The organism is Bacillus sp. NP247, assembly GCF_018966865.1.
GTDB lineage: Bacteria > Bacillota > Bacilli > Bacillales > Bacillaceae_G > Bacillus_A.
Genome location: NZ_CP076653.1, coordinates 2,755,001 through 2,812,471, shown reverse-complemented (window position 1 = coordinate 2,812,471; position 57,471 = coordinate 2,755,001). Strand labels below are relative to the sequence as shown.

At 41.1% G+C, this 57,471-nt stretch carries 62 protein-coding genes, 9 tRNA genes, 5 rRNA genes and 2 other annotated features (2 of these 78 only partly in view); all 76 genes read right to left on the bottom strand.

Annotated features, from left to right (window positions below; translation table 11 throughout):
- A protein-coding gene (locus tag KPL75_RS14850) for an energy-coupling factor ABC transporter ATP-binding protein (protein WP_144505030.1) crosses the window boundary here: on the bottom strand, positions 1-187 show its 5' portion. It extends 656 nt beyond the left edge of the window; only the first 187 of its 843 coding nucleotides appear in the window; its start codon is at positions 185-187; its stop codon lies beyond the left edge, outside the window.
- A 106-nt stretch (positions 188-293) separates the two neighbouring features.
- Complete coding sequence (gene rplQ / locus KPL75_RS14845) at positions 294-656, bottom strand: 50S ribosomal protein L17 (RefSeq protein ID WP_000331490.1); 363 nt, start codon at positions 654-656, stop codon at positions 294-296.
- Between the two features lie 35 nt (positions 657-691).
- Positions 692-1,636, bottom strand: coding sequence for a DNA-directed RNA polymerase subunit alpha (locus tag KPL75_RS14840; protein WP_002009743.1), 945 nt, complete (start codon positions 1,634-1,636; stop codon positions 692-694).
- Positions 1,637-1,816: 180 nt separating this feature from the next.
- A complete protein-coding gene (gene rpsK / locus KPL75_RS14835; RefSeq protein ID WP_002009745.1) occupies positions 1,817-2,206 on the bottom strand; it encodes a 30S ribosomal protein S11 in 390 nt (129 codons plus the stop codon).
- Between the two features lie 24 nt (positions 2,207-2,230).
- On the bottom strand, positions 2,231-2,596 hold the full coding sequence (rpsM, locus tag KPL75_RS14830) for a 30S ribosomal protein S13 (protein WP_002009746.1): 366 nt from the start codon (positions 2,594-2,596) through the stop codon (positions 2,231-2,233).
- Between the two features lie 21 nt (positions 2,597-2,617).
- Positions 2,618-2,731: a 50S ribosomal protein L36 gene (gene rpmJ, locus KPL75_RS14825; protein ID WP_000868344.1), complete on the bottom strand. Its 114-nt coding sequence runs from the start codon at positions 2,729-2,731 to the stop codon at positions 2,618-2,620.
- A 35-nt stretch (positions 2,732-2,766) separates the two neighbouring features.
- Positions 2,767-2,985: a translation initiation factor IF-1 gene (gene infA, locus KPL75_RS14820; protein WP_001029884.1), complete on the bottom strand. Its 219-nt coding sequence runs from the start codon at positions 2,983-2,985 to the stop codon at positions 2,767-2,769.
- Positions 2,986-3,053: 68 nt separating this feature from the next.
- Positions 3,054-3,800, bottom strand: coding sequence for a type I methionyl aminopeptidase (gene map / locus KPL75_RS14815; RefSeq protein WP_000582542.1), 747 nt, complete (start codon positions 3,798-3,800; stop codon positions 3,054-3,056).
- Positions 3,800-4,450 (bottom strand): adenylate kinase, encoded by a 651-nt coding sequence (locus tag KPL75_RS14810; protein WP_002063428.1) that lies wholly within the window; start codon positions 4,448-4,450, stop codon positions 3,800-3,802. Before KPL75_RS14810 ends, map begins: the two co-directional genes overlap by 1 nt.
- A 54-nt stretch (positions 4,451-4,504) precedes the next feature.
- Positions 4,505-5,806 (bottom strand): preprotein translocase subunit SecY, encoded by a 1,302-nt coding sequence (gene secY / locus KPL75_RS14805; protein WP_070140535.1) that lies wholly within the window; start codon positions 5,804-5,806, stop codon positions 4,505-4,507.
- Positions 5,806-6,246, bottom strand: coding sequence for a 50S ribosomal protein L15 (gene rplO / locus KPL75_RS14800; RefSeq protein ID WP_002009754.1), 441 nt, complete (start codon positions 6,244-6,246; stop codon positions 5,806-5,808). The genes secY and rplO overlap by 1 nt, the downstream gene beginning before the upstream one ends.
- A gap of 33 nt (positions 6,247-6,279) precedes the next feature.
- Complete coding sequence (gene rpmD / locus KPL75_RS14795; RefSeq protein WP_001085231.1) at positions 6,280-6,462, bottom strand: 50S ribosomal protein L30; 183 nt, start codon at positions 6,460-6,462, stop codon at positions 6,280-6,282.
- Between the two features lie 13 nt (positions 6,463-6,475).
- Positions 6,476-6,976 (bottom strand): 30S ribosomal protein S5, encoded by a 501-nt coding sequence (rpsE, locus tag KPL75_RS14790; RefSeq protein WP_002009759.1) that lies wholly within the window; start codon positions 6,974-6,976, stop codon positions 6,476-6,478.
- A 21-nt stretch (positions 6,977-6,997) separates the two neighbouring features.
- On the bottom strand, positions 6,998-7,360 hold the full coding sequence (gene rplR, locus KPL75_RS14785) for a 50S ribosomal protein L18 (protein WP_002009761.1): 363 nt from the start codon (positions 7,358-7,360) through the stop codon (positions 6,998-7,000).
- Between the two features lie 31 nt (positions 7,361-7,391).
- Positions 7,392-7,931, bottom strand: coding sequence for a 50S ribosomal protein L6 (gene rplF, locus KPL75_RS14780; RefSeq protein WP_219916820.1), 540 nt, complete (start codon positions 7,929-7,931; stop codon positions 7,392-7,394).
- A 32-nt stretch (positions 7,932-7,963) separates the two neighbouring features.
- Positions 7,964-8,362 carry a 30S ribosomal protein S8 gene (gene rpsH, locus KPL75_RS14775; protein WP_002091529.1) on the bottom strand — a complete coding sequence of 133 codons (399 nt, stop codon included), beginning with the start codon at positions 8,360-8,362 and terminating at the stop codon, positions 7,964-7,966.
- A 29-nt stretch (positions 8,363-8,391) separates the two neighbouring features.
- The gene (gene rpsN / locus KPL75_RS14770; protein ID WP_001085700.1) at positions 8,392-8,577 is read right to left on the bottom strand and encodes a 30S ribosomal protein S14; all 186 of its coding nucleotides are present in this window, start codon (positions 8,575-8,577) and stop codon (positions 8,392-8,394) included.
- A gap of 33 nt (positions 8,578-8,610) precedes the next feature.
- On the bottom strand, positions 8,611-9,150 hold the full coding sequence (gene rplE / locus KPL75_RS14765; RefSeq protein ID WP_002091528.1) for a 50S ribosomal protein L5: 540 nt from the start codon (positions 9,148-9,150) through the stop codon (positions 8,611-8,613).
- 26 nt (positions 9,151-9,176) lie between these two features.
- Positions 9,177-9,488, bottom strand: a complete 312-nt coding sequence (gene rplX / locus KPL75_RS14760; RefSeq protein ID WP_000558201.1) for a 50S ribosomal protein L24 — start codon at positions 9,486-9,488, stop codon at positions 9,177-9,179.
- A 38-nt stretch (positions 9,489-9,526) separates the two neighbouring features.
- On the bottom strand, positions 9,527-9,895 hold the full coding sequence (rplN, locus tag KPL75_RS14755) for a 50S ribosomal protein L14 (RefSeq protein WP_000615912.1): 369 nt from the start codon (positions 9,893-9,895) through the stop codon (positions 9,527-9,529).
- A gap of 43 nt (positions 9,896-9,938) precedes the next feature.
- On the bottom strand, positions 9,939-10,202 hold the full coding sequence (gene rpsQ / locus KPL75_RS14750) for a 30S ribosomal protein S17 (protein ID WP_002091526.1): 264 nt from the start codon (positions 10,200-10,202) through the stop codon (positions 9,939-9,941).
- Between the two features lie 20 nt (positions 10,203-10,222).
- Entirely contained in the window at positions 10,223-10,423 is a 201-nt protein-coding gene (rpmC, locus tag KPL75_RS14745; protein WP_000855718.1) for a 50S ribosomal protein L29, read from the bottom strand.
- Positions 10,413-10,847, bottom strand: coding sequence for a 50S ribosomal protein L16 (gene rplP, locus KPL75_RS14740; RefSeq protein ID WP_000928969.1), 435 nt, complete (start codon positions 10,845-10,847; stop codon positions 10,413-10,415). Before rplP ends, rpmC begins: the two co-directional genes overlap by 11 nt.
- Before the next feature lies 1 nt (position 10,848).
- Positions 10,849-11,508: a 30S ribosomal protein S3 gene (rpsC, locus tag KPL75_RS14735; protein ID WP_000529958.1), complete on the bottom strand. Its 660-nt coding sequence runs from the start codon at positions 11,506-11,508 to the stop codon at positions 10,849-10,851.
- 3 nt (positions 11,509-11,511) lie between these two features.
- A complete protein-coding gene (rplV, locus tag KPL75_RS14730; protein WP_001148024.1) occupies positions 11,512-11,853 on the bottom strand; it encodes a 50S ribosomal protein L22 in 342 nt (113 codons plus the stop codon).
- Positions 11,854-11,870: 17 nt separating this feature from the next.
- Entirely contained in the window at positions 11,871-12,149 is a 279-nt protein-coding gene (rpsS, locus tag KPL75_RS14725; protein ID WP_000124454.1) for a 30S ribosomal protein S19, read from the bottom strand.
- 60 nt (positions 12,150-12,209) lie between these two features.
- A complete protein-coding gene (gene rplB / locus KPL75_RS14720; protein ID WP_000511584.1) occupies positions 12,210-13,040 on the bottom strand; it encodes a 50S ribosomal protein L2 in 831 nt (276 codons plus the stop codon).
- Between the two features lie 28 nt (positions 13,041-13,068).
- Positions 13,069-13,359, bottom strand: a complete 291-nt coding sequence (gene rplW / locus KPL75_RS14715; protein ID WP_001205557.1) for a 50S ribosomal protein L23 — start codon at positions 13,357-13,359, stop codon at positions 13,069-13,071.
- Complete coding sequence (gene rplD, locus KPL75_RS14710) at positions 13,359-13,982, bottom strand: 50S ribosomal protein L4 (protein ID WP_001127261.1); 624 nt, start codon at positions 13,980-13,982, stop codon at positions 13,359-13,361. Before rplD ends, rplW begins: the two co-directional genes overlap by 1 nt.
- A gap of 25 nt (positions 13,983-14,007) precedes the next feature.
- Positions 14,008-14,640: a 50S ribosomal protein L3 gene (rplC, locus tag KPL75_RS14705; protein WP_000160209.1), complete on the bottom strand. Its 633-nt coding sequence runs from the start codon at positions 14,638-14,640 to the stop codon at positions 14,008-14,010.
- Between the two features lie 34 nt (positions 14,641-14,674).
- Positions 14,675-14,983, bottom strand: coding sequence for a 30S ribosomal protein S10 (gene rpsJ / locus KPL75_RS14700; RefSeq protein WP_001040595.1), 309 nt, complete (start codon positions 14,981-14,983; stop codon positions 14,675-14,677).
- A gap of 401 nt (positions 14,984-15,384) precedes the next feature.
- Entirely contained in the window at positions 15,385-16,575 is a 1,191-nt protein-coding gene (tuf, locus tag KPL75_RS14695; RefSeq protein WP_002113319.1) for an elongation factor Tu, read from the bottom strand.
- 117 nt (positions 16,576-16,692) lie between these two features.
- Positions 16,693-18,771: an elongation factor G gene (gene fusA / locus KPL75_RS14690; protein WP_002113318.1), complete on the bottom strand. Its 2,079-nt coding sequence runs from the start codon at positions 18,769-18,771 to the stop codon at positions 16,693-16,695.
- 206 nt (positions 18,772-18,977) lie between these two features.
- Positions 18,978-19,448: a 30S ribosomal protein S7 gene (rpsG, locus tag KPL75_RS14685; RefSeq protein ID WP_001137492.1), complete on the bottom strand. Its 471-nt coding sequence runs from the start codon at positions 19,446-19,448 to the stop codon at positions 18,978-18,980.
- A 29-nt stretch (positions 19,449-19,477) separates the two neighbouring features.
- On the bottom strand, positions 19,478-19,900 hold the full coding sequence (gene rpsL, locus KPL75_RS14680) for a 30S ribosomal protein S12 (protein WP_001142341.1): 423 nt from the start codon (positions 19,898-19,900) through the stop codon (positions 19,478-19,480).
- 114 nt (positions 19,901-20,014) lie between these two features.
- Positions 20,015-20,263, bottom strand: a complete 249-nt coding sequence (locus tag KPL75_RS14675; protein ID WP_070140532.1) for a ribosomal L7Ae/L30e/S12e/Gadd45 family protein — start codon at positions 20,261-20,263, stop codon at positions 20,015-20,017.
- Positions 20,264-20,376: 113 nt separating this feature from the next.
- Positions 20,377-23,988, bottom strand: coding sequence for a DNA-directed RNA polymerase subunit beta' (gene rpoC, locus KPL75_RS14670; RefSeq protein ID WP_219916819.1), 3,612 nt, complete (start codon positions 23,986-23,988; stop codon positions 20,377-20,379).
- Between the two features lie 37 nt (positions 23,989-24,025).
- Positions 24,026-27,559: a DNA-directed RNA polymerase subunit beta gene (gene rpoB, locus KPL75_RS14665; RefSeq protein WP_219916818.1), complete on the bottom strand. Its 3,534-nt coding sequence runs from the start codon at positions 27,557-27,559 to the stop codon at positions 24,026-24,028.
- Between the two features lie 291 nt (positions 27,560-27,850).
- Positions 27,851-28,450, bottom strand: a complete 600-nt coding sequence (locus KPL75_RS14660) for a class I SAM-dependent methyltransferase (RefSeq protein WP_219916817.1) — start codon at positions 28,448-28,450, stop codon at positions 27,851-27,853.
- A gap of 76 nt (positions 28,451-28,526) precedes the next feature.
- Positions 28,527-28,886 (bottom strand): 50S ribosomal protein L7/L12, encoded by a 360-nt coding sequence (gene rplL / locus KPL75_RS14655; RefSeq protein ID WP_002009788.1) that lies wholly within the window; start codon positions 28,884-28,886, stop codon positions 28,527-28,529.
- A gap of 67 nt (positions 28,887-28,953) precedes the next feature.
- On the bottom strand, positions 28,954-29,454 hold the full coding sequence (rplJ, locus tag KPL75_RS14650; protein WP_002009790.1) for a 50S ribosomal protein L10: 501 nt from the start codon (positions 29,452-29,454) through the stop codon (positions 28,954-28,956).
- Between the two features lie 39 nt (positions 29,455-29,493).
- Positions 29,494-29,639: a sequence feature (ribosomal protein L10 leader region), on the bottom strand.
- Positions 29,640-29,688: 49 nt separating this feature from the next.
- Entirely contained in the window at positions 29,689-30,381 is a 693-nt protein-coding gene (rplA, locus tag KPL75_RS14645; protein ID WP_002009792.1) for a 50S ribosomal protein L1, read from the bottom strand.
- Between the two features lie 180 nt (positions 30,382-30,561).
- A complete protein-coding gene (gene rplK, locus KPL75_RS14640; RefSeq protein WP_001085872.1) occupies positions 30,562-30,987 on the bottom strand; it encodes a 50S ribosomal protein L11 in 426 nt (141 codons plus the stop codon).
- A gap of 168 nt (positions 30,988-31,155) precedes the next feature.
- Positions 31,156-31,689, bottom strand: a complete 534-nt coding sequence (gene nusG, locus KPL75_RS14635) for a transcription termination/antitermination protein NusG (RefSeq protein WP_002009795.1) — start codon at positions 31,687-31,689, stop codon at positions 31,156-31,158.
- A 131-nt stretch (positions 31,690-31,820) separates the two neighbouring features.
- Positions 31,821-32,000, bottom strand: a complete 180-nt coding sequence (gene secE, locus KPL75_RS14630; protein ID WP_002009797.1) for a preprotein translocase subunit SecE — start codon at positions 31,998-32,000, stop codon at positions 31,821-31,823.
- Between the two features lie 32 nt (positions 32,001-32,032).
- Complete coding sequence (rpmG, locus tag KPL75_RS14625; RefSeq protein WP_012260172.1) at positions 32,033-32,179, bottom strand: 50S ribosomal protein L33; 147 nt, start codon at positions 32,177-32,179, stop codon at positions 32,033-32,035.
- 130 nt (positions 32,180-32,309) lie between these two features.
- Entirely contained in the window at positions 32,310-32,969 is a 660-nt protein-coding gene (locus KPL75_RS14620) for an RNA polymerase factor sigma-70 (protein ID WP_002009799.1), read from the bottom strand.
- Between the two features lie 67 nt (positions 32,970-33,036).
- On the bottom strand, positions 33,037-33,549 hold the full coding sequence (locus tag KPL75_RS14615; protein ID WP_219916816.1) for an NYN domain-containing protein: 513 nt from the start codon (positions 33,547-33,549) through the stop codon (positions 33,037-33,039).
- 3 nt (positions 33,550-33,552) lie between these two features.
- Positions 33,553-34,296 (bottom strand): 23S rRNA (guanosine(2251)-2'-O)-methyltransferase RlmB, encoded by a 744-nt coding sequence (rlmB, locus tag KPL75_RS14610; protein WP_070140528.1) that lies wholly within the window; start codon positions 34,294-34,296, stop codon positions 33,553-33,555.
- A complete protein-coding gene (locus KPL75_RS14605; RefSeq protein WP_002063411.1) occupies positions 34,293-34,700 on the bottom strand; it encodes a Mini-ribonuclease 3 in 408 nt (135 codons plus the stop codon). The genes rlmB and KPL75_RS14605 overlap by 4 nt, the downstream gene beginning before the upstream one ends.
- Before the next feature lie 2 nt (positions 34,701-34,702).
- The gene (gene cysS, locus KPL75_RS14600; RefSeq protein WP_219916815.1) at positions 34,703-36,100 is read right to left on the bottom strand and encodes a cysteine--tRNA ligase; all 1,398 of its coding nucleotides are present in this window, start codon (positions 36,098-36,100) and stop codon (positions 34,703-34,705) included.
- Positions 36,081-36,746, bottom strand: a complete 666-nt coding sequence (gene cysE, locus KPL75_RS14595) for a serine O-acetyltransferase (protein ID WP_002113299.1) — start codon at positions 36,744-36,746, stop codon at positions 36,081-36,083. The genes cysS and cysE overlap by 20 nt, the downstream gene beginning before the upstream one ends.
- Positions 36,747-36,894: 148 nt before the next feature.
- Positions 36,895-37,140: a binding site (T-box leader), on the bottom strand.
- Between the two features lie 47 nt (positions 37,141-37,187).
- Positions 37,188-38,645: a glutamate--tRNA ligase gene (gltX, locus tag KPL75_RS14590; protein ID WP_219916814.1), complete on the bottom strand. Its 1,458-nt coding sequence runs from the start codon at positions 38,643-38,645 to the stop codon at positions 37,188-37,190.
- Between the two features lie 89 nt (positions 38,646-38,734).
- A complete protein-coding gene (ispF, locus tag KPL75_RS14585) occupies positions 38,735-39,211 on the bottom strand; it encodes a 2-C-methyl-D-erythritol 2,4-cyclodiphosphate synthase (RefSeq protein WP_098366211.1) in 477 nt (158 codons plus the stop codon).
- Between the two features lie 113 nt (positions 39,212-39,324).
- On the bottom strand, positions 39,325-40,005 hold the full coding sequence (gene ispD, locus KPL75_RS14580) for a 2-C-methyl-D-erythritol 4-phosphate cytidylyltransferase (RefSeq protein WP_219916813.1): 681 nt from the start codon (positions 40,003-40,005) through the stop codon (positions 39,325-39,327).
- A gap of 16 nt (positions 40,006-40,021) precedes the next feature.
- Entirely contained in the window at positions 40,022-41,125 is a 1,104-nt protein-coding gene (locus KPL75_RS14575) for a PIN/TRAM domain-containing protein (protein WP_199640145.1), read from the bottom strand.
- A 160-nt stretch (positions 41,126-41,285) separates the two neighbouring features.
- The gene (gene disA, locus KPL75_RS14570) at positions 41,286-42,359 is read right to left on the bottom strand and encodes a DNA integrity scanning diadenylate cyclase DisA (RefSeq protein WP_070140523.1); all 1,074 of its coding nucleotides are present in this window, start codon (positions 42,357-42,359) and stop codon (positions 41,286-41,288) included.
- A gap of 3 nt (positions 42,360-42,362) precedes the next feature.
- On the bottom strand, positions 42,363-43,739 hold the full coding sequence (gene radA, locus KPL75_RS14565; protein WP_071747351.1) for a DNA repair protein RadA: 1,377 nt from the start codon (positions 43,737-43,739) through the stop codon (positions 42,363-42,365).
- A 94-nt stretch (positions 43,740-43,833) separates the two neighbouring features.
- Positions 43,834-46,269 carry an ATP-dependent protease ATP-binding subunit ClpC gene (clpC, locus tag KPL75_RS14560; protein ID WP_219916812.1) on the bottom strand — a complete coding sequence of 812 codons (2,436 nt, stop codon included), beginning with the start codon at positions 46,267-46,269 and terminating at the stop codon, positions 43,834-43,836.
- 22 nt (positions 46,270-46,291) lie between these two features.
- A complete protein-coding gene (locus tag KPL75_RS14555; RefSeq protein WP_219916811.1) occupies positions 46,292-47,356 on the bottom strand; it encodes a protein-arginine kinase McsB in 1,065 nt (354 codons plus the stop codon).
- Between the two features lie 4 nt (positions 47,357-47,360).
- Positions 47,361-47,909: a protein-arginine kinase activator protein McsA gene (locus KPL75_RS14550; RefSeq protein ID WP_219916810.1), complete on the bottom strand. Its 549-nt coding sequence runs from the start codon at positions 47,907-47,909 to the stop codon at positions 47,361-47,363.
- Positions 47,910-48,078: 169 nt separating this feature from the next.
- On the bottom strand, positions 48,079-48,540 hold the full coding sequence (gene ctsR, locus KPL75_RS14545; RefSeq protein ID WP_002115277.1) for a transcriptional regulator CtsR: 462 nt from the start codon (positions 48,538-48,540) through the stop codon (positions 48,079-48,081).
- 211 nt (positions 48,541-48,751) lie between these two features.
- Positions 48,752-48,867: ribosomal RNA gene (gene rrf, locus KPL75_RS14540) — 5S ribosomal RNA — on the bottom strand.
- Between the two features lie 101 nt (positions 48,868-48,968).
- Positions 48,969-51,890, bottom strand: a 23S ribosomal RNA gene (locus tag KPL75_RS14535).
- Positions 51,891-52,036: 146 nt separating this feature from the next.
- Positions 52,037-53,588: ribosomal RNA gene (locus KPL75_RS14530) — 16S ribosomal RNA — on the bottom strand.
- 77 nt (positions 53,589-53,665) lie between these two features.
- A tRNA-Ala gene (locus tag KPL75_RS14525) sits at positions 53,666-53,741 on the bottom strand.
- Positions 53,742-53,750: 9 nt separating this feature from the next.
- Positions 53,751-53,824: transfer RNA gene (locus KPL75_RS14520), tRNA-Pro, on the bottom strand.
- 8 nt (positions 53,825-53,832) lie between these two features.
- Positions 53,833-53,906: transfer RNA gene (locus KPL75_RS14515), tRNA-Arg, on the bottom strand.
- A gap of 3 nt (positions 53,907-53,909) precedes the next feature.
- A tRNA-Leu gene (locus tag KPL75_RS14510) sits at positions 53,910-53,998 on the bottom strand.
- A gap of 16 nt (positions 53,999-54,014) precedes the next feature.
- Positions 54,015-54,089 (bottom strand) — tRNA-Gly (locus KPL75_RS14505).
- A gap of 29 nt (positions 54,090-54,118) precedes the next feature.
- Positions 54,119-54,199 (bottom strand) — tRNA-Leu (locus tag KPL75_RS14500).
- 15 nt (positions 54,200-54,214) lie between these two features.
- Positions 54,215-54,290: transfer RNA gene (locus KPL75_RS14495), tRNA-Lys, on the bottom strand.
- A 14-nt stretch (positions 54,291-54,304) separates the two neighbouring features.
- Positions 54,305-54,380 (bottom strand) — tRNA-Thr (locus tag KPL75_RS14490).
- Positions 54,381-54,384: 4 nt separating this feature from the next.
- Positions 54,385-54,460 (bottom strand) — tRNA-Val (locus tag KPL75_RS14485).
- A gap of 5 nt (positions 54,461-54,465) precedes the next feature.
- Positions 54,466-54,581, bottom strand: a 5S ribosomal RNA gene (gene rrf, locus KPL75_RS14480).
- 101 nt (positions 54,582-54,682) lie between these two features.
- A 23S ribosomal RNA gene (locus KPL75_RS14475) occupies positions 54,683-57,471 on the bottom strand; it runs 133 nt beyond the window's last position.
- Together the 16S, 23S and 5S rRNA genes with 9 tRNA genes alongside form the textbook arrangement of a ribosomal RNA operon.

Sequence of the window (57,471 nt, the reverse complement as noted above, 5' to 3'; positions counted from 1 at the left end):
TCCCTGATTCCGGTAAAAATAAGCCATTCAATAATTTTGCAAGTGTAGACTTCCCTGAACCATTTTGTCCAATAACAGATACCCATTCTCCTTCATATAAGGAAAACGAAACATCTTTTAATGCATAAGAGGCTGCCCCAGGATATTGAAATGATATATTTTCTGTCCGAAGTTTCTCTTTTTTCAATACAAGGCACCCTTTCTATCGCCAAGTTAGCCTATTTTTCTATACTTAAAAAAAAAGGGCCATGACCAGTTACTTGAAAAGAACTGTCCTGCCCTTTTAATCATCATTATACTAACTCGATAATTACCATTGGTGCTGCGTCTCCGCGACGTGGACCAATTTTTGCAATACGAGTGTATCCGCCTTGGCGCTCAGCATAGCGTGGAGCTACATCAGCGAATAATTTTTGAAGTGCATCTTGACCAGTCTCAGCGTTAGCAACCTCATTACGGATGAAAGCTGCTGCTTGACGACGAGCATGAAGATCTCCGCGTTTACCTAAAGTGATCATTTTTTCCACTACAGAACGAAGTTCTTTTGCACGAGTTTCTGTCGTTTGGATGCGCTCGTTGATAATTAAATCAGTAGCTAAATCACGTAACATAGCTTTACGTTGCGCACTTGTACGGCCTAATTTTCTGTATGCCATTCGTAGTTCCCTCCTTTGTTGATGGGTTTAAATCCTCAGTCGTCTTTACGTAAACCTAAACCTAATTCCTCAAGTTTATGTTTAACTTCTTCTAAGGATTTACGTCCTAAGTTACGAACTTTCATCATATCTTCTTCTGTTTTGTTCGCAAGCTCTTGTACAGTATTAATTCCTGCACGTTTTAGGCAATTATAAGAACGAACAGAAAGATCCAGTTCTTCGATAGTCATCTCTAGAACTTTTTCTTTTTGATCTTCTTCCTTCTCGACCATAATCTCAGCATTTTGTGCTTCGTCAGTTAAACCAACAAAGATATTTAAATGCTCAGTTAAGATTTTGGCACCTAAAGAGATAGCTTCTTTTGGCCCGATGCTTCCATCCGTCCATACATCAAGCGTAAGCTTATCATAATTAGCCACTTGTCCGACACGTGTCTTTTCCACTTGGTAAGTAACACGTGATACTGGAGTATAAATAGAATCAATAGGAATTACTCCTATTGGTTGATCTTCGCTTTTATTTGCATCAGCTGGCGTATACCCACGGCCACGCTTTGCAGTTAAACGCATGCGGAAATGCGCATTTTTTGCTAACGTCGCAATGTGTAAATCTGGATTTAAGATTTCAACATCACTATCGTGAGTAATATCAGCAGCTGTGACAATACCTTCGCCCTGTACATCGATTTCCAACGTCTTCTCTTCTTCAGAGTAGATTTTAAGAGCTAACTTTTTCAAGTTTAAGATCATCGTAGTAACATCCTCTACTACGCCCTCAACTGTTGAAAATTCGTGTAAAACGCCATCGATTTGGATAGCAGTTACAGCGGCACCAGGGAGTGAGGATAAAAGAATACGACGTAAGGAGTTACCCAAAGTAGTACCATATCCACGCTCAAGCGGTTCAATCACGAATTTGCCATACTTAGCATCTTCGTTAAGTTCAACCGTTTCGATTTTCGGTTTTTCGATTTCAATCATTAACTAAACCCTCCTTCAAAACGTCGAAACCTCGGTTAAACAAAGGAAGAACCTCTGTTCAACCGAAAGTCCCCCTTAGGCAGTTCCCGATTGTGCACAACAAGCGATGTTTCTGTACGAAATTTCTCGATAATGCATCATATCCATTATAGACAAAAGGGAAAATTCTATACAGAAAAATTACACACGACGACGTTTTGGTGGACGACATCCATTATGAGGAACTGGAGTAACATCTCTAATTGCTGTTACTTCTAGACCTGCCGCTTGAAGAGCACGAATTGCAGCTTCACGACCAGCACCAGGACCTTTAACAGTAACCTCTAAAGTTTTTAAACCATGCTCCATTGCAACTTTAGAAGCAGCTTCAGCAGCCATTTGCGCAGCGAATGGAGTAGATTTACGAGATCCACGGAAACCAAGTGCACCAGCACTAGACCAAGAAAGTGCGTTACCGTGAGTATCTGTAAGTGTTACGATTGTGTTGTTGAAAGTAGAACGAATATGAGCTATACCAGCTTCAATATTCTTTTTCACACGTTTTTTACGAGTGTTTGTTTTACGTGCCATTGTTAGTTCAACCTCCTTTACTTATTATTTCTTTTTATTTGCTACTGTACGACGTGGACCTTTACGTGTACGAGCATTGTTTTTAGAGTTTTGACCACGAACTGGTAAACCACGACGGTGACGAAGACCACGGTAAGAACCGATCTCCATTAGACGTTTAATGTTAAGAGATACTTCACGACGAAGATCTCCCTCAACTTTAATACGATCGATGATATCACGGATACGTCCTAATTCATCTTCCGATAAATCACGAACTCGTGTTTCCGAAGAAATACCAGCTTCTGTAAGAATTTTTTCAGCAGTTGTGCGACCAATGCCGAATACGTAAGTTAAAGAAATAACAACGCGCTTGTCACGAGGAATATCTACACCTGCGATACGTGCCATTCTGAATGCACCTCCTTCTGATTAACCTTGTTTTTGTTTATGTTTAGGGTTTTCACAAATAACCATTACTTTTCCACGTCTACGAATAACTTTACATTTTTCGCAGATTGGTTTAACTGACGGTCTTACTTTCATGTCTCGAACCTCCTTAAAGATTACGGAGTGCTATATTATTTAAAACGGTACGTAATACGACCACGATTTAAATCGTACGGAGATAATTCTACCGTAACTTTGTCTCCTGGTAAAATACGAATGAAGTTCATACGGATTTTACCAGAAACGTGAGCCAATACGACATGCCCATTCTCTAATTCTACTTTGAACATAGCATTTGGCAACGTTTCAAGAACGGTACCTTCGACTTCAATTACATCATCTTTAGCCATTCAATAGTTCTCCCTTCTTCAAATCAGTAACATTTTACACTGCTCTGAAATCCCGGAGAGCCAGCTACTTATAAAGTGGTAAGGATTTCGTATCCTGCTTCTGTAAGAGCAATCGTGTGCTCAAAGTGTGCACACCATTTACCATCTACCGTTACCACTGTCCAGTCATCAGATAGTGTTTTTACATATCGTCTTCCTTGATTCACCATCGGCTCAACACAGATGACCATTCCCGGCTTTAATCTAGGGCCTCTATTTGGTGGACCATAGTGCGGGATTTGAGGGTCCTCATGTAAGTCTTGCCCGATTCCGTGACCAACATACTCCCTAACGATCGAGAACCCATTCTCTTCAGCATGTGTTTGAACCGCATGCGAGATATTTGATAATCTTTCGCCTGGTTTTACTTGTTCTAGACCAAGATACAACGATTTTTCTGTGACATCAAGTAGCTTTTGAACAGATTCAGAAATGTTTCCAACTGGATACGTCCATGCAGAATCTCCATGGTACCCATTGTATTTCGCACCAATATCGATACTGATGATATCGCCCTCTTCGAGCTTACGCTTCCCTGGAATCCCGTGTACAAGCTCTTCATTTACAGAAGCACATATGCTCCCCGGAAATCCGTTGTATCCTTTAAAAGATGGCGTAGCACCATATTTTCGAATCGTCTTTTCCGCTATTTGATCGAGCTCTTTCGTTGTAATTCCTGGAGTAATATGTTGTTTCAACTCTTGATGAGTTAAAGCAACGATCCTGCCAGCTTCTCGCATGATTTCTATCTCGCGAGGAGTTTTGCAGATGATCATTACGCTAAGCCTCCGATGAGAACATCGATATCAGCAAATACTTTATTGATATCTTGCTCACCATTAATGCTTTGTAAGTAACCAAGCTCCTCGTAGAAATCAAGCAAAGGTTTTGTTTGCTTAATATTTACATCTAAACGATTTGCTACAGTTTCTTCATTGTCATCAGAGCGTTGATATAATTCGCCACCACATTTATCGCACACATCAGCTTTTGCTGGTGGATTGAATTCTAAGTGGTAAGTCGCACCGCACTCTTTACAAATGCGACGGCCTGTAAGGCGTGTTAATAACAACCCTGAATCCACATTAATGTTTAAAACATAGTCGATTTTTTTGCCAAGATCTTTCATAATCTCTTCAAGAGCTGATGCTTGTGCAACGGTTCGTGGGAAACCATCTAATAAGAAGCCTTTAATACAGTCTTCCTGACTTAAACGTTCACGAACAATTCCGATTGTAACTTCATCTGGAACAAGCGCACCTTTATCAATAAAAGATTTTGCTTGTAAACCAAGTTCAGTTTCAGCCTTCATAGCTGCACGGAACATATCTCCTGTTGAGATGTGAGGGATGTTATACTTGGCAACAATCTGTTCGGCTTGTGTACCTTTACCAGCACCAGGAAGCCCCATTAAAATTAAGTTCATCCTTGTTCCCCCTCAGTACATGAGCATGTAGGGAAGACAATTCTTCCCACTTACTCACTGCTTGATAAACCCTTTGTAATGGCGTTTTACCAATTGGCTTTCTAGCTGCTTCATTGTTTCTAAAGCAACGCCGACAACGATTAACATACTCGTTCCACCAATCTGTGCAGATGGAGGAAGATTTCCCAATTTCGTAAAGATAACTGGTAATATTGCAATCGCTGCTAGGAAAATTGATCCCACAAAGGTCAAACGATACAAGATTTTTGTTAGATATTGTTCTGTATTCTTACCCGGACGAATACCTGGAACATATCCACCTTGCTTGTTTAGATTCTCTGACATTTGCTCTGGATTAACCTGAACAAATGCATAGAAATATGTGAAGGCTACAATGAGCGCAACATATATAATCATTCCCACTGGGTGAGAATAGTTAAAGTTTGCAATAATCCACTGCGACACATCATGTTTCGGGAAGAACTGTGCAATAGTTGGAGGCGTAATTAAGAATGAAACAGCAAAAATGACTGGAATAACACCCGCACTATTTACCTTAAGTGGTAAATGAGTGTTTTGTGCTCCAGCATGATTCCCATTCCCTCCTGTTACACGCTTCGCATATTGAATTGGAATCTTTCTAACAGCCTGTTGAATGAAAATAACACCAACAATAACTGCTAGCACAGCTAGTAAAATCAATGCAACTTTAACGATACTCATGAACAATTGATCTCCGATATTTTGAAACTGTTGTTGATACACTTGAGATATAACACTTGGGATCGCTGCGGCAATACCACCAAAGATGAGGATGGAAATACCATTACCTACACCTTTAGATGTAATCTGTTCACCTAACCACATTAAAAATGCAGTACCAGCAGTCAGTACCGTAGCAATGTATAAATAAGTGCTCCAACCAGGATTCAAAATTAATTGCCCACCTACCATACCGTTAAAACCGATCGACATACCAAACCCCTGAATAAACGCAAGAACAATTGTAAAGTAACGCGTGAATTGCGTTAGTTTACGACGGCCCATTTCACCTTGCTTCGACCATTCCGAAAATTTAGGAACAACATCCATCTGCAATAATTGCACGATGATGGATGCTGTAATATACGGCATGATTCCCATCGCGAAGATGGAGAAGTTCTTCAAGGCGCCACCGCCAAATGTATTTAGTATACCTAAGGCATTTAATTGATCTTGTGCTTTCAGTACGTCTCCATTTGTAAATGGCACTGGGATAAACGTGCCAATCCTGAATACGATTAACATCGCTAAAGTGAATAATATTTTACGTCTTATCTCAGCAACGCGCATAAAGTTGGAGATTGTACGAAACATTAGATCACCTCAACTGATCCGCCAGCTGCTTCAATTGCTTCTTTAGCACTTGAAGAGAACTTGTGCGCTTTAACAGTTAATTTTTTCTCTACTGCTCCGCTTGCAAGAATTTTAACACCGTCGTTTAATTTGCTGATAACGCCAGTTTCCAGCAATAATTCAGGTGTTACTTCTGTACCATCTTCAAAACGATTTAACGTTGATAAGTTTACAATAGTAAACTCTTTACGGTTAATGTTTGTGAAGCCGCGTTTTGGTAAACGACGGAATAGTGGAGTTTGACCACCTTCGAAGCCAAGACGAACACCGCCGCCAGAACGTGCGTTTTGTCCTTTATGACCTCTACCAGCAGTTTTACCGTTACCAGAACCGATACCACGACCGACACGGTTACGTACTTTACGAGAACCTTCTGCAGGTTTTAATTCATGAAGTTTCATTCCCAGGCACCTCCTTATATTAATGAGTTATCCTTAAGCTTCTTTTACAGTTATAAGGTGAGAAACTTTGTTGATCATACCAAGAATAGCAGGAGTTTCTTCCTTAACTACAGTTGAATTCAACTTTTTAAGACCTAAAGCTTCTACCGTCGCACGTTGATCTTGTGGACGACCAATTACACTACGAGTGAGGGTAATTTCTAACTTTTTCGCCATTTGTTTTCCCTCCTTAACCTAGTAGCTCTTCTACAGATTTACCGCGTAATTTTGCAACATCTTCAGCGCGCTTAAGTTCGCTTAATCCGTTCACAGTAGCGCGAATCATGTTGATTGGTGTGTTAGAACCAAGAGATTTCGAAAGAATATCTTGTACACCAGCTAATTCTAGTACCGCACGAACAGGTCCACCAGCAATAACACCAGTACCCTCAGCAGCAGGTTTTAAGAATACTTCACCAGCTCCAAAATGACCGTTGATTGTGTGTGGAATTGTTGTACCAACTAATGGTACTGCGATTAGGTTTTTCTTAGCGTCTTCGATAGCTTTACGGATTGCGTCTGGTACCTCTTGTGCTTTACCAGTACCGAATCCAACATGACCGTTTTTATCGCCAACTACAACTAGTGCAGCAAAGCGGAAACGACGACCACCCTTAACAACTTTCGCGACACGATTTATCGTAACTACACGTTCTTCAAGTTCTAATTTACTTGGGTCAATGCGTTGCATCAATTTTCCCTCCTTTGACCATTAAAATTGTAATCCAGCCTCACGAGCAGCTTCAGCTAGAGCTTTAACACGGCCATGGTATAAGTAACCACCGCGATCAAATACTACTTCTTTAACGCCTTTCTCTACAGCACGCTTAGCAACTGATTCTCCAACTTTCGTAGCAGCTTCAGTATTGCTAGTACCGTTAAGAGCAAGGTCTTTATCAAGAGTAGATGCACTTACTAATGTTACACCATTTACATCATCAATAACTTGAGCGTAAATATGTTGGTTAGAACGGTACACGTTTAAACGTGGACGTTCTGCAGTACCAGTAAGTTTAGCACGTACACGTGCATGTCTTTTCTTACGAGTCGCATTTTTAGCAGCTTTAGTGATCATTCTTGTCACTCCTTTCTTTCACCTAACGGGTTTACTTAGCAGTTTTACCTTCTTTACGACGAACAACTTCGCCTTCGTAACGAATACCTTTACCTTTATATGGTTCAGGAGCACGTACAGCACGGATGTTAGCAGCAAATTCGCCAACACGTTGCTTGTCGATACCTTTAATTACGATTTTAGTTGGTACAGGTACTTCAACTTCAAGTCCTGCTTCTGGAGTCATTTCTACTGGATGAGAATAACCTACGCTTAAAACAAGTTTATCACCTTGTTTTTGAGCACGGTAACCAACACCGACTAATTCAAGTCCGCGTGCGAAACCTGCAGTTACACCTTCAACCATGTTTCCGATTAAAGCACGAGTTGTACCGTGTAGTGCACGGTGTTCCTTCTGTTCAGATGGACGCTCAACTGTTAGTGTATTTTCTTCAATTTTGATAGACATATCAGTTTTGAAAGTACGAGTTAATTCACCTTTAGGGCCTTTTACTGTTACAGTATTGTCTTCTGCAACTGTAATAGTAACACCTGCAGGGATTTCAAGAATCTTTTTACCAATACGAGACATGTGGTCACACCTCCGTTCGTTTTAAATATATATTACCAAACGTATGCTACTACTTCTCCACCAGTTTGTAATTGACGAGCATCTTTGTCTGTCATTACTCCCTTAGATGTAGAAACAAGAGCGATACCTAATCCGTTAAGTACACGTGGTACTTCATCAGCTTTTGCGTAAACGCGTAAGCCAGGTTTACTGATACGTTTTAATCCAGTGATTACACGTTCATTGTTTGCACCATATTTCAGGAAAATACGAAGGATACCTTGTTTGTTATCCCCGATGTATTCTACATCACGAATGAAACCTTCACGTTTTAAAAGATCAGCGATCTCTTTTTTGATTTTAGAAGCAGGAACCTCTAATTTCTCATGACGTACCATATTCGCATTACGGATGCGAGTAAGCATGTCTGCAATTGGATCTGTCATCACCATGTGTTTTACCTCCTTCCCATTTGTGGGTTTTACCAACTAGCTTTTTTAACACCAGGAATTTGACCTTTATATGCAAGTTCACGGAAACAAATACGGCAAAGCTTAAATTTGCGGTATACAGAATGCGGACGACCGCAGCGTTCGCAACGTGTATACTCTTGTACTTTAAACTTAGGAGTACGCTTTTGTTTCGCGATCATAGATTTTTTAGCCACGTTTTCGCCTCCTCTACTTAGCGTTGGCTTCCATTATTTTTGGAATGGCATACCGAATTGTGTTAAAAGTTCACGAGCTTCTTCATCAGTTTTCGCTGTAGTAACGATTACGATGTCCATACCGCGGACTTTACTTACTTTATCATAATCAATCTCAGGGAAAATTAGTTGCTCTTTAACACCTAATGTGTAGTTCCCGCGACCATCGAATGATTTCTTAGAAACACCACGGAAATCACGTACACGTGGTAAAGAAACTGATACTAATTTGTCGAAGAACTCATACATTTGTTGTCCGCGTAAAGTTACTTTCGCACCGATTGGCATACCTTCACGAAGACGGAAACCAGCGATTGATTTTTTAGCGCGAGTTACAACAGGTTTTTGACCTGCGATTTGAGTTAATTCTTCTACTGCATTGTCTAAAGCTTTTGAGTTAGATACCGCGTCACCAACACCAGTGTTGATTACGATCTTTTCGATTTTCGGTACTTCCATCACAGATTTATAGTTAAACTTGCTCATTAGAGCAGGAGTAATTTCCTTTTGGAACTTCTCTTTAAGGCGATTCAATGAAGTGACCTCCTTTCTTAAGAAAATTATTTATCTAATAATTCACCAGATTTTTTTGCAATACGAACTTTTTTACCATCTTCTACTTTGAAGCCTACGCGAGTAGGTTCGCCTGTTTTCGGATCTAATACCATAACATTAGAAACGTGAATAGGTGCTTCTTTCGTAATAATTCCACCTTGTGGATTTAATTGAGATGGCTTAGAGTGTTTTTTAACGATGTTAACACCCTCAACGATAACACGGTTTTGCTTTGGGAAAGCCACAAGGATAACGCCTTGTTTTCCTTTGTCTTTACCAGTGATTACCTGAACTTTATCACCTTTTTTTACATGCATCTTAATTCTGCACCTCCTTAGCAAGGCAATACCTTAAATTATAGAACTTCTGGAGCTAAAGAAACGATCTTCATGAAGTTGCTATCACGTAATTCACGAGCTACTGGTCCGAAGATACGAGTACCACGTGGGCTCTTATCGTCTTTGATGATAACCGCTGCGTTTTCATCAAATTTAATGTAAGAACCGTCCGGACGACGAGCTCCGCTCTTCGTACGTACCACTACTGCCTTAACAACGTCACCTTTTTTAACAACGCCACCTGGTGTTGCTTGTTTTACCGTAGCAACGATAATATCACCAATGTTAGCATATTTACGACCAGAGCCGCCCAATACTTTAATTGTTAAAAGTTCACGTGCACCAGAGTTGTCAGCAACTTTCAAACGAGATTCTTGTTGGATCATGTTATGAAACCTCCCTTCGGACTAAAAATTCCGATTCGTCTATTTAGATAACAACCGCTTCTTCAACGATTTCAACTAAACGGAAACGCTTAGTAGCAGAAAGCGGGCGAGTTTCCATGATTTTAACGATATCGCCAAGTTTTGCTTGGTTTTGCTCATCATGGGCTTTGTACTTTTTAGAATACTTAACACGTTTTCCGTACAAGGAATGAGTTTTGTAAGTTTCAACTAAAACTGTAATCGTTTTGTCCATTTTATCAGACACAACACGACCAGTATAAACTTTGCGTTGGTTACGTTCGCTCACTATGCAAACCTCCCCTCAATTTATCGATTAATTCCGATCTCTCTTTCACGAACTACAGTTTTCATACGAGCAATCGCTTTACGCACTTCACGGATGCGAGTTGGATTCTCTAATTGTCCTGTAGCAAGTTGGAAGCGAAGATTGAATAATTCTTCCTTTAAAGCTTTAACTTTTGTTTCGATTTCGGCAGTGGTTAATTCACGAATATCATTAGTTTTCATTAGATTCACCACCATTTTCTTCACGTTTTACGAATTTACATTTCACAGGTAACTTGTGAGCTGCAAGACGTAATGCTTCGCGTGCTACCTCTTCAGATACACCCGCGATTTCAAACATAATTTTCCCAGGTTTTACTACTGCTACCCAGCCTTCTGGTGCCCCTTTACCGGAACCCATACGTACTTCTAGAGGTTTTGCAGTGTAAGGTTTAGAAGGGAAAATTTTAATCCATACTTTACCGCCACGTTTCATGTAACGAGTCATTGCACGACGAGCAGCTTCGATTTGACGGTTTGTAATCCATGAAGCAGCTTGTGCTTGTAAACCGAATTCACCGAAAGCAATTTCAGTTCCACCTTTTGCACGACCACGCATTTTACCACGATGCTCTCTACGATATTTTACGCGTTTTGGCATTAACATATTATTTTCCTCCTTCCTCAGAAGCTTTCTTTTTTGTAGGAAGGACTTCTCCACGGTAGATCCATACTTTTACGCCTAATTTACCGTATGTTGTATCAGCTTCAACTGCTGCATAGTCAATATCAGCGCGAAGTGTATGAAGTGGAACAGTTCCTTCACTGTAAGATTCAGCACGAGCGATATCAGCTCCGCCAAGACGACCAGAAACCTGTGTTTTAATACCTTTTGCTCCTGCACGCATAGCACGTTGAATAACTTGCTTTTGTGCACGACGGAATGATACACGGTTTTCTAATTGACGAGCGATGTTTTCGCCTACTAATTTAGCGTTAAGATCAGCTCTCTTAACTTCTAAAATGTTAATGTGTACACGCTTGCCTGTTAATTGGTTAAGTGCTTTACGAAGTGCTTCAACTTCAGTACCACCTTTACCAATTACCATACCAGGTTTTGCAGTGTGAATTGTAACATTTACACGATTTGCTGCACGTTCGATTTCTACTTTAGCAACAGCAGAATCTTTTAAGCGTACAGTAATGTACTCACGGATTTTGATGTCTTCATGTAATAATGTAGCGTAATCTTTCTCAGCGAACCAACGAGATTCCCAGTCACGGATAACACCGACACGAAGACCAATTGGATTAACCTTCTGACCCATCGATTATCCCTCCTTCTTTTCTGATACCACAACTGTGATGTGGCTTGTGCGTTTGTTAATTTGGCTTGCACGGCCCATTGCACGTGGACGGAAACGTTTCAACGTTGGACCTTCGTCAACGAAGACTTTTTCAACAACTAGGTTGTTAATATCCATCTCATAATTGTGCTCTGCATTTGCGATTGCAGATTTTAAAACTTTTTCTACAACTGGAGAAGCAGTTTTTGGTGTGTGGTTAAGGATAGCAATCGCTTCACCCACTTGCTTACCTCGGATTAAGTCTACTACTAAACGAACTTTACGAGGAGCAATACGAACTGTTCTCGCTACTGCTTTAGCTTGCATTGAAGTGCCTCCTCTCATTATCTTCTAGTTTTCTTATCGTCAGCAAGGTGACCTTTATACGTACGAGTTGGTGCGAATTCACCTAACTTATGGCCAACCATATCCTCAGTGATGTACACAGGTACGTGTTTACGACCATCATATACAGCGATTGTGTGTCCGATGAACTGAGGGAAGATAGTTGAACGGCGAGACCAAGTTTTAACAACTTGTTTTTGCTCAGATGCAACTAATTTTTCCATTTTGCTCATTAAGTGATCATCGACAAATGGTCCTTTTTTTAAGCTACGAGCCATTTTGGTGCCTCCCTTCGTGATTGGCGTACGGTTCTTGAAGCGAACCGTACTACAATCCCATTATTTTTTACGACGACGAACGATAAATTTATCAGACGCTTTGTTTTTCTTACGAGTCTTGAATCCAAGAGTTGGTTTACCCCATGGAGACATTGGAGACTTACGTCCGATTGGAGAGCGACCTTCACCACCACCGTGTGGGTGATCAACCGGGTTCATTACAGAACCACGAACTGTTGGGCGCTTACCTAACCAGCGAGAGCGACCTGCTTTACCGATTTTGATAAGTTCGTGTTGTTCGTTACCAACTTGACCGATTGAAGCGCGACAAGCAGATAATACAAGACGTACTTCACCAGAAGTTAAACGTACAAGTACGTATTTTCCTTCTTTACCAAGTACTTGAGCAGATGTACCAGCAGAACGAACTAATTGTCCGCCACGACCAGGCTTAAGCTCGATGTTATGAACAACAGTACCTACTGGAATGTTGATTAATGGTAATGCGTTACCGATTTTAATGTCAGCTTCAGGGCCAGACATAACTTCCATACCTACTTCTAAAGTTTTAGGAGCAAGAATGTAACGTTTTTCACCGTCAACGTAGTTAATTAATGCGATATTCGCAGAGCGGTTTGGATCATATTCGATCGTAGCAACGCGTCCTGGAATTCCATCTTTATTACGCTTAAAGTCGATGATACGGTATTGACGCTTATGTCCGCCACCTTGATGACGTACAGTAATTTTACCTTGGTTATTACGACCAGCCTTTTTGCTTAAAGGAGCAAGTAAAGACTTTTCCGGTCTGTCAGTCGTGATTTCAGCGAAATCATTCGTAGTCATGTTACGACGACCGTTAGTAGTTGGATTATACTTTTTAATTCCCATCTCAATTTCCCTCCTTCTTTAGTAAGAATTAAACGCCTTGGAAGATTTCGATTTCTTTGCTGTCAGCAGTTAGCTTAACGATTGCTTTACGACGACGGCTAGTAAAACCAGCGTGACGACCAACACGTTTTGCTTTCGGCTTGTAGTTCATGATGTTTACTTTGTCTACATTAACACCAAAGATCGCTTCAATAGCGTCTTTAACTTCTGTTTTATTAGATTTAACGTCCACGTCGAACGTGTATTTTTTTTCAGCCATCATTTCCATAGAACGTTCAGTGATAACTGGGCGCTTAATGATATCACGAGGATCTCTCATTATGCAAGCACCTCCTCTACTTTTTCCACTGCCGCTTTTGTCATGATTAGCTTATCATGATGAAGCACATCTAGCACGTTTACGCCATCAGCAGTGATTACTGTTACTCCAGGGATATTGCGAGCAGATAACTCTACAGATTCGTTTGCATCAGCAGTTACGATAAGAGCTTTCTTCTCAACAGTTAATCCTTTAAGTACTGCTACCATGTCTTTTGTTTTTGGTGCATTTAACACTAGGTCCTCAAGAACTACAATGTTGTTCTCAACTACTTTAGTAGCTAATGCAGATTTAATCGCTAAACGACGAACTTTCTTAGGAAGTTTGTACGCATAGCTTCTTGGTGTAGGTCCGAATACCGTACCACCACCACGCCATTGAGGAGAGCGGATAGAACCTTGACGAGCACGTCCAGTTCCTTTTTGACGCCATGGTTTACGACCACCACCGCGAACTTCAGAGCGAGTTTTTACTTTGTGTGTACCTTGACGTAAAGATGCACGTTGCATCATTACAGCTTCGAAAAGTACAGCTTCATTTGGTTCGATACCGAAAATAGCTTCAGCTAATTCGATTTCACCAACCTGTGAACCAGTTTGGTTATATACAGTAACTTTTGGCATTGGAATTCCTCCTTCCTATTGTGAATTATTTGCTAACCTTCACAGCGCCTTGAACAACTACAAGAGATTTCTTAGCACCTGGAACGTTACCTTTTACTAGTAATAAGTTGCGCTCAGTGTCAACTTGAACGATTTCTAAGTTTTGGATAGTAACTTGGTCTCCACCCATACGTCCAGCAAGTTTTTTGCCTTTGAATACACGGTTCGGAGCAACTGGGCCCATTGAACCTGGACGACGGTGATAGCGAGAACCATGAGACATAGGTCCGCGAGATTGTCCGTGGCGTTTGATAACACCTTGGAAACCTTTACCTTTAGAAATTCCTGTTACGTCAACGATTTCACCTGCAGCGAAAACTTCAACTTTTACCTCTTGACCAACCTCTAATCCGTCCACGTCTGCATCGCGGATTTCGCGAATGAAGCGCTTAGGAGTTGTAGATGCTTTAGCAGTGTGGCCTTGTTCAGGTTTGTTAGTTAACTTTTCACGTTTGTCTTCGAATCCTAACTGGATTGCATTGTAGCCATCAGTTTCAGTTGTTTTCTTTTGAAGAACAACGTTTGGATTAGCAGCGATTACCGTTACTGGGATTAACTCACCGTTCTCAGCAAATACTTGAGTCATACCGATCTTTCTTCCTAAGATTCCTTTGGTCATGAGTTACACCTCCTACATTTTTAAGTTATATAAATTATAGTTTAATTTCGATATCTACACCAGACGGTAAGTCTAAACGCATTAATGAATCTACTGTTTGTGGAGTAGGACTCACGATATCGATTAAACGTTTGTGTGTGCGCATTTCGAATTGCTCACGAGAATCTTTGTACTTATGAACAGCACGAAGAATTGTGTAAATAGTCTTCTCAGTTGGTAATGGGATCGGACCAGAAACTGTTGCCCCAGAACGCTTAGCTGTTTCTACAATTTTCTCAGCTGATTGATCAAGAATACGGTGATCATAAGCTTTTAAACGGATACGAATTTTTTCTTTTGCCATTATTTTCCCTCCTTCGTTCGCCTATTTCTAAAATAGACCTTCTCCATGGAAATTTCCCCACACCATGCCATGGCAAAGCGGCCGGGTGTGTCAGCAACCTTCCACTTCATCGCAGTCAAAGACCAACATTGTCTATTATACAATGTTATTCGTCTAGATGCAAGCATCTTTTTGTTTGCATCTGCTTTTCTCTACTTTTGCTATTATACATGGCACTTTAAAGAATATCAAGTTTTCATCAGCTCTTATTTAGCTTACAGTTTTTGGGTGTTATTTTCGTTTTTATATACTATAGAAGAAACTCATTCAAAAATAGCAAACGCGCCTCTTTCTTCTATATAAATAAGCAATAAAAAAACTCAAGGGAGAATCCCTTGAGTTTTTAATAATCTATTTAAAGATTACTCAGCAACGATTGTAGCAACTACACCGTAACCTACTGTACGTCCACCTTCACGAATAGAGAATTTAGTTCCCTCTTCGATAGCGATTGGAGCGATAAGTTCGATAGTCATTTCGATGTTGTCACCAGGCATTACCATTTCAGTACCTTCTGGTAATTGGATGATACCAGTTACGTCAGTTGTACGGAAGTAGAACTGAGGACGGTAGTTAGCGAAGAATGGAGTATGACGTCCACCTTCTTCTTTAGATAATACGAAAACTTCAGCTTTGAATTTAGCGTGTGCTTTTACAGAGCCAGTTTTAGCAAGAACTTGTCCACGTTGGATGTCTTCACGAGCAACCCCACGAAGAAGAGCACCGATGTTGTCTCCAGCTTGAGCTTGGTCAAGAAGTTTACGGAACATTTCTACACCAGTTACAGTTGTAGAAGCATTTTCTTCAGCAAGACCGATAATTTCTACTACGTCACCAACTTTAACGATTCCGCGCTCTACACGACCAGTTGCAACTGTACCACGACCTGTGATAGAGAATACATCCTCGATAGGCATTAAGAATGGTTTGTCAGTTTCACGTTCTGGAGTTGGGATGTAAGCATCAACTTCAGTCATTAATTCGATGATTTTTTCTTCCCACTCAGCTTCTCCTTGAAGAGCTTTAAGAGCAGAACCTTTAATTACAGGGATATCGTCGCCTGGGAATCCGTATTCAGATAATAGGTCGCGAACTTCCATTTCTACTAATTCTAATAATTCTTCGTCATCTACCATGTCGCATTTGTTTAAGAATACAACGATGTAAGGAACACCTACTTGACGAGAAAGAAGGATGTGCTCACGTGTTTGAGGCATTGGGCCATCAGCAGCAGATACTACTAAGATACCGCCGTCCATTTGAGCAGCACCAGTGATCATGTTTTTAACATAGTCAGCATGACCTGGGCAGTCAACGTGTGCATAGTGACGAGTTTCAGTTTCGTACTCAACGTGTGCAGTTGAGATTGTGATTCCGCGCTCTCTTTCTTCTGGAGCAGCGTCGATTTGATCGTATCCGCGTGCTTCAGCACCACCAGCTTTTGCAAGAACTGTAGTGATCGCAGCAGTTAATGTAGTTTTACCATGGTCAACGTGGCCGATTGTACCGATGTTAACATGGGGTTTAGAACGTTCGAATTTAGCTTTAGCCATTCTAAATTCCTCCTTAGTTTATATAGGTTATTTTATATTTAGACTAGAAAGTGAAACTTACGTCCCACTTTCTAAGCTTACATAAGTAGTTATACTTGAACAATCGATAAAAATCAATTATTCACCTTTATTTTTTTTAATAATTTCTTCAGAAACAGACTTCGGTACTTCTTCATAATGATCAAATGTCATTGAGAATGTTCCGCGTCCTTGAGTGTTAGAACGTAATGCCGTTGCATAACCGAACATTTCAGAAAGTGGAACCATAGCGCGAACAACTTGAGCGTTACCGCGAGCTTCCATACCTTCTACACGTCCACGACGAGATGTTACGTCGCCCATAATGTCACCCATGTACTCTTCAGGAATTACAACTTCAACTTTCATCATTGGCTCAAGAATTACTGGGCTACATTTAGAAACCGCAGCTTTAAGCGCCATAGATGCAGCGATTTTGAACGCCATCTCAGATGAATCGACATCATGGTAAGATCCGTCAACTAACGCAGCTTTGATGTCAACTAGTGGATAACCAGCTAGTACACCATTTTTAAGTGAGTCTTCAAGACCCGCTCCAACAGCTGGGATGTATTCACGTGGAACTACACCGCCGACGATTTTGTTTTGGAATTCAAAACCTTTACCTTCTTCATTAGGTTCAAACTCAATCCAAACGTGACCGAATTGTCCACGACCACCAGATTGACGAGCGAACTTACCTTCAACTTTCGCAGCAGCGCGGAAAGTCTCACGGTATGCTACCTGAGGAGCACCAACGTTTGCTTCCACTTTGAATTCACGGCGCATACGGTCAACGATGATATCAAGGTGAAGTTCACCCATACCAGCGATAATTGTTTGGCCAGTTTCTTGGTCAGTGTGAGCACGGAATGTTGGATCTTCTTCAGAAAGCTTAGATAATGCTGTACCCATTTTATCTTGGTCAGCTTTAGATTTTGGTTCGATAGCTACAGAGATAACTGGTTCTGGGAATTCCATAGACTCAAGGATAACAAGACTCTTCTCATCACAAAGAGTATCACCAGTAGTAGTATCTTTTAAACCTACAGCAGCAGCGATATCACCAGCGTAAACTGTTGAAATCTCTTCACGGCTGTTAGCGTGCATTTGTAGGATACGACCTACACGCTCACGCTTACCTTTAGTTGAGTTTTTCACGTATGATCCAGAGTTTAACACACCAGAGTACACACGGAAGAACGTTAACTTACCAACATAAGGATCAGTCATGATTTTGAATGCTAAAGCTGCGAATGGTTCTTCATCGCTAGACTTACGTTCGATAGCTTCATCTGTATCCGGAAGAGTACCTTTAATAGCAGGTACATCTAATGGAGATGGTAGGTAGTCGATAACTGCGTCTAACAGAATTTGAACACCTTTATTTTTGAATGCAGAACCACAGATTACTGGGAAGAATTCTACAGAAGTTGTAGCCTTACGGATACCAGCTTTAAGCTCTTCTACAGTGATTTCTTCACCTTCTAGGTACTTCATCATCATTTCTTCATCAAGCTCAGCTACCGCTTCAATAAGTTTTCCACGGTATTCTTCAGCTAATTCTTTGTGCTCTTCAGGAATTTCGACACGCTCGATGTCTGTTCCTAAATCGTTAGCGTACATGTAAGCACACTCTTCAACAAGGTCAATGATACCATTGAACTCATCTTCAGCACCGATTGGTAACTGAATTGGATGTGCGTTTGCTTGTAAACGATCGTGGATTGTTCCTACAGAGTATAAGAAATCTGCACCAATCTTATCCATTTTGTTAACGAATACGATACGAGGTACACCATAAGTAGTAGCCTGACGCCAAACAGTTTCTGTTTGTGGTTCTACACCAGATTGTGCATCAAGTACTGCTACTGCGCCATCAAGTACGCGTAAAGAACGTTCTACTTCTACTGTGAAATCTACGTGCCCTGGAGTGTCAATGATATTTACACGGTGACCTTTCCATTGTGCTGTAGTTGCAGCAGAAGTAATTGTGATACCACGTTCTTGCTCTTGCTCCATCCAGTCCATCTGAGATGCACCTTCATGAGTTTCACCGATTTTATGAATACGTCCTGTGTAATACAGAATACGCTCAGTTGCTGTTGTTTTACCAGCATCGATGTGAGCCATGATACCAATATTACGAGTGTTTTCTAAAGAGAACTCTCTAGTCATTTGGTGTCTTGCTCCTTCCATATATGGATTGGATTATTTTATTTTAAGTAGCAAAAAAGCCACTTTATATTGTTACATATGCCAGTGTCCAGTACCCTCATTATGTAAAACGAGCGCCCAACGAAAGGGAGAGGCATTCTCCCTCTCCACACTTCCATAAGCGACAAATAAAGCGGTTTATGCTTACATTTATTTTACGTTGAATCCTACCAACGGTAATGAGCAAATGCTTTGTTAGCTTCTGCCATTTTATGAGTGTCTTCACGTTTCTTAACAGATGCACCAGCATTGTTAGCTGCATCTAAAATTTCGTAAGCTAGACGCTCTTCCATAGTTTTTTCACCACGAAGACGAGCATAGTTTACTAACCAGCGAAGACCTAAAGTTGTACGGCGTTCTGGACGAACCTCAACTGGAACTTGGTAGTTAGCACCACCAACACGACGAGCGCGTACTTCAAGAACAGGCATGATGTTCTTAAGAGCTTGCTCGAATACTTCCATTGGTTCTTTATCTGAACGTTCACGAACGATATCGAAAGCGTTATAAAGAATTGTTTGAGATTTACCTTTTTTACCGTCAACCATCATTTTGTTGATTAGGCGTGTTACAAGTTTAGAATTGTACATTGGATCTGGTAACACGTCACGTTTCGCAACAGGTCCTTTACGAGGCATATTGAGTTCCTCCTTTCATTATAAGTTTATTATTTTTTAGCAGGTTTTGGTCGCTTAGTACCATATTTAGAACGTCCTTGCATACGTTTGTCAACACCAGCTGTATCAAGCGCACCACGAACGATGTGGTAACGTACCCCTGGTAAATCCTTTACTCGACCACCGCGAATTAATACTACGCTATGCTCTTGTAGGTTATGACCGATACCTGGGATGTAAGCTGTAACTTCAATACCATTTGTTAAACGTACACGAGCGTATTTACGTAACGCTGAGTTCGGTTTCTTCGGAGTCATTGTACCAACACGAGTACATACACCACGTTTTTGAGGTGCAGAGATATCAGTTGATTTTTTCTTTAAAGAGTTAAAACCTTTGTTTAACGCAGGTGATTTAGACTTCCATACTTTATCAGTACGACCATTTCTCACTAATTGGTTAATAGTAGGCATTTGATTATCCTCCCTTCGCATGTTTGTATGACCACATATCCAGGTGGTTCATTATTAGTTGAAAACAAAGTTTTTGCAAGGAAGAGCAAATGCTCTCTCCTCACAAAAACAGTTTTAACTTATTATTCCTATTGCTGAAGCTCCCACTTGAATCCCCGAAACTTTTCCAAGCTTACGAACTGATTCAACTTTGGTTATGGGTATGTTATGTTGCAAGGCAGTACGAATGATAACGTGAGTTAATCTCACATCAGCATCTTCCGCAATGACAACTTCTTTAACTATACCATCTTTGATTGCTTCCAATGTTCGTTTATGACCAACGACTACATTTTCAGCATTTGACACTTTTTGATAAGACATATAAATATCCTCCAAAGCATCGTTCAGGAGCAACCTTGATTATAGTAACATTTTGACTCATACAATGTCAACTAGGATTAGCTGTTTTTATACAAAATTTACGACGGAAAATTTTACTGTTCCACATAAACTTCATCGTTTTCTACATTCATGTTATCTTGTGTTATTTTTACAAGATCCACTTTGCGATAACGATTCATACCTGTTCCAGCAGGAACAAGCTTACCGATAATAACATTTTCTTTCAATCCTAGAAGTTCATCGCGTTTACCCTTAATTGCTGCATCTGTTAGAACACGAGTTGTTTCTTGGAACGATGCTGCAGATAAGAACGAATCAGTTTCAAGTGAAGCTTTAGTAATACCAAGTAGAACTGGTCTAGCTGTTGCTGGTTGTTTACCTTTCAGTAACACCTTCGCATTCGCATCAGTAAACTGATGGATATCTAGTAATGTTCCTGGTAATACATCTGTTTCACCCGCGTCACTTACACGCACTTTACGTAGCATTTGACGTACCATTACTTCTACGTGTTTGTCACCAATTTCTACCCCTTGCATACGGTATACTTTTTGAACTTCACGTAATAAGTATTCTTGAACGGCTGTAATGTCCGTTACTTTTAGTAATTCTTTCGGATCAATAGAACCTTCTGTTAACTCTTTACCGTGGCTAATTGGCTGTCCTAGAGTTACTTTCAGACGAGCACCGTAAGGAATAGCATACGTACGAGCTTCAACTTCACCCTGTACAACTACTTCTTGGCGATCTTTAACATCGTTGATCGCTGCGATAACACCGTCGATTTCACTGATAACTGCCTGACCTTTCGGATTACGAGCTTCGAAGATCTCTTGGATACGAGGTAAACCTTGTGTGATATCATCTCCGGCAACCCCACCTGTATGGAACGTACGCATCGTTAACTGTGTACCTGGCTCACCGATAGATTGAGCTGCGATAATACCTACCGCCTCTCCTACTTCTACGTCTGTACCAGTTGCTAAGTTACGACCGTAACACTTCTTACATACACCGTGGCGAGTATTACACGTAAACGCTGAACGAATGTTTACAGTTTCAACACCCGACTTTTCAACAATATGAGCAATATCTTCAGTAATTAATTGGTTTTCACTAACTAATACTTCACCTGTTTCAGGATGTTTTACAGTTTTTCTTGCAAAACGTCCAACAAGACGATCATATAGTGACTCAATAACTTCATTACCCTCTTTAATCGCACCAATTAGTAAACCACGGTCTGTTCCACAATCATCTTGACGAACAATTACATCTTGTGCAACGTCTACAAGACGACGTGTTAAGTAACCAGAATCGGCAGTTTTAAGTGCTGTATCGGCAAGACCTTTACGCGCACCATGCGTAGAGATGAAGTATTCAAGTACTGTTAAACCTTCACGGAAACTTGATTTGATTGGAAGCTCAATGATACGACCAGATGGATTGGCCATCAGACCACGCATACCAGCAAGCTGAGTAAAGTTCGATGCGTTACCACGGGCACCAGAATCACTCATCATGAAGATTGGATTGCGTTTATTCAAGGATTTCATCAGTTTTCCTTGGATAACATCTTTTGCATTACTCCAAATAGAGATAACGCGATCGTAACGTTCTTCTTCCGTGATTAAACCACGACGGAATTGTTTAATTACATTATCTACTTTTGCTTGTGCTTCATGGAGAATTTCATCTTTTTCACCTAATACAAGAATGTCTGATACCCCAACTGTAATACCAGCTTTTGTAGAGTATTTAAATCCTAAGTTTTTCATACGGTCAAGCATGCGAGATGTTTCTGTAATTTGGAAACGTTTGAATACTTCCGCAATGATATTACCAAGGATTTTCTTGCTAAATGGTGCCACTTCTTCGCGACTAGCAATAATTTCTTTAATGTTCGCACCTTTTTCAACGAAATATTCCGCTGGTGTTTCTTTTTCAAGGTTTGAGTTTGTTGGTTCATTAATATAAGGGAACGACTCTGGTAAGATTTCGTTAAATATTAATTTACCAACTGTTGTTAATAGAAGCTTACTCTTTTGCTCTTCAGTAAACGTTACATTATTTACCGAACTCGCAGCAACTGCAACACGTGTGTGCAGATGTACATATCCATTTTGGTATGCAAGTATTGCTTCGTTTGCATCTTTGAAGACCATACCTTCACCGATTGCACCCTCGCGCTCAAGTGTTAAGTAATAGTTACCTAATACCATATCCTGAGATGGAGTAACAACTGGTTTTCCGTCTTTTGGATTCAAGATGTTTTGTGCCGCTAACATAAGAATACGAGCTTCTGCTTGTGCTTCTGATGATAACGGAACGTGAACCGCCATTTGGTCACCGTCAAAGTCCGCGTTGTATGCAGTACATACAAGTGGGTGAAGACGGATTGCACGACCTTCTACTAATGTAGGTTCAAACGCCTGGATACCAAGACGGTGAAGTGTTGGTGCACGGTTTAGAAGTACCGGATGCTCTTTGATCACAGATTCTAAAACGTCCCAAACTTCAGGGTGTACACGCTCGATTTTACGTTTAGCACTCTTAATGTTGTGTGCTAATCCTTTTCCAACTAACTCTTTCATAACGAAAGGTTTAAACAATTCAAGCGCCATTTCTTTCGGCAATCCACATTGGTACATCTTTAAGTTCGGTCCTACAACGATTACAGAACGGCCAGAGTAGTCAACACGTTTACCTAATAAGTTTTGACGGAAACGTCCTTGTTTACCTTTAAGCATGTGAGATAGTGATTTTAATGGACGGTTACCTGGTCCAGTAACTGGACGGCCACGGCGACCATTATCGATTAATGCGTCTACAGCTTCTTGTAACATACGTTTTTCGTTTTGAACGATGATGCTTGGTGCACCTAAGTCCAATAGACGTTTTAAACGGTTGTTACGGTTAATTACACGACGATATAAGTCGTTTAAATCAGAAGTAGCAAAACGTCCACCATCTAACTGTACCATCGGGCGTAGTTCTGGTGGGATAACTGGAAGAACATCTAAGATCATCCAAGATGGGTGATTTCCAGAGTTACGGAATGCTTCTAATACTTCTAGACGTTTAATAGCACGAGTACGGCGTTGTCCTTGTGCTGTTTTTAATTCTTCTTTTAAGAAGTCTACTTCTTTATCTAAATCGATGTCTTGCAGTAGTTTTTTAATCGCTTCTGCACCCATAGCAGCATGGAATGTGCTACCATATCGATCACGATATGCACGGTATTCTTTTTCAGAAAGTAATTGCTTCTTATCAAGTGGTGTATCTCCACTTTCTGTTACAACATAAGAAGCGAAATAAATTACTTCTTCAAGCGCGCGAGGGGACATGTCTAAGACAAGTCCCATGCGGCTCGGGATACCTTTGAAATACCAAATATGAGATACAGGAGCAGCTAATTCGATATGACCCATACGTTCACGACGAACTTTTGCACGCGTTACTTCAACGCCACATCGATCACAAACTACACCTTTATAACGTACACGTTTATATTTTCCGCAATGACATTCCCAGTCCTTTTGTGGTCCGAAAATACGCTCACAGAACAAGCCATCTTTTTCAGGCTTTAACGTACGATAGTTAATTGTTTCTGGTTTCTTAACTTCACCGTATGACCAAGAACGAATCTTGTCAGGTGAAGCAAGTCCAATCTTCATATATTCAAAGTTATTTACATCTATCAAGGGGCCTACCTCCCTTTTAGTCTACAGGTTATCCCAATTATTCCTTAGTTGTCTCAACTTCAACATTCAATTTATCTGCTGATTGATGATCATCGTCATCTTCCGTATCACGCATTTCAATTTCTGTATCGTTGATAGACATCATTTTAACGTCCATACCTAAACTTTGCAGTTCTTTAATCAATACTTTGAATGATTCAGGAACGCCTGGTTCTGGAACATTTTCACCTTTAACAATTGCTTCATACGTCTTAACACGTCCAATAACATCATCAGACTTCACTGTCAAGATTTCTTGAAGAGTATAAGCAGCACCATAAGCTTCAAGTGCCCAAACCTCCATCTCACCGAAACGCTGTCCACCGAACTGAGCTTTACCTCCAAGAGGTTGCTGCGTTACAAGTGAGTATGGTCCAGTAGAACGAGCATGAAGTTTATCGTCAACCATGTGCGCAAGTTTGATCATATACATGACACCAACAGATACGCGGTTATCGAATGGCTCACCAGTACGTCCGTCATACAGGACTGTTTTCGCGTCATTTGCCATACCAGCTTCTTCAATTGTGCCCCATACATCTTCCTCACGAGCACCATCGAATACCGGTGTTGCAATGTGAATACCAAGGTATCTTGCTGCCATACCAAGATGAAGCTCTAATACCTGACCGATATTCATACGAGATGGTACCCCTAATGGGTTTAACATGATATCGATTGGCGTACCATCTGGTAAATAAGGCATATCTTCTTCCGGTAAAATACGGGAAATAACACCTTTGTTACCATGACGACCGGCCATCTTATCACCTTCAGAAATTTTACGTTTTTGAACGATATATGCACGTACAAGTTGATTCACGCCTGGTGGCAATTCATCGCCATCTTCACGGTTGAATACTTTTACGTCTAAGATAATACCGCCACCACCGTGTGGTACACGTAGTGATGTATCACGTACTTCACGTGCTTTCTCTCCAAAGATAGCGTGTAATAGACGTTCTTCAGCTGTTAATTCTGTTACACCTTTAGGTGTTACTTTACCAACAAGTAAATCTCCATCTTTTACTTCCGCACCAACGCGAATGATACCGCGCTCGTCAAGGTTACGTAATGCATCTTCCCCAACGTTTGGAATGTCACGTGTAATTTCTTCTGGTCCAAGCTTCGTATCACGAGCTTCTGACTCATATTCTTCAATATGAATAGAAGTGTACACATCATCTTTTACAAGGCGCTCACTCATAATGATCGCATCCTCGTAGTTATAACCGTCCCAAGTCATGAAGCCAACAAGCACGTTACGTCCAAGTGCTAGTTCGCCTAATTCCATAGAAGGACCATCCGCAAGGATTTCACCTTTTACAACTTCATTTCCAACACTTACGATTGGACGTTGGTTGTAGCAAGTTCCTTGGTTAGAACGAATGAATTTTTGCATTTTGTAGCGATCTAAGTCGCCTTTTACTGTTTGACCGTCAACGTCTACATAGCGACGTACCCAAACTTCACGTGCTTCTACGCGTTCAACAACACCAGGGTGTTTACAGATTACTGCAGCACCTGAGTCTTTTGCTGATACGTACTCCATACCTGTACCTACAATCGGAGATTCCGGATTCATTAACGGAACCGCCTGACGTTGCATGTTTGCTCCCATAAGTGCGCGGTTAGAGTCATCGTTTTCTAAGAACGGAATACAAGCTGTCGCTGCCGACACTACTTGTTTTGGAGATACATCCATGTAATCGATGCGTTCTTTATTTGTGACAATGTTTTCACCACGGAAACGAGCTACGATATCTTCATCAAGGAATTCCCCTACTTCAGATAATTTCATATTCGCTTGGGCTACAACATAGTTATCTTCTTCATCTGCTGTTAAATAATCAACCTGCCCTGTTACAAGACCAGATTCTGGATCAACACGACGGTATGGTGTTTCAATGAAACCAAACTCATTTACTTTCGCAAACGAAGATAATGAGTTGATCAAACCGATGTTTGGTCCCTCTGGTGTTTCGATTGGACACATACGACCATAGTGAGAGTAGTGAACGTCACGTACTTCAAAGCCTGCGCGCTCACGCGTTAAACCACCGGGTCCTAATGCAGATAGTCTTCGTTTGTGAGTTAACTCTGCTAATGGGTTTGTTTGATCCATGAACTGAGATAACTGAGAACTTCCGAAGAACTCTTTAATAGATGCAATAACCGGGCGAATGTTAATTAACGCTTGTGGTGTAATTGCATTTGTATCTTGGATCGACATTCTCTCACGAACAACACGTTCCATACGAGAAAGACCGATACGGAATTGGTTTTGTAGTAACTCTCCTACAGAGCGCAGACGACGATTTCCTAGGTGGTCAATATCATCTGTATCCCCTACTTTATATAGCAAGTTAAAGAAGTAGCTAATAGAAGCAAGAATATCACCTGGTGTGATGTGTTTTATATCACGAGTAATATTTGCATTCCCAATTACGTTTATAGATCGTTCGCCTTCTGATTCTGGAGCATAAATCTTAATAGATTGCAGCTCAACATCGCCTGCTACCACTCCGCCCATTGGTTTCGCTGTTTTGAATCCAATGTTTTTCTCTAAGTAAGGTAGAATGCGATCCAGTGTACGACGATCTAAGACTGTTCCTTCTGCCGCTAAAATTTCACCAGTTTCTGGATCCACCAGTGTTTCAGCTAAACGTTGGTTAAACAATCTGTTTTTAATGTGTAGCTTTTTGTTGATCTTATAGCGACCTACATTTGCTAAATCGTAGCGCTTCGGATCAAAGAAACGAGACACAAGTAAGCTCTTTGCATTTTCTACTGTTGGTGGTTCACCAGGGCGTAGACGCTCATAAATTTCAAGCAATGCTTTTTCTGTGCTATCTGTGTTGTCTTTTTCTAACGTATTGCTTAAGTATTCGTTATCACCTAAAAGCTCGGTGATTTCTTGATCAGAGCCAAACCCTAATGCGCGTAACAAAACAGTTACAGGAAGTTTACGCGTACGGTCAATACGCACATATACAACATCCTTAGCATCTGTTTCATACTCTAACCAAGCTCCGCGGTTTGGAATTACAGTAGCAGTAAAACCACGTTTTCCGTTTTTATCCACTTTGCCACTATAGTATACGCTTGGAGAGCGAACTAACTGGGAAACGATAACACGTTCTGCACCGTTAATTACGAATGTTCCAGTCTCTGTCATGAGTGGGAAATCTCCCATGAACACATCTTGTTCTTTTACTTCACCAGTTTCTTTGTTGATTAGACGCACTTTTACACGAAGTGGTGCTGCATACGTCACATCACGCTCTTTGCATTCTTCTACAGAGTATTTAGGTTCACCTAAGCTGTAGTCGATAAATTCAAGCGATAGATTTCCCGTAAAGTCTTCGATCGGAGAAATGTCCTGGAACATTTCTCGCAAACCCTCATCAAGAAACCACTGATAAGAAGAGGTTTGAATTTCGATAAGATTTGGTAACTCTAATACTTCACTAATACGGGCATAACTTCTTCGTTGGCGGTGGCGTCCGTATTGAACTAGTTGACCTGTCAACTGCTTCACCCCTCAAATCATGAGTATTATAAATGCACAAAAAAATTTGTGCAAAATCACAAATAAATACAACTACTGCTATTAGCGTAGTTTTTTTCTCTTAAAGATAGATACGTTGAGTCTTTCTACCTGCTCAAAAAAGAAAAATGGCTTCTATAAGAAAACCATCATTCTGTTTCATAATCTGCTGATTTTACTATCTTTTCCAAGAGAAGCAAAAATATACATCTTTCTCAACGCAGAAAATCATATATTGGCATTGTATAATGTTAACATAGCCAAAAATAACCGTCAACGCTTTTTTGATTTTATGATATAATATCCTTTTTTCTTTTCTACAACTTCAACTTCAGAAAATACTTCTTCTAGTTTTTTCAGCGCAGATGGCGCACCTTGTTTCTTTTGAATAACAATCCACAATTCTCCACCTGAAACTAAATACTCCACAGCATTTTCTAAAATCTCATGCACGATATCTTTACCAGCACGAATTGGAGGATTAGATAGAATAACAGCATACTTGCCATCTACATTTTCATAGACACTACTTTGCAAAATACGTATATTTTCAATTCTGTTATTAGCGGCATTTTCTTTTGCAAGTCCCAAGGCCCTTTCATTCACATCCACCATGTGAATTTCACGATTTTGAAACTCTTTCGCTAACGACAGACCGATTGGACCGTACCCACATCCTACGTCTAACACATTACCTTTAACATCTGGCATTTGAAACGCTTCAATTAAAAGACGAGAACCAAAGTCCACTTCGTTTTTCGAGAACACCCCATGGTCAGATAAAAAAGTAAATCGAGATTCACGAAGTGTAACTTCCCATCGTTTACGATCACTTTTACTAGAAGGGTCGTTAGAAAAATAATGGTCTGCCATATGGCCACCTCTTTTCTTTACAGTTAAAAAAAAAGCTCGCATGAGAGCGAGCTTTTTTTTAAGCACCAAAAGTTAATTACTTAACTTCTACAGCAGCGCCAACTTCTTCAAGTTTAGCTTTCATTTCTTCAGCTTCCTCTTTAGTAACGCCTTCTTTGATTGCTTTTGGAGTGTTGTCAACTAATTCTTTAGCTTCTTTTAAGCCAAGACCAGTGATTTCACGTACAGCTTTGATAACTTTGATTTTTTGAGCGCCAGCACTTGCAAGTACTACGTCAAATTCAGTTTGCTCAGCAGCAGCTTCACCAGCGCCACCAGCTACAGCTACAGGAGCAGCAGCAGTTACGCCGAATTCTTCCTCGATAGCTTTTACTAAGTCGTTAAGTTCTAATACAGTCATAGATTTAACTGCTTCAATGATTTGTTCTTTAGTCATTGTAAATATCCTCCCTTAAATAGGTTTGTATTGTTTTATAGATAACAAGTAATTATCTTTTAAAAAATTAAGCGCCTTGCTCTTCCTTTTGATCTGCAACTGCTTTAGTAGCAAGTGCAAGGTTACGGATTGGAGCTTGAAGAACGCTAAGAAGCATAGAAAGTAAGCCTTCACGTGATGGAAGAGTAGCGATAGCTTTAACCTCATCAAGTGTTACAAGTTTACCTTCGATTACGCCAGCTTTAATTTCTAAAGCTTCATGATTTTTAGCGAAGTCGTTTAATACTTTCGCAGGAGCAACTACATCCTCGTTACTGAACGCGATTGCGTTTGGTCCTGTTAAGAATTCGTTTAACTCAGCCATTTCAGCAGACTCTGCAGCACGACGAGTTAAAGAGTTTTTGTAAACTTTGAACTCAACGCCAGCTTCACGTAAGTTTTTACGTAATTCTGTTGCTTCAGAAACTGTTAAACCACGGTAGTCAACAACGATTGTAGATTTACTCGCGCGAAGTTTTTCAGCGATTTCAGTTACAACTTGTTGTTTAGTTTCGATTACTTTGCTCATGTTATTACACCTCCTGTAGATTATATAGAAGATGTACCGAAAGTGCACTAAAAACCTCCATGCCCAACTTGTAGACATGGAGGCATATAGTCACAGAAAAAAGATTCCGCTTCGTATATTAACACCTAGGTAGGAAATTAAGTCGAATCGACACCTACTGTCTACGGTACACTATTAAAATTCACAACATAAATGATTATATTAAAACTTCTTTATGAAGTCAACTTCCAATTTTTACGCAAGTGTAGAAACGTCTACGCGTACGCCAGGTCCCATTGTAGAAGCAACAGTTGCGTTCTTCATGTAAGTACCTTTTGCAGCAGCTGGCTTAGCTTTTTGTAGCGTGTCAGCAATTGTTTTGAAGTTTTCTACTAATTTAGCATCTTCGAAAGATACTTTACCGATTGGAACGTGGATGTTACCAGCTTTATCAACGCGGTATTCAACTTTACCAGCTTTGATTTCGTTAACAGCTTTAGTTACATCGAAAGTAACTGTTCCAGTTTTAGGGTTTGGCATTAAACCTTTAGGTCCTAATACACGACCAAGTTTACCAACTTCACCCATCATGTCAGGAGTCGCTACTACTACATCGAAGTCGAACCAACCTTTTTGGATTTTACCGATGTAATCAGCATCGCCTACGAATTCAGCGCCAGCAGCTTCAGCTTCTTTTGCTTTTTCGCCTTTAGCGAATACTAATACACGTTGTACTTTACCAGTACCGTGTGGAAGAACAACTGCACCACGAATTTGTTGGTCAGCTTTCTTAGGGTCAACACCTAAACGGAATGCAGCTTCTACAGTTGCATCAAATTTAGCTGTGTTTGTTTTCTTTACTAATTCTACTGCTTCTGTTGCAGAGTAAGCAGATGCACGATCAACAAGCTTTGCAGCTTCTACGTACTTTTTACCTCTTTTAGCCATGTTTGTTTCCTCCTTGAATGTGGTTTTAGCGGAATAACCTCCCACGTTTACGCCTTCATTCCGAGAACCCCCGAGGATGTGCGCCCATCCATTTATTTAAAAACAATAATCATTTACGATAATAAAGGTTGCGAATTGGAATTCCAGACCCGCAACCTTTTTTACAAAAAACAAATCGAATTAGTCTTCGATAACGATGCCCATACTGCGCGCAGTACCTTCAACCATACGCATTGCAGCTTCTACGCTAGCAGCGTTTAGGTCAGGCATTTTAGTTTCAGCGATTTCGCGTACTTTATCACGCTTAACAGTTGCCACTTTATTACGGTTTGGTTCACCAGAACCAGACTCAATACCAGCTACTTTCTTAAGAAGAACAGCAGCAGGAGGAGTTTTAGTAATGAAAGTGAATGAACGGTCCTCAAATACCGTAATTTCAACAGGGATGATAAGACCAGCTTGATCAGCTGTACGAGCGTTAAACTCTTTACAGAAGCCCATGATGTTAACACCTGCTTGTCCTAATGCTGGACCAACCGGTGGAGCTGGATTAGCTTTACCTGCAGGAATCTGAAGTTTTACCATTTTAATTACCTTTTTAGCCACGAGACACACCTCCTTAAGTCCGTGATGTGGTCAATTGGGCAGTGATTTGCCCTCCCACTTCATATTTTATCATAATGATAAAATCTTTTTCAAAAAACGTCTCCGTTACCGAAGACGTACTGACTTAAAAGATATTATCACTTTTTACAATTCATTTCAAGTTTCATTTTATAATTTTTCAATTTGATGGAAATCAAGTTCAACCGGAGTCTCGCGACCAAACATGTCTACAAGCACGCTAACTTTTTTCTTTTCCACATCAATTTCTTCAATCGCACCTGTATAATCCGCGAATGGCCCTTCATTTACACGCACTGTTTCATGAAGTTCAAATTCGAAATCAACCACTTCATTGTCCATTCCCATATGCTTCATGATGGTAACAACTTCCTCTTCTAATAGAGGCGATGGTTTAGATCCTGAACCAGAAGAACCGACAAAACCTGTTACACCTGGCGTATTACGAACAACATACCAAGAGTCGTCAGTCATGATTAGTTCTACTAATACGTAACCTGGGAACACTTTTCTTTTTGTTATTTTTTCTTTACCATTTTTCATTTCTACTTCTACTTCTTCCGGGACAACAACACGGAAAATTTTATCTTGCATACCCATTGATTCTACACGTTTCTCTAGGTTTGCCTTTACTTTATTTTCATATCCAGAATAAGTATGGACAACATACCAACTTTTTTCCATTCATTTAGGACGAGCGTCCTTCCCTCCCTGACGTACATTTTTTTGCGCAAATGAAAAAACCCGTTCACCGGGCTTTTACACAGTTCTTATAAATAACATTATATCATGGATAAGTGCTTCTTATTCAAGAATTAACCAAGAATTAACCGAATTAAAGAAGAAATGCCCATATCAACTACTGCGAAGAAAATCGCAAAGAACACAACTGTCGCGATAACAGTCGTTGTTGAACGGAGTAATTCATCTTTTTTAGGCCAACTTACTTTTTTCATTTCGCGACCTACATCGCCGAAAAAGTTCGTTAAACGCATCTACGGGACCTCCAGTGTATTATTTCAATTATTTATTTTGTTTCTTTGTGAACTGTATGCTTATTGCATGTTTTACAAAACTTCTTTATCTCAAGTCGCTCTACTGAGCTCGTATCTTTCATCGTAGAGTAGTTTCGATTTTTACACTCTTCACATGAGAGTACAACTTTTTTCCTCATTAGTTACACCAACCTTGTGACATTATGTCCCTAAAAATGTATCATACAACAAAAGATAATGTCAATGTCATGACTTTCACTCTCTTCGCAAAAAGAAAACAGGTGAATTATTTTACACCTGCGGCACTTGCTATGAATTTAAAGTTGTACTCTCTCTCATCTCCATATATCTTTCTAATTTCCTTTTTACACGCTGTAATGCGTTATCAATAGATTTCACATGCCTGTTTAACTGTTCTGAAATTTCTTGATAGGAACGACCATCTAAGTATAAAGAGAGCACTTTTCTTTCTAAATCGCTTAATAATTCAGATATTTTTGATTCTATGTCTGTATATTCTTCCTGACTTATGATCATCTCTTCTGGATCAGTTACTTTCGATTCCGAAATAACATCTAATAGTGTTCGATCAGATTCCTCATCGTAAATTGGCTTGTCTAAAGACACATACGAATTTAATGGAATATGCTTTTGCCTTGTTGCTGTTTTAATAGCGGTAATAATTTGTCGAGTGATACACAGTTCAGCAAATGCTTTGAACGAAGACAGCTTGTCCCCTTTATAATCACGAATGGCTTTAAACAATCCAATCATGCCTTCTTGAACAATATCTTCTCGATCGGCACCCACTAAGAAATAAGATCTTGATTTCGCGCGAACAAAGTTCTTATATTTGTGAATTAAATACTCTAGAGCGTCAGTATTACCTTTTCGAACTAACTCAACAATTGCCTCATCCTCTAAATCACGAAATGTAACGTCGCCTACACTTACGAAGCCTGCTTCCACCTTGATCCCTCCGACCGCTATATATTTAGCAATATTATACAGTAAAAAGATAAAGAGCGTCAATGCTTCAACGCTCTCCTCGTCTTAATTTTTCTAATTTTTCTGTAATATCTTTACTAAATATCTTTCGCATGGCGGGTTGCTGTTCTTTCGTGTCTTTTGTACGCCTTCTAACTTGTTGTTCCATCGCTTGCACTTCTAACTCTAATTCACGCGCAGATTTTCGAAGTGCACCTTGCGCAAATATAATCCATTGCTCCGTATAATCCGAAGTTGCAACGTATATTTGTGTATTTATATTCCTAAGCTCAATCGCAAGTTGTTCTATCTTTTCATCTGCAGTTTGATTTTTTCTCGTGAATATTACTTCCACCCGCGATTGTTTCATCTTTTTTTCAATACCATGGACTGTATAGGCATCAAAGACAATCATTACCTTTGTGCCTGTATAGCCTTGATAATCCGCCATCTTATCAATAAGTGCGTCCCTTGATGATTGTAAATCTACATCCCGTAGTTTCTTCAAGTCTCCCCAAGCCCCGATAATGTTGTAACCGTCAACGATTAAAATATCGTCCATTTTTTATTTACCAATTTCGTGACGTTTACGATATACCTCATACATTAACAAACTTGCGGCTACTGAAGCATTTAAGGATGTAACTTTACCAACCATCGGTAAAGTAATTAGGAAATCACACTTTTCACCAATAATACGACTCATACCTTTTCCTTCACTACCAATTACTAGTCCGATTGGCATATTACCATCTAAATTACGGTAATCTGTTTTCCCTTTGGCATCTGTACCAGCAATCCAAAGTCCACGTTCTTTTAACTCATCAATTGTACGTGATAAATTTGTTACACGTGCAACAGGAATATATTCAATTGCCCCAGTCGATGCTTTCGCAACTGCCGCGGTAAGTCCCACCGCTCTTCTTTTCGGAATAATAACCCCATGAGCCCCTGTTGCATCCGCAGTACGCATAATGGAACCTAAGTTATGTGGGTCTTCAATTTCATCTAAAATTAAGAAGAACGGATCTTCATTACGTTTTTCTGCTAATTTAAACAAATCCTCTAACTCAGCATATTGATATGCAGCTACTTGAGCAATTACACCTTGATGATTTCCCTCAACCAATTGATCTAATTTCTTCTTTGGTGCGTGTTGTAAAATAACCTTATTCTCTTTTGCTAATGCTAGTACAATCTGCACTTGTCCTTTGGCAGCACCTTCCGCTACCAAAATTTTATTAATATCTCGCCCCGCTCTTAAAGCTTCAATTACAGGGTTACGCCCGATAATATATTCACTACTCATGATGATGTGCTCCCTTCCTTTTCTTCCAAAACGTCAATCGCCTTATATACAATCTCGTCCAATCTTTCACGATTATTCAACAAGTGATGATAACCAATTAGCGCTTCAAAGGCTGTACTATGTCGATATGTTTGTACATCTGTATTTTTCGGAACAGTACCCGAATTCGCATTACGCCCTCTTCTTAATACAGCCTCTTCCTCTTCTGTCAAAAATGCCGTCTCTAATAAATGATAAACAACTTTCGCCTGTGCTTTTGCCGAAACAAAGCTCGTCCCTAAGCGATGTAATTGATTAGGGCGAACTTTCCCTTTTTGAAGGAGGTGATAGCGGATATATTGTTCATATACCGCATCACCCATATATGCTAACGCTAAGCTGTTCAATTGCTTTGCATCAATCATTCTTATCCTCTTTTCCATCTTGTACCTTGAGCGGTATCTTCTAAAATAATATTACGTCCTTTTAAATCATCACGAATTTGATCAGATAATGCGAAGTCACGATTTTGACGAGCTTCAATACGCTTTTGGATTAGTGCTTCAATTTCTTCATCAAGCAACTCTTCTTGTGCTAATTCTAATCCTAAAATACTAAATAATGTTTCAAGTTGTTTTACATACGCTTCAATTACAACTTTAGAAGTATGTTCTTCTAACAAATATTGATTTGCGTGATTTGCTACGTTATATAATTCAGTAATCGCATTAGCCGTATTGAAATCATCATCCATCGCTTCTTCGAATGCAATCTGGAACTTTTCCATTTCAGCTAACCATTTTTCATTATGGTCCGTTAAATCTGTACTACTTTCCATACGATGCTTTAAGTTACCGTAAGCTGTTTTAATTCTTTCTAATCCATTATTAGTACTTTGCAATAAATCTTCGCTAAAGTTAATTGGGTGACGGTAATGTACCGATAGCATAAAGAACCTGATTAGCTGCGGATCATATTGTTTAATGATATCGTGAACTAAAATGAAGTTTCCAAGCGACTTAGACATCTTCTCGTTATTAATATTAATATATCCATTATGCATCCAATAACGTGCAAATGTTTTTCCTGTCAACGCCTCAGACTGCGCAATTTCATTTTCATGATGAGGAAATGCTAAATCTTGACCACCAGCATGAATATCAATTGTATCCCCTAAATATTTACGTGCCATTGCCGAGCATTCAATATGCCACCCTGGGCGTCCTTTCCCCCAAGGGCTTTCCCAGAAGATTTCTCCTTCTTTCGCAGCTTTCCATAAAGCAAAGTCAAGAGGGTCTTGTTTCTTTTCTCCTACTTCAATACGTGCACCGTGACGTAAGTCTGCAATCGGTTGATGTGATAATTTACCGTAACCTTCGAATTCTTTCGTTTTAAAGTACACATCACCTTCTGATTCATATGCATACCCTTTATTCACAAGTTCTTGAATAAATTCAATAATGATATCCATATTTTCCGTTACACGTGGATGAACCGTTGCATGTTTGCAACCTAGCGCCGTTACATCTTCAAAGTACGCTTCAACAAAACGGTCAGCAATTGTTGGCACATCTTCGCCTAATTCATTTGCTGCCTTAATTAATTTATCATCCACGTCAGTAAAGTTAGATACATACTGCACTTCATATCCTTTATATTCTAAATAACGACGTACTGTATCGAACACCATAGGCGGTCTCGCATTCCCGATATGAATGTAGTTATAAACTGTAGGTCCGCACACATACATCTTTACCTTATTTTCTTCTAATGGCATAAACTCTTCTTTTTGACGCGTTAACGTATTATAAATGTGAATAGTCATTTTTATCCTTCCTTTCTACCTTCACTTCGAGTTGCTTTCTCAATTTATCAAGTTCTGCTTCCATAACCTTTAATTTATCAAAAATTGGATCTGGAAGATCAGAATGATTTAATTCTTGACCAATCTTTACTCCATTTTGAATAACGACTCGGCCAGGTATACCTACAACTGTAGAATGCGCAGGAACTTCCTTTAACACGACAGACCCTGCTCCAATTTTAGAATTCTCTCCAACAGTAATAGAGCCTAGTACTTTAGCACCTGTTGCAATTAATACATTATCCTGAATTGTAGGGTGCCTCTTTCCTTTTTCTTTACCTGTACCACCTAATGTGACACCTTGATAAATTGTTACATTTTCGCCAATTTCACACGTTTCTCCAATTACAACCCCCATTCCATGATCAATGAAAAAACGACGACCAATAGTTGCTCCTGGATGAATCTCAATGCCAGTAAAAAAACGACTAACCTGCGAAATCCAACGTGCCATAAAGAAAAAATTCCTTTTATAAAAAGCATGTGCAATTCGATGGGCCCAAACTGCATGTAATCCAGAGTAAGTTAAAATGACTTCGAAATAACTTCGTGCCGCTGGATCCTGTTCAAAAACGACTTCAATATCTTCCCGAAGCCTCTTAAACATCGATGTTCCCTCCCCTTTATGGGCTGCTTTTTTCGAGTGAACTAAATCCCCTAACTCCCCACTTACCCCTAAATCTTTATACAAGGGGATAATACTTATACTCACACCCATTTACATGGTATAAAAAAAAAGACGCCTCTGTCATATAGACAGAGACGCCTTTTAAGCGCGGTTCCACTCTGTTTAGGCTAAAGAAGCCTCAAACTCATCCATGATAACGGTTTACACCGCTTCTGTTTACTTTGCGCCCTAAGACGTTCCGCGAAATACTTCGCTGTTCAACAGAAGACTCGAAGGGGCATTTCAAAAATCCGCTTATAAACCACTTCCAGCCTAAGGGTGGTTCTCTCTGTAAAAAGCCTGATTTTCTACTTCTCCTTCTCGTCGCTTTTCCTTATTAGATTTTAGGTATACTTATTATATTGCTAAACCTAGAAAATGTTAACCAATTACTTTTTGAATACGATTTAAAACCTTTTCTTTTCCAAGAAGAGCAATCGCATTAGGAAGTTCTGGACCATGTGTTTGTCCAGTAGTAGCAACACGGATTGGCATAAATAAATTTTTACCTTTATGTCCTGTTTCCTTTTGAACTGCTTTAATAGCCGCCTTAACTGCTGCTGGCTCCATTGCTTCTAGAGCTTCTAATTGATCGGCAAATGTACGAAGTACTTCAGGTACTTGTTCACCTTTCAATACTTCTTGTCCTTCTTCTTCATGATCAACATGATCTTTAAAGAACATTTCAGAAAGCTCTACAATTTCAGCTCCAAAACTCATTTGGTCATGATATAAAGCAATTACATCACGAACCCAAACTTGTTCTTGTTCGCTTAAGTTTTCACCTACGCGGCCCGCTTTCACTAAATGCGGTAAGCTTAGTTCAACAACCGCATCTAAATCTTGTTTTTTCATATATTGGTTGTTCATCCATTTTAGTTTTTGAGAATCAAATAATGCAGGTGATTTTGATAAACGAGCTGCATCAAACATTTTGATAAACTCATCTTGAGAGAAAATTTCTTCTTCTCCTACTGGTGACCAACCTAATAGTGCAATAAAGTTAAAGATTGCTTCTGGAAGATACCCAAGCTCTTTATATTGCTCAATAAATTGAATAATAGATTCGTCACGCTTACTTAGCTTTTTACGGCTTTCATTTACAATTAAAGTCATATGACCGAACTCCGGAATATCCCAACCGAAAGCTTCATAAATCATCATTTGTTTTGGCGTGTTTGAAATATGATCATCACCACGAAGTACGTGTGTAATTTCCATTAAGTGATCATCTACTGCTACCGCAAAGTTATAAGTTGGAATTCCATCTTTTTTCACGATAACGAAATCGCCAAAATCATTTGAATGGAATGCAACTTCATCTTTTACGATATCTTTAAACGTGTAATCGCGATCAGTTGGTACACGGAAGCGAATGCTTGGAATGCGGCCTTCAGCCTCAAACTCTTTCGTTTGCGCTTCAGTTAAATCACGGTGATTTCCTGCATAACGCGGTGTTTCACCACGAGCGATTTGACCTTCACGCTCTGCTTCTAGCTCTTCTTCTGTCATATAACATTTGTAAGCTAAACCACGCTCTAATAAATCTACATATAATTTTTTATAAAGATCTAAACGCTCTGTTTGACGATATGGTCCGAATTCACCACCAACATCAACACCTTCATCCCAGTCCATACCGAGCCATTTCAAGTATTTTAATTGGCTTTCTTCTCCACCAGCAACATTACGTTTTACATCAGTATCTTCAATACGAATAATAAACTTACCATCTTGATGACGAGCAAATAAATAATTAAATAATGCCGTACGCGCATTTCCGATATGTAAGTGTCCTGTTGGACTTGGCGCATAGCGCACTCTCACTTGCTTTTCCATAATTGGTACACCTTCCAATCTTAATGTCAACACATTCTATAATTGTACACCAAAAAAACGTGATTATCCATCTTACGAATTAAAAACCACTATTTTTTCTGTAATAAAACAACCGCTTGAGAAGCAATCCCTTCTTCTCTACCTGTAAATCCTAATTTTTCTGTTGTTGTTGCCTTTACATTAATATTATCAATAGACGTTTCTAATAGTTCACTAATGCGTTTACGCATGCTTTCAATATGCGGTGCCATTTTTGGCCTTTGGGCAATAATTGTACAATCTAGGTTCCCTAGCTCATAACCTTGTTCACGCACAAATTCCCAAACCTTTTGTAACAATACAGCTGAATCCGCATCTTTAAAGGCAGGATCTGTATCAGGAAAATGTTTTCCAATATCTCCTGCTGCAATTGCTCCTAAACACGCGTCAGCAATCGTATGTAACAATACATCTGCATCCGAGTGACCGATTAATCCTTTTTCATGAGGAATTGTAATTCCGCCGATAATTAACGGTCTACCTTCCGCAAATTCATGTACATCAAAACCTTGTCCAATTCGAAACATTCTTTACATCCTCCTCAATCTAAACTACTTTATGAATTCTATATTATATTGCTATCCCTATAAAGAAAAGCTCGGCAACTGCCGAGCTTTTCTTTACTATAATACCATCACTTCTATTTCTTCTGAACATGAAGGAAACTTTCAGCAATTAGTAAATCCTCTGGAGTAGTCACTTTAATATTATAGTAACTCCCCTCTACTACACCTACTTGCTTCCCTACACGTTCTACGAGACTTGCATCATCTGTACCAAGAAAACAACTTTGCTTTGCACTTCTATGAGCCTCTAATAAAAGAGGAACAGAAAATCCTTGCGGTGTTTGAACGGCTTTAAGCTGAGAACGTTCTACCGTTTCAACAACAACACCCTGTTCTACTTTCTTAATGGTATCCTTTACTGGCACTGCACAAATGGAGGCTCCATATTTTTCTGCTGTAGTTAATACATCTTGTATCATTTTATTCGTTACGAACGGGCGCGCACCATCGTGTACGAGAACATACTCAACTCCGCTCACATGCTGAAGCGCATTATATACGCTATCTTGCCTTTCAGCCCCGCCTTGAATAAATTGCACCTGTTTTTCAACTGGGTACTTCTGCATTAACTCCTCAAAATACGGGCGTTCTTCTTCGTTAATTGCCATAATAATACTTTTGCATGCTCTATCTTTTTCAAAAGCACGTAATGTATGCACAATAATCGGCACTTCATTTATAAGTAAGAATAACTTATTTTTGTCAGCACCCATCCGTTTTCCTTGTCCCGCTGCTGGAATAATTAATGTATACATATTAATAATCCTCTACTTATAATGCTTTTTCTAATAATTTACGTTTGGCGAAAATCATACGACCAGCCGATGTTTGCAACACACTCGTAACAAGTACATTAAGTTGCGAGCCGACATATTCTCTACCGTCTTCTACTACAATCATCGTGCCATCATCTAAGTATGCAACACCTTGATTTTGTTCTTTACCATCTTTCACAACATAAACACTTAATTCTTCACCAGGGAGCACAACTGGTTTAATTGCATTTGCTAAATCATTAATGTTTAACACGGTTACTCCTTGTAATTCAGAAACTTTATTTAAGTTGAAATCATTCGTTACTACAGTTCCACCAGTGACTTTCGCTAACTTTACAAGTTTGCTATCCACTTCTTGGATATCCTCGAAATCGCCTTCATAAATTTCTACCGGAATTGGCATCTCTTTTTGAATACGATTTAAAATGTCTAATCCTCTGCGGCCACGATTACGCTTTAAAGCATCGGAAGAATCGGCAATATGCTGAAGCTCTTCTAATACGAATTGTGGAATCACAATTGTTCCTTCTAAAAACTTCGTTTGGCAAATATCAGCAATACGTCCATCAATAATTACACTCGTATCGAGAATTTTCCAATGAGTTGTAGATTTTTCTACCTCTACCTCTTCGTTCTCACTATTGTTTTTCTTCTTACCTCCGCGTTGGGGTAATGTAAATAACCCTAGCAATTCATTCCTCTTTTTAAATCCTACTTGGAATCCTAAATACCCAAGTAAAAGAGTAAAGAACACTTGCAACACTGTGCTAATAACTGGAATTGTAAATTCACGAATTGGTATTAAAATTAAATATGCAACAATAAGACCAGAGATCAACCCTAATGTACCAAATAAAACATCTGCTACAGGCGCCTTTACAAGTGCCTCTTCAATATGCTTAATAAGTTGAACAATATAATCTACAAGCCAAAATGTTGTTAAAAATAAAATAATTGCACCAATAATTGCGCGAACATACGATCCCTCCAATAAAGGAACAGCACCGATGTCTAATACATTAATAACTTTTGGGATTAAGTAAATCCCTAACGCTCCCCCGATCACTAAAAAGAAGAGCTGTACGATCCGTTTTAACATCCAACCACCTCCTACTCATTATTAACCATTGTTTTGCTAATCAAAACGCCGAATGCAAAAGCGGACGTGTTTTTTTGTAAATAGTTTTATTTACCAATATACCATATCATATACCAAAAATGTTCTAGTGTCGTTATATTATGGAATCAATGTAATATTCTTAATTGTGTCTACTCATATAGAGATGCTCTTGAATTCTTTTTAGGCCCTCTCGTATTTTCTTCGCCCTAACTTCCCCAATTCCTTCCACATCATCCAATTCATTAATAGTTGCACGACAAACACCTTGCAATGTTTTAAATCGATTAATTAAATTTTCAATGATAAGTGGTGGAACACGAGAAATTTTGCTTGCGATTCGGTATCCCCTCGGTGTCACACTTTCTTCTAAGCTCGTTTGCCCTGGATAGCCAAGCAATTTAACTAAATCGCTATCCTCTAAAAGCTGTGTATTTGCAAGATCTTGTAACTTTTTCAAAATTTGATGGTGATCCTGCGTTTTTTCTTGATAATAATCCTTAATTAATAACGCTGCCTCTGCTTCTAAGTCGGCCAGTAATTCTGTAAGTTGTAAACGAATTAACCTTCCTTCCGTTCCTAACTCATGAATGTAGCTCAATATTTCATTTTTAATACGCAGTACCATTTCAACACTATGTAAAACGTGAACTACTTCGGACATTGTAACGACCTCTTCAAATTCTAGAATGCCCAAATTCGTAATCCCATCATTCCATACAGCTTTATATTTTTCTAACGTTTGAATAGCTTGGTTTGCCTTTGTTAAAATTACACCTATATCTTTTAGTGTATAACGTAAATTCCCTTGATATAGTGTAATTACGTTACGTCTTTGTGAAATAGCAACAACAAGGCTAGCCGTCTGCTTTGCTACACGCTCTGCCGTTCGGTGACGCATACCTGTTTCAATAGAATCAATGGATGGATCTGGAACTAATTGTGCATTTGCAATTAAAATTTTGCTCCCAGTTTCATTTAAAATAAGTGCTCCATCCATTTTTGCTAATTCATATAAACTAGCCGGTGAGAATGCACAATTAATGTGAAATCCTCCATCAACAATACTTTTAATCTGCTCATTATACCCAAGAACAATTAGCCCTCCAGTTTGCGCACGAAGTACGTTATCTATCCCTTCGCGTAGTGGTGTTCCCGGGGCAACAAGCTGTAGAATGTTAATCATACTTTTAACACGTTGCTTGTTTTCCTCCATAGCCTAGCCTCCTAATGTCAAACGAAGCGCTTCTCCTAAATTAGAAACACCTACTACCTCAATCCCATCTGGAATTGTCCATCCTCCCAAATTTTTTCTAGGAATAATAGCACGTTGAAATCCTAATTTCGCTGCTTCTTGTACACGTTGTTCAATTCTTGATACTCTTCTTATTTCTCCAGTTAGGCCTACTTCTCCTATTACCGCATCGGTTGGTGCAGTAGCTTTATCTCTGAAACTTGAAGCAATACTTAAGGCGACAGCTAAATCGATTGCTGGTTCATCTAATTTCAAGCCACCCGCAACTTTTAAATATGCGTCTTGATTTTGCAACAATAAACCTGTTCTTTTTTCTAGCACTGCCATAATAAGTGAAACGCGGTTATGATCAATTCCCGTCGCCATTCTTCGAGGATTCCCAAAACTAGTAGGGGAGATTAATGCTTGTATTTCTACTAAAACCGGTCTTGTTCCTTCCATTGAAGCAACCACTGTGGATCCTGCAACTCCAACTGGTCGTTCCTCAAGGAAAATTTCAGAAGGATTTAGTACTTCTGCAAGACCTAGTTCCTTCATTTCAAAGATACCCATTTCATTTGTGGAACCAAAACGGTTCTTCACAGCTCGCAAAATACGATATGTATGGTGACGATCTCCTTCAAAGTAAAGAACTGCATCAACCATATGTTCTAGCATACGTGGTCCTGCAATTGCCCCTTCTTTTGTCACATGTCCGACGATAAAAATAGGAATCCCTTTCGTCTTTGCAAGTTTCATTAATTCCGCTGTACATTCACGTACTTGCGCTACACTCCCTGGGGCTGACGTCACTTCAGGTAAATGTATCGTCTGAATAGAGTCAATAACAACAAAAGCTGGATTCATCTCTTCAATGTGCGCTGCAATTCGCTGTAAATCAGTCTCTGCTACAACAAATAGATTACTACCCTTTACATCCAAACGATCTGCACGAAGTTTAATCTGCTTTGCTGACTCCTCACCTGATATGTATAGTACATCATATGAAGAATCTGCTAATTGCGATGAAATTTGTAATAACAATGTTGATTTCCCAATTCCAGGGTCTCCACCAATAAGTACTAAAGATCCATCTACAATCCCGCCACCAAGCACACGGTTAAACTCTTGAAATTTCGTTTCAATACGCGCCTCAGACTTTGTTTCCACCTCTGTTAAGCGTCTTGGTTTTGTTACTTCTGATTGAATTGCATTGGCATAATTAAGGCGTCTTGATGATACAACTGGTTCCATCTCTTCAACAAGCGTATTCCATTGACCACATCCAGGACACTTCCCCATATATTTTGGCGACTGATAACCACATTCTTGACATGTAAATTTCGTTTTCTTTTTAGCCATATCTTTTATAGTTCACTTCACTTTCATCTACAAACGTTTATCCTTCTCGTACAAGAAAGAGGGCTATCGCGTAGCCCTCTTTGTTTGTCTATACTTATTTTACCTTTTCCGCGCTATGAATGACAAATGATTCTCCTTCTACATCAAAGATAACTTTTTGTCCTTTCTCAATAGCACCTTTTAACAGTTCTTCTGATAGTCTATCTTCTACATGTTTTTGAATTGCTCTACGAAGCGGACGAGCACCGTACTCTCGATCAAATCCTTTATCAGCAATTGCTGAAATTGCTCCTTCTGTTAAGTGCAATTCAATCTCTTGTTCTTTTAAGCGATTCACTAACTGATTCACCATAAGAGTTACAATTTCTTGAATATGTTTTTTCTCAAGCATATGGAACACGATAATTTCATCAATACGGTTTAAGAATTCTGGACGAAATGCTTTTTTCAATTCATCCATTACTTTACCTTTCATATCTGAATAATCGCGGCTCTCATCTTGTACGTTAAATCCAAGATGTTTATTACGTTTTAATGCGTCTGCACCCACATTAGACGTCATAATAACAATTGTATTACGGAAATCAACTGTACGTCCTTTAGAATCTGTTAAACGGCCATCTTCTAATACTTGTAGTAAAATATTAAACACATCAGGATGAGCTTTCTCTACTTCATCTAATAGGACAACTGAATATGGCTTACGACGAACTTTCTCTGTTAATTGTCCACCTTCTTCATATCCAACATATCCTGGAGGAGATCCAACTAAACGAGAAGTAGAATGCTTTTCCATGTACTCAGACATATCGATGCGGATCATTGCATCCTCATCACCGAACATAGATTCCGCTAATGCCCTCGCAAGTTCTGTTTTACCTACACCAGTCGGTCCTAGGAAAATAAATGAGCCAATTGGACGTTTCGGATCTTTTAATCCCGCTCTCGCACGACGAACAGCTTTTGCCACAGCTACAACTGCTTCATCCTGCCCAATTAAACGATCATGTAAAATTGATTCCAAGTTTAATAATTTATCTGTCTCTGTTTGTGCAAGTTTAGAAACTGGAATACGTGTCCATGTGGAAACGACATTTGCAATATCTTCTACTGTTACTTCTGAGTTTTCTTGTCCTTGCTTCTCTTTCCACTGACGCTTTGTATCTTCTAACTTTTCACGTAAACGTTGTTCCATATCACGTAAGGAAGCAGCTTTTTCAAATTCTTGGCTTTGTACAGCTGCATCTTTTTCTTTTCTAATTCCCTCAAGCTTCACTTCAAGCTCTTTTAAGTTTGGCGGTGTTGTATAAGAACGTAAGCGCACTTTTGATGCAGCCTCATCAATTAAATCAATTGCTTTATCAGGTAAAAAACGGTCTGTAATGTAACGATCTGAAAGTTTTACAGCCGCATCGATTGCATCATCTGTAATAGATACGCGGTGATGCGCCTCATAACGGTCACGTAAACCTTTTAAAATTTGAACTGATTCTTCTAAGTTTGGTTCATCAACATGAATTGGTTGGAAACGTCTTTCTAATGCCGCATCCTTTTCAATATATTTACGATATTCGTCTAAAGTTGTTGCACCAATACATTGTAATTCACCACGTGCTAAAGATGGTTTTAAAATATTCGATGCATCGATTGCACCTTCCGCCCCTCCTGCACCAATTAATGTATGAAGCTCATCAATAAATAGAATGATGTTACCAGCTTGGCGAATCTCATCCATCACTTTCTTTAAACGATCCTCAAATTCACCACGATATTTTGTTCCAGCAACAACTGTACCCATATCTAATGTCATAACACGCTTATCTCTTAAAGTTTCAGGAACTTCATTATTTACAATTTGCTGTGCTAATCCTTCCGCAATTGCTGTCTTACCTACACCAGGTTCTCCAATTAATACTGGATTGTTTTTTGTTCTACGGCTTAACACTTCAATTACACGTTGAATTTCTTTACTACGTCCAATAACAGGATCTAAACGATTTTCACGTGCAACAACTGTTAAATCACGCGCTAGACTGTCAAGTGTAGGTGTATTTGCATTTGTTGATGAACCACCTTGGTGACCTGAACTAGCTTCATTACTTCCAAGGAGTTGTAACACTTGTTGTCTTGCCTTATTTAGGCTTACACCTAAATTATTTAAAACACGTGCCGCTACACCTTCACCTTCACGGATTAAACCAAGTAGAATATGTTCTGTTCCAACGTAGGAATGGCCCAATTTACGAGCTTCGTCCATAGACAACTCAATAACTTTTTTAGCACGAGGTGTGTAATGTACTGTTTGAGAAGCTTCCGTTCCACGTCCAATTAATGCTTCTACCTCTTTTTGAACTTTCTCTGGACTTAATCCAAGAGCAATTAACGCTTTTGCTGCAATTCCTTCACCTTCGCGTACAAGCCCAAGTAAAATATGTTCTGTTCCAATATTATTATGCCCAATGCGAATTGCTTCCTCTTGAGATAAAGCTAATACTTTCTGTGCTCGTTCTGTAAATCTTCCAAACATCATAGAAATCGCCTCCTACTTGCGCTTAATTTTGTTCAATTCGTAATCGCTCACGAATTAAGGTTGCTCTTCGATAATCTCTTTCTTCTGGTCCTAGAGGTCCTCCTGCATATTGTTGCAAAATGCCTGGCTGAGTAAGAACCATTAACTCAGTTAAAATATTTCTCGATATACCTTGTATATATCCTAAGTCAATACCAAGTCGTACATCTGATAAGCAAGTAGCTGCTTCTGCAGATTGAATTAAACGACTATTAGTTAGTATTCCGTAAGAACGATATACTTTATCTTCAAGCTCAATACTTGAATTTTGTACAATTAATTCTCTAGCCATTTTTTCTTGATGGATAATTTGTTGAATGACACTCTTTAAATCTGCAATAATATCTTCTTCTGATTTCCCTAGTGTCATTTGATTTGACACTTGAAATATATTACCTAACGCTTCGCTACCTTCACCGTATATTCCTCTTACTACTAGCCCTAATTTTTGAATTACTTGTATAATACGGTTAATTCTTTTCGTTAGAACCAGTCCCGGCAAATGAATCATTACCGAAGCCCTCAATCCCGTACCAACGTTAGTGGGGCAACTCGTAATATATCCAAGCGATTCATCAAAAGCATATTCGACCTGTTCCTCGATCCAATTATCTATTTGATTGGCACTTTGAAGCGCCTCTGATAACTGCAAACCTGAAAATAGGCACTGAATTCTAACATGATCCTCTTCATTAAGCATGATACTTATATGTTCACTTTCTGATAGTAGGCATGCTCCGTATTCTGTTCCTGCAAGATTTGGACTAATTAAATGCTTCTCAACTAACACTCTCCTTTGAAGAGGATTTAATTCATTCATTTTTAATAGTTCAAATTTCCCAAAAGGTTCTACAGGCTTATTTATAAACTTCTTCTTAAATAACTCATGAATCTGTTTAGCTTCTTCTTCGTTTTGCATAGTAGAGAATTGATATTTTTTAAAATTACGAGCCAAACGAATTCGACTACTTAAAACAATATCAGAATCAGGGCCATCCCCCTTCATCCATGGACTAATCGCTTCATTCATAATTCTGTCCAGTGACATAGAACTATTCCCCCTCTCTATGCTCACTAAGCTGATTTTCAAGATCTCGAATTTTATCTCTTACTTCAGCTGCTTTCTCAAATTCCTCTTTCTGCACATATTGTTTCAGATTGAGTTTTAGTTCATCTAATTCTTTCTTTAAGTACATATTTCCTTCTATACGTCCAGGAATTTTCCCACAATGTTCTGTATGCCCACCGTGAAGACGCTTTAACAATGGTTTTAAATGCCCCTTAAATGTATCGTAACAAGAAGCACATCCAAAGCGTCCCACTTTTGTAAATTGTTCATATGTCATCTTACAATTCGGACATCTTAATATATTTGTATTTGAAAATGCATCTTGCCCTTCTTCAAACATTGCTGGTTCACTATGCAATAATCCGGCTAATAGGTCATGGAATGAAAAATTAGACTGCGGTGATTGAAAGAAAGACGTATAGCCACTTTGTTCTGCACATTGCTCACAAAGATGAACTTCCGCCTTTTTTTCATTGATTACTTTTGTATAATGTAAAGTTGCTGGTCTTATATTACAGTTTTGACAAGTCATCGCTATCCCCCACCTTTACAACAGGAACGATCTATCTCATGATACTTTTCATACATTACTAGATTGTTCTCTTTCCTTAATCCATTTAGTAAAAGCACATGTCATCTTTCAAAATCCCTACAATATTAAACTGCATTATCTTAGTTATCATTCTTAACAAAAGTTATACTTATTTATATTTCAGTGTTCTTAACATTGCGCATAATATTCGAGCCCTAAGTTCATCTCGAGAAGGAACATCCATTAATAATACAGAACGATCTAGTACACTTAACATAAGTTTAGCTTCACGATTTGTTATAATACCCTCTTCTATTAAACGTATGATCATACTTTCAGCATTTCCTTGTGCAACGCTATGATCAATCATATGAAGCATTTGATCAATAATGTCTATATCATCATGCAGTTTGACTTTTATAATGCGAATGTAACCTCCTCCACCTCGTTTACTTTCTACTACAAATCCTCTTTCTAACGTAAAACGGGTATTGATTACATAGTTGATTTGAGACGGCACACAATCGAATCGATCCGCAATCTCATTCCTCTTGATTTCAATCACATTATTATTGCTTAAGTCAATAACTTGCTTTAGATATTTCTCAATGATATCAGATATATTTCTCATTTATCCGCCACCTTTATTGACTTTGACTATCTTTGACTTTAATTATATACGTATTAAAAAAATTTGCAACTCTTTTGCTTATTCACTATCCTAGCCACATTTCCCTGGCTTTAATCAAAAGGACAATTCTTTAAGTAAAGATTTTTTAAATTACTATGAATTATAAAAAGAAACACAAAAAAACACGAGTCAAATGACTCGTGTTTTAGTTGCCTGGCAACGTCCTACTCTCACAGGGACAAGGTCCCAACTACCATCGGCGCTAGAGAGCTTAACTTCCGTGTTCGGTATGGGAACGGGTGTGGCCTCTCTGCCATCATTACCAGACTGTATTCATTTAAGACAAGAATTATCATAACTTATTCGACATTTAAAGTCAACAAGTTTTTTATATTCTTTCAAAACTAGATAACATTGCTTCATATTATATGGTTAAGTCCTCGATCTATTAGTATTCGTCAGCTCCACATGTCACCATGCTTCCACCTCGAACCTATCAACCTGATCATCTTTCAGGGATCTTACTAGCTTACGCTATGGGAAATCTCATCTTGAGGGGGGCTTCATGCTTAGATGCTTTCAGCACTTATCCCTTCCGCACATAGCTACCCAGCTATGCCCTTGGCAGAACAACTGGTACACCAGCGGTGCGTCCATCCCGGTCCTCTCGTACTAAGGACAGCTCCTCTCAAATTTCCTACGCCCACGACGGATAGGGACCGAACTGTCTCACGACGTTCTGAACCCAGCTCGCGTACCGCTTTAATGGGCGAACAGCCCAACCCTTGGGACCGACTACAGCCCCAGGATGCGATGAGCCGACATCGAGGTGCCAAACCTCCCCGTCGATGTGGACTCTTGGGGGAGATAAGCCTGTTATCCCCGGGGTAGCTTTTATCCGTTGAGCGATGGCCCTTCCATGCGGAACCACCGGATCACTAAGCCCGACTTTCGTCCCTGCTCGACTTGTAGGTCTCGCAGTCAAGCTCCCTTATGCCTTTGCACTCTACGAATGATTTCCAACCATTCTGAGGGAACCTTTGGGCGCCTCCGTTACACTTTAGGAGGCGACCGCCCCAGTCAAACTGCCCACCTGACACTGTCTCCCGGGTCGATAAGACCCGTAGGTTAGAATTTCAATACAGTCAGGGCGGTATCCCACCAGCGCCTCCACCGAAGCTAGCGCTCCGGTTTCAATGGCTCCCGCCTATCCTGTACAAACTGTACCAAAATTCAATATCAGGCTACAGTAAAGCTCCACGGGGTCTTTCCGTCCTGTCGCGGGTAACCTGCATCTTCACAGGTACTATAATTTCACCGAGTCTCTGGTTGAGACAGTGCCCAAATCGTTACACCTTTCGTGCGGGTCGGAACTTACCCGACAAGGAATTTCGCTACCTTAGGACCGTTATAGTTACGGCCGCCGTTTACTGGGGCTTCAGTTCAGAGCTTCGCTTACGCTAACCCCTCTCCTTAACCTTCCAGCACCGGGCAGGTGTCAGCCCCTATACTTCGCCTTACGGCTTCGCAGAGACCTGTGTTTTTGCTAAACAGTCGCTTGGGCCTATTCACTGCGGCTTTCCGTTAAGAAAGCACCCCTTCTCCCGAAGTTACGGGGTCATTTTGCCGAGTTCCTTAACCAGAGTTCTCTCGCACACCTTAGGATTCTCTCCTCGCCTACCTGTGTCGGTTTGCGGTACAGGCACCTTTTATCTCGCTAGAAGCTTTTCTTGGCAGCGGGGAATCAAAGACTTCGCTCCATAAGGAGCTTCCCCATCACAGCTCAGCCTTCACGATAAGCGGATTTGCCTACTTATCAGCCTAACTGCTTGGACGTGCACAACCAATCGCACGCTTCTTCTATCCTTCTGCGTCCCTCCATTGCTCAAACGATAAAGAGGTGGTACAGGAATATCAACCTGTTGTCCATCGCCTACGCCTGTCGGCCTCGGCTTAGGTCCTGACTAACCCTGAGCGGACGAGCCTTCCTCAGGAAACCTTAGGCATTCGGTGGACGGGATTCTCACCCGTCTTTCGCTACTCATACCGGCATTCTCACTTCTAAGCGCTCCACCAGTCCTTCCGGTCTGACTTCACTGCACTTAGAACGCTCCCCTACCACTGATACCATTGGTATCAATTCGCAGCTTCGGTGGTGTATTTAGCCCCGGTACATTTTCGGCGCAGAGTCACTCGACTAGTGAGCTATTACGCACTCTTTAAATGGTGGCTGCTTCTGAGCCAACATCCTAGTTGTCTAAGCAACTCCACATCCTTTTCCACTTAATACACACTTTGGGACCTTAGCTGGCGATCTGGGCTGTTTCCCTCTTGACTACGGATCTTATCACTCGCAGTCTGACTCCTAAGGATAAGTCATTGGCATTCGGAGTTTGACTGAATTCGGTAATCCGATGAGGACCCCTAGTTCAATCAGTGCTCTACCTCCAAGACTCTTACACTTAAGGCTAGCCCTAAAGCTATTTCGGGGAGAACCAGCTATCTCCAGGTTCGATTGGAATTTCTCCGCTACCCACACCTCATCCCCGCACTTTTCAACGTGCGTGGGTTCGGGCCTCCATTCAGTGTTACCTGAACTTCACCCTGGACATGGGTAGATCACCTGGTTTCGGGTCTACGACCACGTACTAAACGCCCTATTCAGACTCGCTTTCGCTGCGGCTCCGCCTCTTCAGCTTAACCTCGCACGGGATCGTAACTCGCCGGTTCATTCTACAAAAGGCACGCCATCACCCATTAACGGGCTCTGACTATTTGTAGGCACACGGTTTCAGGATCTCTTTCACTCCCCTTCCGGGGTGCTTTTCACCTTTCCCTCACGGTACTGGTTCACTATCGATCACTAGGGAGTATTTAGCCTTGGGAGATGGTCCTCCCAGATTCCGACGGAATTTCACGTGTTCCGCCGTACTCAGGATACATTCAAGAGAGAACGAAGTTTCGACTACGGGGTTGTTACCCTCTGTGACGGACCTTTCCAGGTCGCTTCGTCTACCTCGTTCCTTTGTAACTCCGTATAGAATGTCCTACAACCCCAAGAGGCAAGCCTCTTGGTTTGGGCTAGATTCCGTTTCGCTCGCCGCTACTCAGGAAATCGCATTTGCTTTCTCTTCCTCCAGGTACTTAGATGTTTCAGTTCCCTGGGTCTGTCTTCCATACCCTATGTATTCAGGTAAGGATACCATACCATTACGTATAGTGGGTTTCCCCATTCGGAAATCTTCGGATCAAAGCTTACTTACAGCTCCCCGAAGCATATCGGCGTTAGTCCCGTCCTTCATCGACTCCTAGTGTCAAGGCATCCACCGTGCGCCCTTTCTAACTTAACCAAACTAAAATTAAAAAAATATGAGCTACACTGTTATCTAGTTTTCAAAGAACATACATTTAAACTTGAGAGATAGTTCTCTCAAAACTGAACGAAACGAAACAAGTCAACGTTTATTGATGAACTGCGTTCATCAATTCTCCATAGAAAGGAGGTGATCCAGCCGCACCTTCCGATACGGCTACCTTGTTACGACTTCACCCCAATCATCTGTCCCACCTTAGGCGGCTGGCTCCATAAAGGTTACCCCACCGACTTCGGGTGTTACAAACTCTCGTGGTGTGACGGGCGGTGTGTACAAGGCCCGGGAACGTATTCACCGCGGCATGCTGATCCGCGATTACTAGCGATTCCAGCTTCATGTAGGCGAGTTGCAGCCTACAATCCGAACTGAGAACGGTTTTATGAGATTAGCTCCACCTCGCGGTCTTGCAGCTCTTTGTACCGTCCATTGTAGCACGTGTGTAGCCCAGGTCATAAGGGGCATGATGATTTGACGTCATCCCCACCTTCCTCCGGTTTGTCACCGGCAGTCACCTTAGAGTGCCCAACTTAATGATGGCAACTAAGATCAAGGGTTGCGCTCGTTGCGGGACTTAACCCAACATCTCACGACACGAGCTGACGACAACCATGCACCACCTGTCACTCTGCTCCCGAAGGAGAAGCTCTATCTCTAGAGTTTTCAGAGGATGTCAAGACCTGGTAAGGTTCTTCGCGTTGCTTCGAATTAAACCACATGCTCCACCGCTTGTGCGGGCCCCCGTCAATTCCTTTGAGTTTCAGCCTTGCGGCCGTACTCCCCAGGCGGAGTGCTTAATGCGTTAACTTCAGCACTAAAGGGCGGAAACCCTCTAACACTTAGCACTCATCGTTTACGGCGTGGACTACCAGGGTATCTAATCCTGTTTGCTCCCCACGCTTTCGCGCCTCAGTGTCAGTTACAGACCAGAAAGTCGCCTTCGCCACTGGTGTTCCTCCATATCTCTACGCATTTCACCGCTACACATGGAATTCCACTTTCCTCTTCTGCACTCAAGTCTCCCAGTTTCCAATGACCCTCCACGGTTGAGCCGTGGGCTTTCACATCAGACTTAAGAAACCACCTGCGCGCGCTTTACGCCCAATAATTCCGGATAACGCTTGCCACCTACGTATTACCGCGGCTGCTGGCACGTAGTTAGCCGTGGCTTTCTGGTTAGGTACCGTCAAGGTGCCAGCTTATTCAACTAGCACTTGTTCTTCCCTAACAACAGAGTTTTACGACCCGAAAGCCTTCATCACTCACGCGGCGTTGCTCCGTCAGACTTTCGTCCATTGCGGAAGATTCCCTACTGCTGCCTCCCGTAGGAGTCTGGGCCGTGTCTCAGTCCCAGTGTGGCCGATCACCCTCTCAGGTCGGCTACGCATCGTTGCCTTGGTGAGCCGTTACCTCACCAACTAGCTAATGCGACGCGGGTCCATCCATAAGTGACAGCCGAAGCCGCCTTTCAATTTCGAACCATGCAGTTCAAAATATTATCCGGTATTAGCCCCGGTTTCCCGGAGTTATCCCAGTCTTATGGGCAGGTTACCCACGTGTTACTCACCCGTCCGCCGCTAACTTCTTGAGAGCAAGCTCTCAATCCATTCGCTCGACTTGCATGTATTAGGCACGCCGCCAGCGTTCATCCTGAGCCAGGATCAAACTCTCCAATAAAGTTAGTTTGTCTAGCATCTAAAAATAAAAATTGACGTTCACGTTGTTTGTTTCGTTCAGTTTTCAAAGAACTTTTTTGGTGGAGCCTAGCGGGATCGAACCGCTGACCTCCTGCGTGCAAGGCAGGCGCTCTCCCAGCTGAGCTAAGGCCCCAAACAAGTATCGGGAAGACAGGATTTGAACCTGCGACCCCCTGGTCCCAAACCAGGTGCTCTACCAAGCTGAGCCACTTCCCGAAAGAAAACGCGCCCGAGAGGAGTCGAACCCCTAACCTCTTGATCCGTAGTCAAACGCTCTATCCAATTGAGCTACGGGCGCATATGGTGCCGAGGGCGGGGGTCGAACCCGCACGGTGGTCACCCACCGCAGGATTTTAAGTCCTGTGCGTCTGCCTGTTCCGCCACCCCGGCATATCATACTGAAAATTGGAGCGGAAGACGGGATTCGAACCCGCGACCCCAACCTTGGCAAGGTTGTATTCTACCACTGAACTACTTCCGCAAGACATGTATGATATATTTTTTTAAAAGTGCGGGTGAAGGGAGTCGAACCCCCACGCCAAAGGCGCTAGATCCTAAGTCTAGTGCGTCTGCCAATTCCGCCACACCCGCATATTTTATTGAAAATGGTGAGCCATGAAGGATTCGAACCTTCGACCCTCTGATTAAAAGTCAGATGCTCTACCAACTGAGCTAATGGCTCGTACAATTAAAAACTGGTGCCGACTAGAGGACTTGAACCCCCAACCTACTGATTACAAGTCAGTTGCTCTACCAATTGAGCTAAGTCGGCTAAATGGTGGAGGATGACGGGATCGAACCGCCGACCCCCTGCTTGTAAGGCAGGTGCTCTCCCAGCTGAGCTAATCCTCCGAATTGCCTGGCAACGTCCTACTCTCACAGGGACAAGGTCCCAACTACCATCGGCGCTAGAGAGCTTAACTTCCGTGTTCGGTATGGGAACGGGTGTGGCCTCTCTGCCATCATTACCAGACTGTATTCATTTAAGACAAGAATTATCATAACTTATTCGACATTTAAAGTCAACAAGTTTTTTATATTCTTTCAAAACTAGATAACATTGCTTCATATTATATGGTTAAGTCCTCGATCTATTAGTATTCGTCAGCTCCACATGTCACCATGCTTCCACCTCGAACCTATCAACCTGATCATCTTTCAGGGATCTTACTAGCTTACGCTATGGGAAATCTCATCTTGAGGGGGGCTTCATGCTTAGATGCTTTCAGCACTTATCCCTTCCGCACATAGCTACCCAGCTATGCCCTTGGCAGAACAACTGGTACACCAGCGGTGCGTCCATCCCGGTCCTCTCGTACTAAGGACAGCTCCTCTCAAATTTCCTACGCCCACGACGGATAGGGACCGAACTGTCTCACGACGTTCTGAACCCAGCTCGCGTACCGCTTTAATGGGCGAACAGCCCAACCCTTGGGACCGACTACAGCCCCAGGATGCGATGAGCCGACATCGAGGTGCCAAACCTCCCCGTCGATGTGGACTCTTGGGGGAGATAAGCCTGTTATCCCCGGGGTAGCTTTTATCCGTTGAGCGATGGCCCTTCCATGCGGAACCACCGGATCACTAAGCCCGACTTTCGTCCCTGCTCGACTTGTAGGTCTCGCAGTCAAGCTCCCTTATGCCTTTGCACTCTACGAATGATTTCCAACCATTCTGAGGGAACCTTTGGGCGCCTCCGTTACACTTTAGGAGGCGACCGCCCCAGTCAAACTGCCCACCTGACACTGTCTCCCGGGTCGATAAGACCCGTAGGTTAGAATTTCAATACAGTCAGGGCGGTATCCCACCAGCGCCTCCACCGAAGCTAGCGCTCCGGTTTCAATGGCTCCCGCCTATCCTGTACAAACTGTACCAAAATTCAATATCAGGCTACAGTAAAGCTCCACGGGGTCTTTCCGTCCTGTCGCGGGTAACCTGCATCTTCACAGGTACTATAATTTCACCGAGTCTCTGGTTGAGACAGTGCCCAAATCGTTACACCTTTCGTGCGGGTCGGAACTTACCCGACAAGGAATTTCGCTACCTTAGGACCGTTATAGTTACGGCCGCCGTTTACTGGGGCTTCAGTTCAGAGCTTCGCTTACGCTAACCCCTCTCCTTAACCTTCCAGCACCGGGCAGGTGTCAGCCCCTATACTTCGCCTTACGGCTTCGCAGAGACCTGTGTTTTTGCTAAACAGTCGCTTGGGCCTATTCACTGCGGCTTTCCGTTAAGAAAGCACCCCTTCTCCCGAAGTTACGGGGTCATTTTGCCGAGTTCCTTAACCAGAGTTCTCTCGCACACCTTAGGATTCTCTCCTCGCCTACCTGTGTCGGTTTGCGGTACAGGCACCTTTTATCTCGCTAGAAGCTTTTCTTGGCAGCGGGGAATCAAAGACTTCGCTCCATAAGGAGCTTCCCCATCACAGCTCAGCCTTCACGATAAGCGGATTTGCCTACTTATCAGCCTAACTGCTTGGACGTGCACAACCAATCGCACGCTTCTTCTATCCTTCTGCGTCCCTCCATTGCTCAAACGATAAAGAGGTGGTACAGGAATATCAACCTGTTGTCCATCGCCTACGCCTGTCGGCCTCGGCTTAGGTCCTGACTAACCCTGAGCGGACGAGCCTTCCTCAGGAAACCTTAGGCATTCGGTGGACGGGATTCTCACCCGTCTTTCGCTACTCATACCGGCATTCTCACTTCTAAGCGCTCCACCAGTCCTTCCGGTCTGACTTCACTGCACTTAGAACGCTCCCCTACCACTGATACCATTGGTATCAATTCGCAGCTTCGGTGGTGTATTTAGCCCCGGTACATTTTCGGCGCAGAGTCACTCGACTAGTGAGCTATTACGCACTCTTTAAATGGTGGCTGCTTCTGAGCCAACATCCTAGTTGTCTAAGCAACTCCACATCCTTTTCCACTTAATACACACTTTGGGACCTTAGCTGGCGATCTGGGCTGTTTCCCTCTTGACTACGGATCTTATCACTCGCAGTCTGACTCCTAAGGATAAGTCATTGGCATTCGGAGTTTGACTGAATTCGGTAATCCGATGAGGACCCCTAGTTCAATCAGTGCTCTACCTCCAAGACTCTTACACTTAAGGCTAGCCCTAAAGCTATTTCGGGGAGAACCAGCTATCTCCAGGTTCGATTGGAATTTCTCCGCTACCCACACCTCATCCCCGCACTTTTCAACGTGCGTGGGTTCGGGCCTCCATTCAGTGTTACCTGAACTTCACCCTGGACATGGGTAGATCACCTGGTTTCGGGTCTACGACCACGTACTAAACGCCCTATTCAGACTCGCTTTCGCTGCGGCTCCGCCTCTTCAGCTTAACCTCGCACGGGATCGTAACTCGCCGGTTCATTCTACAAAAGGCACGCCATCACCCATTAACGGGCTCTGACTATTTGTAGGCACACGGTTTCAGGATCTCTTTCACTCCCCTTCCGGGGTGCTTTTCACCTTTCCCTCACGGTACTGGTTCACTATCGATCACTAGGGAGTATTTAGCCTTGGGAGATGGTCCTCCCAGATTCCGACGGAATTTCACGTGTTCCGCCGTACTCAGGATACATTCAAGAGAGAACGAAGTTTCGACTACGGGGTTGTTACCCTCTGTGACGGACCTTTCCAGGTCGCTTCGTCTACCTCGTTCCTTTGTAACTCCGTATAGAATGTCCTACAACCCCAAGAGGCAAGCCTCTTGGTTTGGGCTAGATTCCGTTTCGCTCGCCGCTACTCAGGAAATCGCATTTGCTTTCTCTTCCTCCAGGTACTTAGATGTTTCAGTTCCCTGGGTCTGTCTTCCATACCCTATGTATTCAGGTAAGGATACCATACCATTACGTA

What these genes read in the sequence shown, in the direction of transcription:
- rplQ (WP_000331490.1), bottom strand. Translation starts at nt 656, where the DNA reads ATGGCATACAGAAAATTAGGCCGTACAAGTGCGCAACGTAAAGCTATG.
- KPL75_RS14840 (WP_002009743.1), bottom strand. Translation starts at nt 1,636, where the DNA reads ATGATTGAAATCGAAAAACCGAAAATCGAAACGGTTGAACTTAACGAA.
- rpsK (WP_002009745.1), bottom strand. Translation starts at nt 2,206, where the DNA reads ATGGCACGTAAAACAAACACTCGTAAAAAACGTGTGAAAAAGAATATT.
- rpsM (WP_002009746.1), bottom strand. Translation starts at nt 2,596, where the DNA reads ATGGCACGTATCGCAGGTGTAGATATTCCTCGTGACAAGCGCGTTGTT.
- rpmJ (WP_000868344.1), bottom strand. Translation starts at nt 2,731, where the DNA reads ATGAAAGTAAGACCGTCAGTTAAACCAATCTGCGAAAAATGTAAAGTT.
- infA (WP_001029884.1), bottom strand. Translation starts at nt 2,985, where the DNA reads ATGGCTAAAGATGATGTAATTGAAGTCGAAGGTACCGTTCTTGAAACG.
- map (WP_000582542.1), bottom strand. Translation starts at nt 3,800, where the DNA reads ATGATCATCTGCAAAACTCCTCGCGAGATAGAAATCATGCGAGAAGCT.
- KPL75_RS14810 (WP_002063428.1), bottom strand. Translation starts at nt 4,450, where the DNA reads ATGAACTTAATTTTAATGGGGCTTCCTGGTGCTGGTAAAGGTACACAA.
- secY (WP_070140535.1), bottom strand. Translation starts at nt 5,806, where the DNA reads ATGTTTCGTACAATCTCCAACTTTATGCGCGTTGCTGAGATAAGACGT.
- rplO (WP_002009754.1), bottom strand. Translation starts at nt 6,246, where the DNA reads ATGAAACTTCATGAATTAAAACCTGCAGAAGGTTCTCGTAAAGTACGT.
- rpmD (WP_001085231.1), bottom strand. Translation starts at nt 6,462, where the DNA reads ATGGCGAAAAAGTTAGAAATTACCCTCACTCGTAGTGTAATTGGTCGT.
- rpsE (WP_002009759.1), bottom strand. Translation starts at nt 6,976, where the DNA reads ATGCAACGCATTGACCCAAGTAAATTAGAACTTGAAGAACGTGTAGTT.
- rplR (WP_002009761.1), bottom strand. Translation starts at nt 7,360, where the DNA reads ATGATCACTAAAGCTGCTAAAAATGCGACTCGTAAGAAAAGACATGCA.
- rplF (WP_219916820.1), bottom strand. Translation starts at nt 7,931, where the DNA reads ATGTCTCGTATTGGTAAAAAGATTCTTGAAATCCCTGCAGGTGTTACT.
- rpsH (WP_002091529.1), bottom strand. Translation starts at nt 8,362, where the DNA reads ATGGTGATGACAGATCCAATTGCAGACATGCTTACTCGCATCCGTAAT.
- rplX (WP_000558201.1), bottom strand. Translation starts at nt 9,488, where the DNA reads ATGCATGTAAAAAAAGGTGATAAAGTTCAGGTAATCACTGGTAAAGAC.
- rplN (WP_000615912.1), bottom strand. Translation starts at nt 9,895, where the DNA reads ATGATCCAACAAGAATCTCGTTTGAAAGTTGCTGACAACTCTGGTGCA.
- rpmC (WP_000855718.1), bottom strand. Translation starts at nt 10,423, where the DNA reads ATGAAAACTAATGATATTCGTGAATTAACCACTGCCGAAATCGAAACA.
- rplP (WP_000928969.1), bottom strand. Translation starts at nt 10,847, where the DNA reads ATGTTAATGCCAAAACGCGTAAAATATCGTAGAGAGCATCGTGGTAAA.
- rpsC (WP_000529958.1), bottom strand. Translation starts at nt 11,508, where the DNA reads ATGGGTCAGAAGGTTAATCCAATTGGTCTTCGTGTCGGTGTTATCCGT.
- rplV (WP_001148024.1), bottom strand. Translation starts at nt 11,853, where the DNA reads ATGCAAGCTAAAGCAGTAGCGAGAACAGTTCGTATTGCTCCTCGTAAA.
- rpsS (WP_000124454.1), bottom strand. Translation starts at nt 12,149, where the DNA reads ATGGCTCGTAGCTTAAAAAAAGGACCATTTGTCGATGATCACTTAATG.
- rplB (WP_000511584.1), bottom strand. Translation starts at nt 13,040, where the DNA reads ATGGGAATTAAAAAGTATAATCCAACTACTAACGGTCGTCGTAACATG.
- rplW (WP_001205557.1), bottom strand. Translation starts at nt 13,359, where the DNA reads ATGAGAGATCCTCGTGATATCATTAAGCGCCCAGTTATCACTGAACGT.
- rplD (WP_001127261.1), bottom strand. Translation starts at nt 13,982, where the DNA reads ATGCCAAAAGTTACTGTATATAACCAAACTGGTTCACAGGTTGGTGAA.
- rplC (WP_000160209.1), bottom strand. Translation starts at nt 14,640, where the DNA reads ATGACCAAAGGAATCTTAGGAAGAAAGATCGGTATGACTCAAGTATTT.
- rpsJ (WP_001040595.1), bottom strand. Translation starts at nt 14,983, where the DNA reads ATGGCAAAAGAAAAAATTCGTATCCGTTTAAAAGCTTATGATCACCGT.
- tuf (WP_002113319.1), bottom strand. Translation starts at nt 16,575, where the DNA reads ATGGCTAAAGCTAAATTCGAACGTTCTAAACCCCATGTTAACATCGGT.
- fusA (WP_002113318.1), bottom strand. Translation starts at nt 18,771, where the DNA reads ATGACTAGAGAGTTCTCTTTAGAAAACACTCGTAATATTGGTATCATG.
- rpsG (WP_001137492.1), bottom strand. Translation starts at nt 19,448, where the DNA reads ATGCCTCGTAAAGGACCTGTTGCGAAACGTGACGTGTTACCAGATCCA.
- rpsL (WP_001142341.1), bottom strand. Translation starts at nt 19,900, where the DNA reads ATGCCTACTATTAACCAATTAGTGAGAAATGGTCGTACTGATAAAGTA.
- KPL75_RS14675 (WP_070140532.1), bottom strand. Translation starts at nt 20,263, where the DNA reads ATGTCTTATCAAAAAGTGTCAAATGCTGAAAATGTAGTCGTTGGTCAT.
- KPL75_RS14660 (WP_219916817.1), bottom strand. Translation starts at nt 28,450, where the DNA reads ATGGCAGACCATTATTTTTCTAACGACCCTTCTAGTAAAAGTGATCGT.
- rplL (WP_002009788.1), bottom strand. Translation starts at nt 28,886, where the DNA reads ATGACTAAAGAACAAATCATTGAAGCAGTTAAATCTATGACTGTATTA.
- rplJ (WP_002009790.1), bottom strand. Translation starts at nt 29,454, where the DNA reads ATGAGCAAAGTAATCGAAACTAAACAACAAGTTGTAACTGAAATCGCT.
- rplA (WP_002009792.1), bottom strand. Translation starts at nt 30,381, where the DNA reads ATGGCTAAAAGAGGTAAAAAGTACGTAGAAGCTGCAAAGCTTGTTGAT.
- nusG (WP_002009795.1), bottom strand. Translation starts at nt 31,689, where the DNA reads ATGGAAAAAAGTTGGTATGTTGTCCATACTTATTCTGGATATGAAAAT.
- secE (WP_002009797.1), bottom strand. Translation starts at nt 32,000, where the DNA reads ATGCGTTTAACGAACTTTTTCGGCGATGTAGGTCGCGAAATGAAAAAA.
- rpmG (WP_012260172.1), bottom strand. Translation starts at nt 32,179, where the DNA reads ATGAGGAAAAAAGTTGTACTCTCATGTGAAGAGTGTAAAAATCGAAAC.
- KPL75_RS14615 (WP_219916816.1), bottom strand. Translation starts at nt 33,549, where the DNA reads ATGGACGATATTTTAATCGTTGACGGTTACAACATTATCGGGGCTTGG.
- rlmB (WP_070140528.1), bottom strand. Translation starts at nt 34,296, where the DNA reads ATGAGTAGTGAATATATTATCGGGCGTAACCCTGTAATTGAAGCTTTA.
- KPL75_RS14605 (WP_002063411.1), bottom strand. Translation starts at nt 34,700, where the DNA reads ATGATTGATGCAAAGCAATTGAACAGCTTAGCGTTAGCATATATGGGT.
- cysS (WP_219916815.1), bottom strand. Translation starts at nt 36,100, where the DNA reads ATGACTATTCACATTTATAATACGTTAACGCGTCAAAAAGAAGAGTTT.
- cysE (WP_002113299.1), bottom strand. Translation starts at nt 36,746, where the DNA reads ATGTTTAAGAGGCTTCGGGAAGATATTGAAGTCGTTTTTGAACAGGAT.
- gltX (WP_219916814.1), bottom strand. Translation starts at nt 38,645, where the DNA reads ATGGAAAAGCAAGTGAGAGTGCGCTATGCGCCAAGTCCAACAGGACAC.
- ispF (WP_098366211.1), bottom strand. Translation starts at nt 39,211, where the DNA reads ATGTTTCGAATTGGACAAGGTTTTGATGTACATGAATTTGCGGAAGGT.
- ispD (WP_219916813.1), bottom strand. Translation starts at nt 40,005, where the DNA reads ATGTATACATTAATTATTCCAGCAGCGGGACAAGGAAAACGGATGGGT.
- KPL75_RS14575 (WP_199640145.1), bottom strand. Translation starts at nt 41,125, where the DNA reads ATGTTAAAACGGATCGTACAGCTCTTCTTTTTAGTGATCGGGGGAGCG.
- disA (WP_070140523.1), bottom strand. Translation starts at nt 42,359, where the DNA reads ATGGAGGAAAACAAGCAACGTGTTAAAAGTATGATTAACATTCTACAG.
- radA (WP_071747351.1), bottom strand. Translation starts at nt 43,739, where the DNA reads ATGGCTAAAAAGAAAACGAAATTTACATGTCAAGAATGTGGTTATCAG.
- clpC (WP_219916812.1), bottom strand. Translation starts at nt 46,269, where the DNA reads ATGATGTTTGGAAGATTTACAGAACGAGCACAGAAAGTATTAGCTTTA.
- KPL75_RS14555 (WP_219916811.1), bottom strand. Translation starts at nt 47,356, where the DNA reads ATGTCACTGGACAGAATTATGAATGAAGCGATTAGTCCATGGATGAAG.
- KPL75_RS14550 (WP_219916810.1), bottom strand. Translation starts at nt 47,909, where the DNA reads ATGACTTGTCAAAACTGTAATATAAGACCAGCAACTTTACATTATACA.
- ctsR (WP_002115277.1), bottom strand. Translation starts at nt 48,540, where the DNA reads ATGAGAAATATATCTGATATCATTGAGAAATATCTAAAGCAAGTTATT.